Annotated in this window: 53 protein-coding genes and 2 tRNA genes (1 of these 55 cut by a window edge); 40 read left to right on the top strand and 15 right to left on the bottom strand. The window is 52.2% G+C overall.

The window, feature by feature from the left end; all coding sequences use genetic code 11:
- The 4 genes from K5L82_RS01370 to K5L82_RS01355 form a co-directional block, all read right to left on the bottom strand.
- Positions 1-1,406 carry the 5' portion of an adenosylcobalamin-dependent ribonucleoside-diphosphate reductase gene (locus tag K5L82_RS01370; RefSeq protein ID WP_223132897.1) on the bottom strand. The gene continues 733 nt to the left of window position 1, outside the view, so 1,406 of the gene's 2,139 nt are visible here — the first part of the coding sequence; it begins with the start codon at positions 1,404-1,406; its stop codon lies beyond the left edge, outside the window.
- Between the two features lie 358 nt (positions 1,407-1,764).
- Entirely contained in the window at positions 1,765-2,559 is a 795-nt protein-coding gene (locus K5L82_RS01365) for an ABC transporter ATP-binding protein (RefSeq protein ID WP_133005290.1), read from the bottom strand.
- Positions 2,560-2,568: 9 nt separating this feature from the next.
- Complete coding sequence (locus K5L82_RS01360) at positions 2,569-3,474, bottom strand: ABC transporter permease (protein WP_223132896.1); 906 nt, start codon at positions 3,472-3,474, stop codon at positions 2,569-2,571.
- A 66-nt stretch (positions 3,475-3,540) separates the two neighbouring features.
- Positions 3,541-4,515, bottom strand: a complete 975-nt coding sequence (locus tag K5L82_RS01355; protein ID WP_223132895.1) for an ABC transporter substrate-binding protein — start codon at positions 4,513-4,515, stop codon at positions 3,541-3,543.
- 257 nt (positions 4,516-4,772) lie between these two features.
- On the opposite strand from K5L82_RS01355, the gene K5L82_RS01350 reads away from it, so the two are divergent.
- Positions 4,773-6,440 carry an AMP-binding protein gene (locus K5L82_RS01350; RefSeq protein WP_133005293.1) on the top strand — a complete coding sequence of 556 codons (1,668 nt, stop codon included), beginning with the start codon at positions 4,773-4,775 and terminating at the stop codon, positions 6,438-6,440.
- A gap of 71 nt (positions 6,441-6,511) precedes the next feature.
- Here the strand turns inward: K5L82_RS01350 and K5L82_RS01345 are convergent, their stop codons facing one another.
- Together K5L82_RS01345 and K5L82_RS01340 are read right to left on the bottom strand one after the other, a co-directional pair.
- Complete coding sequence (locus K5L82_RS01345) at positions 6,512-8,200, bottom strand: ABC transporter permease (protein ID WP_223132894.1); 1,689 nt, start codon at positions 8,198-8,200, stop codon at positions 6,512-6,514.
- A gap of 161 nt (positions 8,201-8,361) precedes the next feature.
- Positions 8,362-9,375, bottom strand: coding sequence for a Fe(3+) ABC transporter substrate-binding protein (locus K5L82_RS01340; protein WP_133005295.1), 1,014 nt, complete (start codon positions 9,373-9,375; stop codon positions 8,362-8,364).
- A 187-nt stretch (positions 9,376-9,562) separates the two neighbouring features.
- Between K5L82_RS01340 and K5L82_RS01335 the strand changes: the two genes are divergently transcribed.
- The 3 genes from K5L82_RS01335 (at position 9,563) to K5L82_RS01325 (ending at position 11,974) form a co-directional block, all read left to right on the top strand.
- Complete coding sequence (locus K5L82_RS01335; protein ID WP_133005296.1) at positions 9,563-9,841, top strand: PilZ domain-containing protein; 279 nt, start codon at positions 9,563-9,565, stop codon at positions 9,839-9,841.
- Between the two features lie 259 nt (positions 9,842-10,100).
- On the top strand, positions 10,101-10,493 hold the full coding sequence (locus tag K5L82_RS01330) for a hypothetical protein (protein WP_262492457.1): 393 nt from the start codon (positions 10,101-10,103) through the stop codon (positions 10,491-10,493).
- A gap of 176 nt (positions 10,494-10,669) precedes the next feature.
- On the top strand, positions 10,670-11,974 hold the full coding sequence (locus tag K5L82_RS01325) for an HD-GYP domain-containing protein (protein WP_223132892.1): 1,305 nt from the start codon (positions 10,670-10,672) through the stop codon (positions 11,972-11,974).
- Here K5L82_RS01325 and K5L82_RS01320 read toward each other — a convergent pair.
- The gene (locus K5L82_RS01320; RefSeq protein WP_262492456.1) at positions 11,964-12,875 is read right to left on the bottom strand and encodes an organic solvent ABC transporter permease; all 912 of its coding nucleotides are present in this window, start codon (positions 12,873-12,875) and stop codon (positions 11,964-11,966) included. The two genes, K5L82_RS01325 and K5L82_RS01320, sit on opposite strands and share 11 nt — an antisense overlap.
- Before the next feature lie 460 nt (positions 12,876-13,335).
- On the opposite strand from K5L82_RS01320, the gene K5L82_RS01315 reads away from it, so the two are divergent.
- From K5L82_RS01315 to queF, 3 genes are read left to right on the top strand one after another with little or no spacing between them, the layout of a single operon-like run.
- The gene (locus K5L82_RS01315; RefSeq protein ID WP_223132890.1) at positions 13,336-14,286 is read left to right on the top strand and encodes an ATP-binding cassette domain-containing protein; all 951 of its coding nucleotides are present in this window, start codon (positions 13,336-13,338) and stop codon (positions 14,284-14,286) included.
- A complete protein-coding gene (locus K5L82_RS01310) occupies positions 14,283-15,056 on the top strand; it encodes an ABC transporter permease (protein WP_133005301.1) in 774 nt (257 codons plus the stop codon). Before K5L82_RS01315 ends, K5L82_RS01310 begins: the two co-directional genes overlap by 4 nt.
- A 19-nt stretch (positions 15,057-15,075) precedes the next feature.
- Positions 15,076-15,894, top strand: coding sequence for an NADPH-dependent 7-cyano-7-deazaguanine reductase QueF (gene queF, locus K5L82_RS01305; RefSeq protein ID WP_223132889.1), 819 nt, complete (start codon positions 15,076-15,078; stop codon positions 15,892-15,894).
- A gap of 9 nt (positions 15,895-15,903) precedes the next feature.
- Here queF and K5L82_RS01300 read toward each other — a convergent pair whose 3' ends face one another.
- The gene (locus K5L82_RS01300; protein WP_133005303.1) at positions 15,904-17,343 is read right to left on the bottom strand and encodes an adenylate/guanylate cyclase domain-containing protein; all 1,440 of its coding nucleotides are present in this window, start codon (positions 17,341-17,343) and stop codon (positions 15,904-15,906) included.
- Positions 17,344-17,555: 212 nt separating this feature from the next.
- Between K5L82_RS01300 and K5L82_RS01295 the strand changes: the two genes are divergently transcribed.
- From K5L82_RS01295 to secF, 18 genes are all read left to right on the top strand, one after another.
- Positions 17,556-18,137, top strand: coding sequence for a nitroreductase (locus K5L82_RS01295; RefSeq protein ID WP_223132888.1), 582 nt, complete (start codon positions 17,556-17,558; stop codon positions 18,135-18,137).
- A gap of 219 nt (positions 18,138-18,356) precedes the next feature.
- Positions 18,357-18,758, top strand: a complete 402-nt coding sequence (gene flgB, locus K5L82_RS01290; protein ID WP_133005305.1) for a flagellar basal body rod protein FlgB — start codon at positions 18,357-18,359, stop codon at positions 18,756-18,758.
- Between the two features lie 32 nt (positions 18,759-18,790).
- A complete protein-coding gene (gene flgC, locus K5L82_RS01285) occupies positions 18,791-19,240 on the top strand; it encodes a flagellar basal body rod protein FlgC (protein ID WP_133005306.1) in 450 nt (149 codons plus the stop codon).
- 18 nt (positions 19,241-19,258) lie between these two features.
- A complete protein-coding gene (locus tag K5L82_RS01280) occupies positions 19,259-19,936 on the top strand; it encodes a flagellar hook assembly protein FlgD (protein ID WP_133005307.1) in 678 nt (225 codons plus the stop codon).
- A 28-nt stretch (positions 19,937-19,964) separates the two neighbouring features.
- Complete coding sequence (locus tag K5L82_RS01275; protein WP_223132887.1) at positions 19,965-21,878, top strand: flagellar hook protein FlgE; 1,914 nt, start codon at positions 19,965-19,967, stop codon at positions 21,876-21,878.
- 73 nt (positions 21,879-21,951) lie between these two features.
- The gene (locus K5L82_RS01270) at positions 21,952-22,704 is read left to right on the top strand and encodes a flagellar basal body rod protein FlgF (protein ID WP_223132886.1); all 753 of its coding nucleotides are present in this window, start codon (positions 21,952-21,954) and stop codon (positions 22,702-22,704) included.
- An 83-nt stretch (positions 22,705-22,787) separates the two neighbouring features.
- Complete coding sequence (flgG, locus tag K5L82_RS01265) at positions 22,788-23,576, top strand: flagellar basal-body rod protein FlgG (RefSeq protein WP_223132885.1); 789 nt, start codon at positions 22,788-22,790, stop codon at positions 23,574-23,576.
- A gap of 3 nt (positions 23,577-23,579) precedes the next feature.
- Positions 23,580-24,281, top strand: coding sequence for a flagellar basal body L-ring protein FlgH (flgH, locus tag K5L82_RS01260; protein ID WP_133005311.1), 702 nt, complete (start codon positions 23,580-23,582; stop codon positions 24,279-24,281).
- Positions 24,278-25,372 carry a flagellar basal body P-ring protein FlgI gene (locus K5L82_RS01255; RefSeq protein WP_133005312.1) on the top strand — a complete coding sequence of 365 codons (1,095 nt, stop codon included), beginning with the start codon at positions 24,278-24,280 and terminating at the stop codon, positions 25,370-25,372. Before flgH ends, K5L82_RS01255 begins: the two co-directional genes overlap by 4 nt.
- A gap of 8 nt (positions 25,373-25,380) precedes the next feature.
- Positions 25,381-26,373, top strand: a complete 993-nt coding sequence (gene flgJ / locus K5L82_RS01250) for a flagellar assembly peptidoglycan hydrolase FlgJ (protein ID WP_223132884.1) — start codon at positions 25,381-25,383, stop codon at positions 26,371-26,373.
- Positions 26,374-26,379: 6 nt separating this feature from the next.
- The gene (gene flgK / locus K5L82_RS01245; RefSeq protein ID WP_223132883.1) at positions 26,380-28,413 is read left to right on the top strand and encodes a flagellar hook-associated protein FlgK; all 2,034 of its coding nucleotides are present in this window, start codon (positions 26,380-26,382) and stop codon (positions 28,411-28,413) included.
- A 16-nt stretch (positions 28,414-28,429) separates the two neighbouring features.
- Positions 28,430-29,656, top strand: a complete 1,227-nt coding sequence (gene flgL, locus K5L82_RS01240; protein ID WP_223132882.1) for a flagellar hook-associated protein FlgL — start codon at positions 28,430-28,432, stop codon at positions 29,654-29,656.
- Between the two features lie 82 nt (positions 29,657-29,738).
- Positions 29,739-29,825 (top strand) — tRNA-Leu (locus tag K5L82_RS01235).
- A 40-nt stretch (positions 29,826-29,865) separates the two neighbouring features.
- Positions 29,866-30,966, top strand: coding sequence for a tRNA preQ1(34) S-adenosylmethionine ribosyltransferase-isomerase QueA (gene queA / locus K5L82_RS01230; protein ID WP_223132881.1), 1,101 nt, complete (start codon positions 29,866-29,868; stop codon positions 30,964-30,966).
- A gap of 14 nt (positions 30,967-30,980) precedes the next feature.
- Entirely contained in the window at positions 30,981-32,102 is a 1,122-nt protein-coding gene (gene tgt / locus K5L82_RS01225) for a tRNA guanosine(34) transglycosylase Tgt (protein ID WP_133007536.1), read from the top strand.
- 42 nt (positions 32,103-32,144) lie between these two features.
- On the top strand, positions 32,145-32,507 hold the full coding sequence (gene yajC, locus K5L82_RS01220; protein WP_133005317.1) for a preprotein translocase subunit YajC: 363 nt from the start codon (positions 32,145-32,147) through the stop codon (positions 32,505-32,507).
- 87 nt (positions 32,508-32,594) lie between these two features.
- Positions 32,595-34,469: a protein translocase subunit SecD gene (secD, locus tag K5L82_RS01215; protein ID WP_223132880.1), complete on the top strand. Its 1,875-nt coding sequence runs from the start codon at positions 32,595-32,597 to the stop codon at positions 34,467-34,469.
- Complete coding sequence (gene secF / locus K5L82_RS01210) at positions 34,462-35,415, top strand: protein translocase subunit SecF (protein WP_223132879.1); 954 nt, start codon at positions 34,462-34,464, stop codon at positions 35,413-35,415. Before secD ends, secF begins: the two co-directional genes overlap by 8 nt.
- Positions 35,416-35,501: 86 nt before the next feature.
- On the opposite strand, the gene K5L82_RS01205 is transcribed toward secF, so the two are convergent.
- Positions 35,502-36,302 carry an inositol monophosphatase family protein gene (locus K5L82_RS01205; protein ID WP_223132878.1) on the bottom strand — a complete coding sequence of 267 codons (801 nt, stop codon included), beginning with the start codon at positions 36,300-36,302 and terminating at the stop codon, positions 35,502-35,504.
- 192 nt (positions 36,303-36,494) lie between these two features.
- On the opposite strand from K5L82_RS01205, the gene trmJ reads away from it, so the two are divergent.
- The 13 genes from trmJ to der all read left to right on the top strand — a co-directional run bounded on the left by trmJ (position 36,495) and on the right by der (position 49,192).
- The gene (trmJ, locus tag K5L82_RS01200; RefSeq protein WP_223132877.1) at positions 36,495-37,355 is read left to right on the top strand and encodes a tRNA (cytosine(32)/uridine(32)-2'-O)-methyltransferase TrmJ; all 861 of its coding nucleotides are present in this window, start codon (positions 36,495-36,497) and stop codon (positions 37,353-37,355) included.
- 4 nt (positions 37,356-37,359) lie between these two features.
- Complete coding sequence (gene cysE, locus K5L82_RS01195; protein ID WP_133005322.1) at positions 37,360-38,145, top strand: serine O-acetyltransferase; 786 nt, start codon at positions 37,360-37,362, stop codon at positions 38,143-38,145.
- 78 nt (positions 38,146-38,223) lie between these two features.
- Complete coding sequence (iscR, locus tag K5L82_RS01190) at positions 38,224-38,721, top strand: Fe-S cluster assembly transcriptional regulator IscR (RefSeq protein WP_133005323.1); 498 nt, start codon at positions 38,224-38,226, stop codon at positions 38,719-38,721.
- Between the two features lie 23 nt (positions 38,722-38,744).
- Positions 38,745-39,893 carry an IscS subfamily cysteine desulfurase gene (locus tag K5L82_RS01185; protein WP_223132876.1) on the top strand — a complete coding sequence of 383 codons (1,149 nt, stop codon included), beginning with the start codon at positions 38,745-38,747 and terminating at the stop codon, positions 39,891-39,893.
- A gap of 68 nt (positions 39,894-39,961) precedes the next feature.
- Entirely contained in the window at positions 39,962-40,390 is a 429-nt protein-coding gene (gene ndk, locus K5L82_RS01180) for a nucleoside-diphosphate kinase (protein WP_133005325.1), read from the top strand.
- 62 nt (positions 40,391-40,452) lie between these two features.
- Positions 40,453-41,562: a 23S rRNA (adenine(2503)-C(2))-methyltransferase RlmN gene (gene rlmN, locus K5L82_RS01175; protein ID WP_133005326.1), complete on the top strand. Its 1,110-nt coding sequence runs from the start codon at positions 40,453-40,455 to the stop codon at positions 41,560-41,562.
- Between the two features lie 38 nt (positions 41,563-41,600).
- Positions 41,601-42,404 (top strand): type IV pilus biogenesis/stability protein PilW, encoded by an 804-nt coding sequence (gene pilW, locus K5L82_RS01170; RefSeq protein ID WP_223132875.1) that lies wholly within the window; start codon positions 41,601-41,603, stop codon positions 42,402-42,404.
- Entirely contained in the window at positions 42,394-43,371 is a 978-nt protein-coding gene (locus K5L82_RS01165; RefSeq protein WP_223132874.1) for a RodZ domain-containing protein, read from the top strand. Before pilW ends, K5L82_RS01165 begins: the two co-directional genes overlap by 11 nt.
- A gap of 34 nt (positions 43,372-43,405) precedes the next feature.
- Positions 43,406-44,524 (top strand): flavodoxin-dependent (E)-4-hydroxy-3-methylbut-2-enyl-diphosphate synthase, encoded by a 1,119-nt coding sequence (ispG, locus tag K5L82_RS01160; protein ID WP_133005329.1) that lies wholly within the window; start codon positions 43,406-43,408, stop codon positions 44,522-44,524.
- Between the two features lie 39 nt (positions 44,525-44,563).
- Entirely contained in the window at positions 44,564-45,838 is a 1,275-nt protein-coding gene (gene hisS, locus K5L82_RS01155) for a histidine--tRNA ligase (RefSeq protein WP_133005330.1), read from the top strand.
- A 49-nt stretch (positions 45,839-45,887) separates the two neighbouring features.
- Positions 45,888-46,541 (top strand): YfgM family protein, encoded by a 654-nt coding sequence (locus tag K5L82_RS01150; protein ID WP_133005331.1) that lies wholly within the window; start codon positions 45,888-45,890, stop codon positions 46,539-46,541.
- Entirely contained in the window at positions 46,541-47,710 is a 1,170-nt protein-coding gene (gene bamB, locus K5L82_RS01145; RefSeq protein ID WP_223132873.1) for an outer membrane protein assembly factor BamB, read from the top strand. The genes K5L82_RS01150 and bamB overlap by 1 nt, the downstream gene beginning before the upstream one ends.
- 60 nt (positions 47,711-47,770) lie before the next feature.
- Complete coding sequence (gene der, locus K5L82_RS01140) at positions 47,771-49,192, top strand: ribosome biogenesis GTPase Der (protein WP_223132872.1); 1,422 nt, start codon at positions 47,771-47,773, stop codon at positions 49,190-49,192.
- A gap of 21 nt (positions 49,193-49,213) precedes the next feature.
- Here der and pta read toward each other — a convergent pair whose 3' ends face one another.
- Genes pta through K5L82_RS01125 form a run of 3 tightly spaced genes read right to left on the bottom strand, consistent with a single transcriptional unit; the run spans position 49,214 to position 55,029 of the window.
- Positions 49,214-51,379 carry a phosphate acetyltransferase gene (pta, locus tag K5L82_RS01135; RefSeq protein WP_133005334.1) on the bottom strand — a complete coding sequence of 722 codons (2,166 nt, stop codon included), beginning with the start codon at positions 51,377-51,379 and terminating at the stop codon, positions 49,214-49,216.
- A 28-nt stretch (positions 51,380-51,407) separates the two neighbouring features.
- Positions 51,408-52,592 (bottom strand): acetate/propionate family kinase, encoded by a 1,185-nt coding sequence (locus tag K5L82_RS01130; RefSeq protein ID WP_223132871.1) that lies wholly within the window; start codon positions 52,590-52,592, stop codon positions 51,408-51,410.
- A gap of 13 nt (positions 52,593-52,605) precedes the next feature.
- Positions 52,606-55,029, bottom strand: a complete 2,424-nt coding sequence (locus K5L82_RS01125) for an EAL domain-containing protein (RefSeq protein ID WP_223132985.1) — start codon at positions 55,027-55,029, stop codon at positions 52,606-52,608.
- Positions 55,030-55,317: 288 nt separating this feature from the next.
- Here K5L82_RS01125 and ccoM point away from each other — a divergent pair, with 288 nt between their 5' ends.
- On the top strand, positions 55,318-55,473 hold the full coding sequence (gene ccoM, locus K5L82_RS16690; RefSeq protein WP_316933348.1) for a cytochrome c oxidase subunit CcoM: 156 nt from the start codon (positions 55,318-55,320) through the stop codon (positions 55,471-55,473).
- An 8-nt stretch (positions 55,474-55,481) separates the two neighbouring features.
- Here the strand turns inward: ccoM and K5L82_RS01120 are convergent.
- The 3 genes from K5L82_RS01120 to K5L82_RS01110 form a co-directional block, all read right to left on the bottom strand.
- Positions 55,482-55,557, bottom strand: a tRNA-Glu gene (locus K5L82_RS01120).
- A gap of 85 nt (positions 55,558-55,642) precedes the next feature.
- The gene (locus K5L82_RS01115) at positions 55,643-56,548 is read right to left on the bottom strand and encodes a TIGR01777 family oxidoreductase (protein WP_223132870.1); all 906 of its coding nucleotides are present in this window, start codon (positions 56,546-56,548) and stop codon (positions 55,643-55,645) included.
- Positions 56,549-56,585: 37 nt separating this feature from the next.
- Positions 56,586-56,963, bottom strand: coding sequence for a sirohydrochlorin chelatase (locus tag K5L82_RS01110; protein WP_133005337.1), 378 nt, complete (start codon positions 56,961-56,963; stop codon positions 56,586-56,588).
- A 54-nt stretch (positions 56,964-57,017) separates the two neighbouring features.
- Between K5L82_RS01110 and K5L82_RS01105 the strand changes: the two genes are divergently transcribed.
- Positions 57,018-57,620 carry a DUF924 family protein gene (locus K5L82_RS01105; RefSeq protein ID WP_133005338.1) on the top strand — a complete coding sequence of 201 codons (603 nt, stop codon included), beginning with the start codon at positions 57,018-57,020 and terminating at the stop codon, positions 57,618-57,620.
- Positions 57,621-57,671: the final 51 nt, after the last annotated feature.

The following is a 57,671-nucleotide window of genomic DNA, read 5'->3' as shown; positions in this document are numbered from 1 at the left end:
TGGCCATCTTTGGCCAGTTCCGGGCATTTGGCCAGCATCTTAGGGGTGACTTCAAATTCGTCGCCCATGATGGGAGCCGCGCCTTTTTCCTCGGCCAGAGCCAAGGACTGGCGCCAACCTTCAACGGCCATCTCGCGAACAACTTCTTCGGTAAAGGCTACAGATTCATCGGAGCCGTAGGGCATGCGAAGCATCGCCAGGGTGGAGCCCAGTCCCAGAATACCCATGCCGTGACGGCGCTTGTAGGTGATTTCGTGGCGCTGTTCTGCCAACGGCAGGCCGTTGATCTCAACAACATTGTCCAGCATGCGGGTGAAAGTGCCCACAACCTTGCGGTATTTTTCGTAGTTGAAGCTGGCCTTCTCGGTGAACGGGTAGTCCACAAACTTGGTTAGATTCACAGAGCCCAGCAGGCAGCTACCGTATGGGGGCAGAGGCTGCTCTCCACAAGGATTAGTTGCACGGATGTCTTCACAGAACCAGTTGTTATTCATCTGGTTGACCTTGTCAATCAGGATGAAACCTGGCTCAGCATAGTCGTAAGTGCTGGTCATGATGGTGTCCCAGATGAACTGGGCTTTCACCGTTTTATAGATACGGCAGGCGACTTTGCCTTCATCGTTAACTACGTAGCTTTCCTGAACCGGAAAATCGCGGTAGAGGAATTTGCTGGTGTCGTTCAAGTCGAGTTCTTCTTGCTCTGCCTCTTTGCGGCTGACCGGGAAAGACAGGTGCCAATCGTCGCCATTACGTACGGCTTCGATGAAATCTTCGGTGATTAACAAAGACAAGTTGAACTGACGCAGGCGACCGTCTTCGCGCTTGGCTTGAATGAACTCGATGACATCAGGGTGATGAACGTCAAACGTTGCCATTTGAGCGCCGCGACGGCCGCCAGCAGAAGAGACGGTAAAGCACATGCGGTCAAAGATATCCATGAACGACAGTGGGCCAGAAGTCGTTGCTCCAGCGCCAGCCACGTAGGCACCACGGGGACGCAGGGTGGAAAACTCGTAACCAATACCACAGCCAGCCTTGAGGGTTAGGCCTGCTTCGTGGTTTTTCTCCAGAATGTCATTCATGGAGTCCTGGATGTTTCCGGAGACGGTGCAGTTAATGGTGGAGGTTGCCGGCTTGTGTGCTTCTGCCCCTGCATTCGACGTGATCCGGCCAGCGGGGATTGCCCCATTCTTCAGGGCCCACAGAAACTCTTTCATGTACTTATCGCGTACATTCTTCTTTTCGACTTCGGCTAAGGCTTTGGCGACCCGTTCGTAGGTTGCTTCAATGTCTTTGTCTACAGGCTCGCCGGTTTTGGTTTTCAGCTGATATTTGCTGGCCCAAATGTCGAGCGAAGCTTCCTGCATGGGAATCGTTGTGATCACTGCCTGTGCCTTAGCGTTCATTGCCACCCTCTGCTTTTTTGAAAACTGTTTTCTCGTCTATAACCCTATATATGGGTTAATTTTCGATGAGTATAACAGGATATAGTGTTTTGTGAATAAGGGATAATCTATGAATCGGGAGGCGCGAACAAAGAAATTCAATGAAAAAAGACTTGAAAGTTCGCAACCCCATGCGGGGCTTGAGCTTGTGGCCGGCTCAAGAAAAACAGTCTGAAAGTTAAGGTTTCAGTACTGATTTATAAGTGAGCAACCTGGGGGATTTGTGAGCATTGCACGTCTTGTTTTGTGGCGGATCTACGGGCATTGAGCTTTAAGTATTCGTAGAAGAAAAAAGGGAGCCAATTTGGCTCCCTTTTCATTAGCCTAGTAACAGGCTGTCGTCATCCACGGTGATTCCCCGCTGTTTTTCGAACAGTTCAAGGAGATCTTTCACTTCTAGGCCTTCACGTTCCTCGCCGCCAATATCAAACACTACCTGTCCCTGGTGCAGCATCACGGTGCGGGTACCGACTTCCAGTGCTTGCTTCATGCTGTGAGTAACCATCAGTGCCGTCAGCTTCTGCTCTTCGATGATCTTGGTGGTTAGCTCAAGTACGAAGGCTGCCGTTTTTGGGTCTAGCGCCGCGGTGTGCTCGTCCAGCAGAAGAATAGAAGAAGGGGTTAGGCTTGCCATCAGCAAACTGACCGCCTGCCGTTGACCGCCGGATAGTAGTCCCATTTTGTCGCCAAGACGATTTTCCAAGCCCAGTTTCAGTGTCGACAGGCTTTCCCTGAATTGTTCCAGGTACTGCCGTTTAACAGCGCTGGTCAGCCCCCGGCGTTGGCCGCGTTTGATGGCCAGAGCTAGATTTTCCTCAATGCTCAAACCTTCGCAGGTGCCAGCTAGCGGATCCTGAAAGACGCGAGCCACTCGTCCCGCCCGCTTGTGGGTAGGTAGCTTGGTAACGTCCAGATTATCGACAACGATTTTACCGCTATCGACCATGACCTCGCCGGACAGGGCGTTCAGGAATGTCGATTTTCCGGCTCCATTACTGCCGATCACGGTTACAAATTCACCCTGATTAACGGTCAGGCTCATGCCACGCAAGGCGGGGTTTTCCAGAGGCGTTCCCTTGCCAAAGGTGAGCTTAAGATCGGTTGCGCTGATCATAGGGCCTCCTCAGGCTTTCTTGCGGCTAAAGCGGTTACTAAGGTTGGTGCGTACGCCCGGCAATACAATCGCCAGCGTTACCAGAACCGCGGTAATCAGGTTGAGATCTTGCGCTTGAAGCCCGAGAACATCAGCGTTCAGCGCGAAGGCAATTGCCAAGCGGTAAATGATGGCACCAATAACGCAGGCAATCAGCGCGCGCATCACTGTCGAAGGCGTGATGACTGCTTCACCCCCAATAAGGGATGCCAAGCCTATAACGATAACTCCTACACCCATGGTGACATCCGCGGCACCTTGGCTTTGCGCAAAGAGCGCGCCGGCAAGGCCGACTAGCCCGTTTGAAAGCGCAACACCAAAAATGATCATTCCGCCGGTGGCGATACCTTGAGCGCGGGCCATTCGCGCATTAGCACCGGTTGCGCGCATCGCGAGGCCGGTTTCTGACTTCATGAATCGCCACAGGAGTATCAAGGAAATGATGGCGACAATGGCGAAAAGTACGACCGACACCTGATGGTATTCGAGAAATTCGATGTTATACCATGGAGTTAACACAGTTTCTTCGGTCAACAATGCCAGGTTTGGTCTACCCATGATGCGCAGGTTCACAGAGTAGAGTGCGATCATGGTGAGAATGGATGCCAGCAGATTAAGAATGTTGAGTTTTACATTCAAAATCGCTGTGACAGCACCGGCCGCCATGCCGGCGAGCACAGCCATGCCAGTGGCAAGCCATGGGTTCCAACCTGCAATTATAAGAACGGCGGCTACCGCAGCACCTAAAGGAAAGCTGCCGTCGACTGTTAGGTCTGGGAAGTCCAGAACTCGGAAAGAAATATAGATGCCAAAAGCAACCAAGCCATAAATGAGGCCGGTTTCAAGAGCACCGTAGAATGCGATTTCGCTTAGCATGGGTAATAGGTCACCGTGAAAGGAAACGGGCGGGCCCTTGTGAGGCTCGCCCGTGTTGGTCAGGCATTATTTGTCGCTGTTGACGACTTCTTTGGCGTCCTTGATAAGGTCTTCAGACAAGGTGAGACCCATGCGCTCTCCTGCAGCTGGGTTCACAAACAGGTCCAGTTCTTCCATGGTTTCTACCGGCATAGTGGCCGTTTCGGCACCTTCAAGAATGCGAACGACCATCGCGCCTGTTTGACGGCCATGTTTGTAGTAATCAAAGCCTAATGCGGCAACGGCGCCCCGAGATACGGTGGCGGTATCGGCTGCAAATACCGGGATGTTAGAGCGCTCACCCACGGAAACCACCGCTTCTGCGGCACTGATCACTGTGTTGTCTGTGGTCAGGTAGATCGCATCGGCTTTGCCGACTAGAGAACGAGCAGCACCGAGCACCTCGGATGTTTTAGTTGCAGCGCCTTTGATCAGTTCCAGGCCGCGGGCATTGAGGCGTTCTTCAAGCAGCTCAATCAGAGCGACTGCGTTGGCTTCCCCCGGGTTGTAAACGGTCCCGATTTTCTTGGCATCGGGCATAACGCGCTGAAGCAAATCGATGTGCTTCTCAATCGGAAGCATGTCGCTGACGCCGGTGATGTTGGCGCCCGGCGCTTCCCAGCTTTTCACCAGCTTGGCCGCGACGGGGTCTGTAACTGCGGAGAAAACCACAGGGATCTTACGCGCAGCAGCAGCGACGGTTTGCGCGGACGGGGTTGCAATGGCAACGATCACGTCCGGGCTCTCGCCCACAAACTTACGGGCGATCTGCGATGCAATGGCAGAATTGCCCTGAGCGCTTTCATGCATGAGGCGCAAGTTTTCGCCATCAATGTATCCGTGCTCTGCCAATTCGTCTTTTACGCCTTGGTGAGCCGAGTCTAGAGCAGGGTGTTCAACGATCTGCGTGATGGCTACAACACGGGTGTCTTCAGCCTGTACCAGGCTCGCAGCCGCCAGCAATGATGCGCCCAGCAAGGTGCGCAGTGTCTTTCTGGCCATATGCCCATCTCCGGTTTTTTTGGGGTTGTTTTCCCTATTTTTCAGGGAGGAAAATTCAAAGTTGGCCAGTTTAACACAGGCTTAAGGCATTGAGGGTAGTGACGATCGACAGTTTTCAGGTTTAAAGTGGCGAAGCGCTGATGAATCGAAAAGTTTCGTTTTGACAACATTTGGATATACACTCACGTGTTGCATTGCGCGACTAAAGTCTAATAATAAGCAAGTCATCCAACTATAAAGAAAAGACAGGAAGATCCATGGACTCCACTCAAAAACTCCCACTCGATATGGTCTACCACTGGGAGGCCACGAACGCCGACTCACTTTACATGACCCAGCCTATTGGCAATGGGCAGGTTGTTGAATATACGTGGGGGCGTGCAATCGATGAAGCTCGCCGGATGGCGACTTACCTGAAATCTCTGAACTTGCCAGAGAAAAGCCGCATCGGTCTTATTTCTAAAAACTGCGCCCAATGGATAATGACGGATTGGGCTATCTGGTTGGCCGGGCACATTTCTGTACCTTTGTATCCAACGCTGAACGCAGACACTGTCAATTATATTCTTGGGCACGCAGAGTGTGATGTTCTGTTTGTGGGCAAGCTGGACGATTGGGAATTAATGAAGCCTGGCGTGCCAGATTCTGTTCGTTGCATTTCGTTCCCTTTGAGCCCGCCCAACGATTTCGAAACCTGGGACGATATTGTCGCTAAATACCCGCCGCTTGAAGGTAAGCCCCAGCGTGATGCCAATGAATTAGCGACCATCGTATACACCTCTGGCAGTACCGGTCGCCCGAAGGGTGTCATGCTTAGTTTCGGTAATATGGCGTTTTCTGCAGTCGGTGGCACCAAGACACTGGGGGTGGGGCAAAATGAGCGAATGTTGTCCTATTTGCCTCTTGCGCACGTTTTCGAGCGAACCTTTGTTGAGCTGGGTTCTTTGTATGCTGGCTTCGAGCTTTATTTTGCAGAATCTCTCGACACCTTTGTTGTGGATCTTCAACGCGCAGAACCGACGCTTTTCTTGTCTGTACCGCGCCTGTGGGTGAAATTCCAGCATGGTGTACTTCAGAAGCTGCCGAAGAAGAAGCTTGAACGTCTGCTCAAGGTGCCTCTGTTGAACAAAGTGATTAAAAAGAAGGTACTAAAAGGGCTTGGTTTGAGTAAGGTCAAGCTGGCGGGTTCCGGCTCTGCACCATTGTCTCACGATGTTCTGGATTGGTATCGTAACCTTGGCCTAGAGCTTCTTGAAGGTTACGGCATGTCTGAAAACTTTGCCTATTCCCACATGAATAAGCCGGGTCGTTCCCGCACGGGTTATGTAGGTGAAGCGCTGCCGAATGTTGAAACCAGAATCAGCGAAATTGGTGAAGTTTTGGTGAAAAGCCCCGCGACGATGATGGGCTACTACAAAGACGAAGAGAAGACGGCCGAAGCGTTTACTGAAGACGGTTTCCTTAGGACTGGCGATAAGGGTGAAATTGATGAAATGGGTCGTCTGAAGCTGACCGGTCGAATCAAGGAAATCTTTAAAACCAGCAAAGGCAAGTACATCGCTCCGGCTCCGATCGAAAACAGCCTAATGTCGCACGATGCGATTGAGATGGTCTGCGTATCAGGTGCAAATCAGACCCAGCCTCACGCGTTGGTGGTGCTGTCTGAAGAAATCCGACCGAAGTCAGCTGATGCAGGTTTCCGTGCAGAGATTGAAAAGAGCTTCAAGCAGTTGATTGAAGATGTTAACAAGACGGTTGATCCGCATGAGCAGTTGGCGTTTATTACTATCGTCAGCGATGAGTGGTCTATCGAAAACAGCTTCCTGACCCCAACGCTCAAGCTTAAGCGTAATGTGGTTGAAGATGCATACGAGGCCAAGGTTGATGCTTGGTATGCGCAGAAGCAGAAGGTGATTTGGCAATAAGTTTTAAGTTCCTCACCTAAACAACAAAGGCCCGGCAATGCCGGGCCTTTGTTGTTTAGGTGAGTCAAAAATCAGCTCATGGTGCGGGAGTTTGATATAGAGCGGCTCATTAGGATGATGGGAATGATGCCGGCTAGCACAATAATCAAAGCGGGCAGGGCGCTGTGGTATAGCTGCTCATCAGAGGCAAACTGGTACACATAGGTCGCCAGCGTTTCGTAGTTGAAGGGCCTTAGTATCAGCGTTGCAGGGAGCTCCTTCATGCAATCTACAAAAACGACCAAAGCTGCGGTTAAAAGCGTTCCACGGAGCATCGGTAGATGAACGTTGAGCAGTGTTTTGCCCGGACTGTGGCCAAGCGAGCGGGACGCCATGTCCATGCTGGGGGTTATCTTTTGCAGCGCGCTCTCTACACTGCCGGCTGAAACGGCAAGGAAGCGAACGGTATACGCAAACACCAAGGCAAAGGCCGATCCGCTTAACAGCAGGCCGGTACTAATGCCAACGTAATCCCGCATGAGTGAATCAAACCAGTTGTCGAAACCGGCAAGCGGAACGATCACGCCGACGGCAAGCACAGCTCCGGGCATGGCGTATCCAAGGCTAGACAGGCGCATAAGGACTTTCATGCCCTTGGTGTTATGCAAGCGGCGGCTATACGCGAGAGTGACACCGATGATCAGCGTGGTTAGTGCAGCGGTGCCTGAAAGAAACAGGCTGTTCATGGTGTTGCGCACGAAATCAGGGTTCCAGCTGACATCAAAGTATTCCCAGGCGTAATAACCAAGGGTTGTGCCGGGAATCAAAAAGCCAAAGATTAACGGGATGGCACAGACCACCACACAGATCATCTGTCGAGGAAACGACATGCTGAAGCGGCGGATCGGGTCGCGGTTATCCCGTGCAGCGAACTGCTCCTGCCGGCGACGCGAGTAGCGTTCCAGTGTCACAAGAATCACCACGAAAATGAGCATAGTAGTGGCAATTTGCGCTGCTCCGCCAAGGTTGCCCAGGTTCATCCAGGTATCAAACAGGCCGCGGGTGAGGGTTTGTACTGCAAAGAAATCGACAGTGCCAAAATCGTTCAACGTTTCCATCAGCACCAGCGACAGGCCAACAGCGATAGCCGGTCGCGCAATGGGTAATACTACTTTAAAGAAAGTGCTTAAGGCCGAGTGGCCAAGGCTTCTACTGACCGCAAAAAGGGATGGCGACTGTTCAAGGAATGCGGCGCGGCCCAATAGATACACGTATGGGTAAAGAACCAGGCCAATCATCAATGTGGCGCCTTCCAGGCTGCGGATCTCGGGGAACCAATACTCACTGGCATTTTGCCAGCCAAACCATTCACGTAGGGTTTTTTGCACCGGACCTGCATAATCCAACAGGCTGGTGTAGACGTAGGCGATGACATAGGCAGGTACAGCGAAGGGGAGCAGTAACGCCCATTCAAAAAATTTCCTGCCGGGAAAATCGCACATGGTAACGGCCCATGCCGTCGATAGACCGATAATCAATGTCAGGGCACCAACGCCAACCATAAGTTGAATCGTTGTTATGAGATAGCGTGGCAAAGTGGTGCTGATTAAGTGCGGCCAGATATTCTCTTCAGGAAACAAAGCGAGAAAAATGACAGCAAGAACAGGTAGCGCAACAATCGCGGTGGTGATGATGGCGCTTATCAGCCATCGTTTCGAGGTACGTTTTGCCAGTAAGGGTTGTGAAAACCCAGGGTCGGCACTGCTAACAACCTCGGTCATGGCATTCCTGTTTATGAAAGTGGTGATGAGAAGTGTTGCGATTTTAGTTACTGAGCGGGCTCCCTGCAATGACACGAGTCATCTTGTTGTTGGTCAATAATGCAAAAAAAAGGATGCACTCATGGTGCATCCTTTTACATCCTGTGAATGGACGACAATATTTAGCTGTCGTAATCCACTCGATCAACCAGTTTTACCGCGGCGTTGCGGTTTTCTGCAATATCCTGCAGTGAAAGGTCGTCAGGATTGATGTCACCCCATTCTGCGACTACACCGGTTGGCTTAACTTCCGGGTTGGCCGGGTATTCAGTGTTGGCTTCCGCGTAAATGCGCTGGGCTTCCGGTGAAGACAAGAATTCCATCAGTTGAATGGCGTTGTCTTTGTTCGGCGCGCTCTTGGTCAGTGAAATGCCACTGATGTTGACGTGGGTGCCGCGGCCTTCAGCGTTCGGGAAAATCAGGTTAACTTGTTCAGCGATTGGGCGCTGGTTTTCGTCTTTCAACATGTTGCCGTAGTAGTAGCTGTTGCCGATGGAGATATCGCATTCGCCTTCGGCAATGGCTTTAATCTGGTCTCGATCGCCACCTTGCGGTTTGCGGGCCAAATTGTTCTTCACGCCTTTCAGCCATTTCTCGGTTTCAGCTTCGCCGTGATGGGCGATCATCGAGGAAATTAAGGCGATGTTGTACGGGTGCTTGCCGCTGCGGGTGCAGATGCGGTCTTCCCACTTATCGTCGGCGAGTTCTTCGTAGGTGGTGATTTCGCCTTCTTTCACACGGTCTTTTGAGGCAAAGATCAACCGACCGCGAGTTGTAAGGGCGTACCATTTGCCTTCTGGGTGGCGCAGGTTTTCTGGAATGTTGTGAGAAAGGGTGTCTGATTCAACGCCCGCTACCAGATCTCGTTCAACCAGTTCGTTGATGCGTGAGATATCCACGGTCATGACCACGTCGGCCGGGCTATTTCGACCTTCGCGCTCAAGGCGCTCTGCCAAGCCTTGTTTGGCGAATACAACATTGGTTTCAATGCCTGTTTCTTCCGTGAACGCGTTCAGAAGAGGTTCGAGCAGGTATGCTTGGCGATAAGAGTAGATGTTAACTTCGCCATCGGCTGAGGCGCTGAGCGGCATGGCTGCCAGTGCTATGGCGGCGGTTGCGGCTAGTTTCATACGCATAGGTGCTTTCCTTTGGTTTCGATGCTAGTGAATGCGTTCCGTAATTGGGTATCAACGGCATTTCAAAACGACAACCATTCTCATTCATGGTGGGGTTTGAGTCAATAACTCTCTTGGCATATTTATACAAAAATGATGGTATGCTTCTTAACATTATAAAAAGACGTAACTTCTTAGGAATCCTCGAATGACCACAAGTGATCGCAGGGAACATCTCCGCACGGCCATGAGTGCAAGAGTCAAGGTTATCCATGAAGAGCTGGGAGAGCATATCTTTCCAACGCGCGACATTTCCGATGGCGGAATTTTCATTGCGCTGGAAGGCGTCTCATTTGCCCCTAACCTGGGAGACCGGGTCGTCGTGCAAGTCCAGGGATTGCCGGTACCCGCGCCGACACTGAATATGGTTGTTGTACGCAAAACCGAAGAAGGATACGGGTTGCAGTTTGCGTTGGATTGCGAATAGTCGCCGGTCTTTTGGAAAAGTTGGTGATGGATTCATGTGCTTGGGAAGGCCCGCTTTCATAATGTTGATTAACACCTGTCGTACAAAACTATTCGGTCTTATGCTCCTGTTTCTCGCACTACCCGGGTGCGCCAGCTATTACACACACTACGCGATGTTTCCTGGTGAGAATTCATCGGGCGATCCCCGCCAGATACGCGTCTCGTGGCAATCGGCAGACTACCCGGACTGGTCTTTTATTCGCGATAAGGCAACAACAATGAAAGTCGAAGCCCAATGCAGTGATCGGGTTTGGCTACTTTCGGACGATAGCCAAGAACGCGCGGGTGATTGTGCGGTAGGTGTAAGGGCCTGTGGCCAGCAAAACCTTGACGAGAGTGTGTTTAAAAGTGGCCCGGTCAATGAGGTTGCCTGCTTGCAAGTGATTGGGCCAGAAACTGTGGAGCGCATTGCTGATATCGGTGCCAAATTTCAGCTGTCGGTCGCTTGCCGGCCCTTGGTTTCAGAGGTTTTAAAAGGCGATAAGATAGTCAATATGGATTATCTTCGAGCGTCAACGGTTGCGTATACGGTATATGCCCGCAAAGTGCCAAGAGGTTCGCTTAGTGCCCGGTTGCCTGAGTTTGATGAATCCGTATGTAAGGATGATTGATTAAAGAGGGTTCCTCTACTAAAACGAGTTCTCGCCCGTACGTTTGGTTTCGAATCGATAATCTAAGTTACGTTTTCGACTATTTTAGTGACGCTTCTCTACAAAACGGTAATGGCAGCTAGGCACTGGCGTGTCAAACTGAGTACCCTGAGCTATTTATACCTGAGGGGAATGCGGTGGGGGTTCAACAACAAAAGCTAGCGGTACATGATCTGGAGGTCGGCATGTTTGTGTCTGATCTGGATCGGCCGTGGCACCAGACCCCGTTTCCGATACAAGGCTTTTATATCCGCTCGCAAAATGACGTGCGAGCGCTAGCATCCCACTGTAAATGGGTCATGGTTGATGAGCCTGAAAATCGTGATTCCGTCAGCGTTGATGGCAAAAGTGTTTTAGGATTTCGGGCGCGTTCAAAGCAAAGAGCGAACGAGCGACAAGAAATTGAGCTTCCGCCACTGAGTATTCGTCAGCCGGTTCGCCACAAAGTCACCGCGACCCTGAAGAAAGAGGTCAAAACCTCAAAGAAATTGTTGCGTGATGCCGAGCTCGCGCTTGAGCGAATGTTCGATTCAGTGCACACGGAGGCTGGCTTGGATGGCCGTCTGGTCGCTGATGTCACTAAAAAGATGGTGAGAAGTGTCTGCCGGCAACCCAATGCACTTTTGTGGTTGAGCAGAACCCGCCAATACGATGATTTCGTGTATCGCCATGCGTTAAACACGTCTGTGTGGGCTCTGGTGGTTGGTCGCCAACTTGGCTTGAATGAAGGGCTTTTGAATCACCTTGGGGCGGGTTGCTTGTTGACTCAAGTCGGGAAAACCGCTTTGCCAGCGGACATCGTTCAGCAAGAACAGCAGCTCTCTGTCGAAGAGTTCGAGATTTTCAGAACTTACGTTCAGCGTGGTGTTGAAATTCTTCAGCCGTCTGGTATTTCCAAGGCAGTCTTGAGTGTTGTTCAAGGACATAGAGAGCGTCACAACGGCTCCGGCTTTCCGTCTGGTGTCGGTGGTGAGAGGATTCCCTTGTTGGCGAAAGTGGCCGGTATCGCGGAGTTTTTTGAAACTTTGATAGCACCGCGAGAGGGGCTCGAGCCGATGACGCCGGCCAAAGCGGTAGGCTGGCTCTATGAAATGAGAAATATCGAGTTTCAAAAGGATCTGGTAGAAGCCTTCATTCAGGCGGTCGGTGTGTACCCTGCCGGAACCTTGGTTGAATTGTCTGATGGTTGTCGTGGGGTGGTTGTTTCGCACCATCCGGAGCGTCGGTTATTTCCAAGCGTTATGATCATGCAAGCGAGCGAGCAAAGTTTGCTAAAAAGCGGGAAGGTGGTTGATTTGGCTCGCTATAATGAGTCCAGAGTGCCAGGTACTGTTCTTGCCGTTCGAGAGTGCTTGCCTCACGGTACCGACGGCCTGGATCTGAAGGCTCTGGATGCGACCAACGAGCCACGCTGGTCGCTCCGTAAACATTTTACTCGGTAATAAGGACCCGAAGTGATTTTCGAATCCAACGGTAGTCGTTCTCGGGTTTGAAATTGATTAAAACTTCAGACTCTCCGCCGGGTTCCCCGTCCACGAAATACTCAACATAAGCTTCTTGCCAGCTCCATGTATGAACGGCGACGTCTTGGGGCCGGGTGCTGATTGCTTCGACACCGTTCTTGTTGATGGCCATATCCCCGCCCACTTTTCTGATCGCGATGGTTTTTAAAGCGGTGTCGCTGGCCGAATGTGATGCGATGTGATCAGAAAGATAATATTTCCTGCCGATTGCGTTGGTGATGCCGGCAAGTTCCTTTATCAGGTACTCCTTGGCGCCTTGGGCATCTATATCTTCAATTGTCCGAACGGCTTGCAGAATGCGTTCTCTTAACGATTTAAGGTCTTGCTTGTAGGTTTCGTCCGGGTCGATATCGTCATCGTTTTCGGGGCGCTCCGGTGCATTCTCAATTTCTGCTTCTGTTGGAGGCTTGCCGCACAGTTGGTCACCTTTTTTGTGGAAACAAATGCTGGCCAGCAATTGATTTGCGGCCGAGTCTTCGGCTTCGAATTCGGCGGAGGGTATCGAAAAATCAATGGTAGACGGAAGCTCAGGATCGTCCAGCGCGGCATTGAGCTGGGCAATCACTCGGGGCCGAATATCAATACCTTCATCGTCCTGAATGACTTCGGTCCAGTTCAATGCCATGAGAAAGCGAGTGCGATTGAGCAGTTCCTGGTTGTTCAGTAACGTGGATTCTGTCAATGCGTGGTCTTTGAGATTCTGGCTATCAACCTTCGAGGTTTCTAAAGCTTCACGAAGTTCCGGTTGGAAATCGAGAATGCTGACAAATTCTTTCGCCGGGACCGTGTCGGCAACTGGCAGGGCGCCGACTTTCAACATTAACGTTTCGCCGGGGTAGTATCTGAATTTCCCTTGTGCGTCCGTCGTGCTCTCGCGGGAATTAGTCGTGTAGGTTAGCCCGCTTACGCCGTGGCTCTGAATTTGACCCGCGAGAGTATCGTCTGAGCCTGACCCTCCGCCGTCAGAACATGCGGACAACACAAGGGTGGTAAAAAGAGGAAGCAATAAACGGCGCAGATGAACGAGTTCCATGGTGTGTCGTACAATCCCTTCGCGATCACCTGATTTGCCAACGGCAATTGCAGGCTTTGTAAGTTGTTGTAACGGCATTATAGGGAGGGCGGTTTGCCTATATCGGGAAACCTGTCGCAGTTTGGGGGTTTCGTGTGTAGCGGATGAATATCTTGCACTGCCTTGAATTTTGACGAATTGCCTCAATCACATAGCGCACTACATATTTGCCGTGAGTGCGGTGTAATCAATAACAGCGGTTCTACTTATGACCTATGCATTGGAAATTGAAGAACTAGAGAAGCGCTATGGAGATGGTTTCTACGCTCTGAAAGGGATTGATCTTCAGGTCGTCGAGGGTGATTTTTTCGCCTTGCTGGGCCCCAACGGTGCCGGTAAATCGACCACCCTGGGAATTGTGTCTTCGCTGGTGAATAAGTCGGGCGGCACGGTTCGTGTTTTCGGCAAAGACATTGATAACGAACTTTCGGATGCAAAACTGAATCTTGGTGTGGTGCCTCAAGAGTTCAATTTCAATCAGTTTGAAAAAGTACTGGATATCGTTACCACCCAAGCGGGGTTCTACGGCATCCCTTTAAAGAAGGCTCGTCTATCCGCTGAAAAATATTTGAAAAAACTGGGGTTGTGGGATAAGCGCAACACCCCGGCGCGAATGCTGTCCGGGGGCATGAAACGGCGTCTTATGATTGCACGGGCATTGGTGCATGAGCCCCGGTTACTGATACTGGATGAGCCGACTGCCGGTGTGGATATCGAATTGCGTCGCTCGATGTGGCAATTCCTGGAAGAGATTAACCGTCAGGGCACCACCATTATTCTGACGACTCATTATCTGGAAGAAGCGGAAGCCCTGTGCCGGAATATCGCCATCATTGATCATGGCGAGATCATCCGTCACACCAGTAAGAGGGAATTGCTCCAGCAATTAAGTGTTGAGGCTTTTATTCTTGATACCGAACAACCGCTGGATGCAGCACCCGAGCTGGAAGGCTTCAAGTGCGTGATTAACGGTGATGGTGCTTTGGAAGTTGAGGTGGCGAAAGGGCAAGGGTTGAACGCGCTGTTCAGAGAACTGGAAAAGCAAAACATCAAGGTAACCAGCATGCGAACGAAGGCGAACCGCCTCGAAGAGTTGTTTGTGCGGATGGTTGAAGAGAATGCCGCTGAAGCCGAAAGCACGAAGGAGGGATCGGCATGACACCTCTGGCACTTTGGACTGCGTTTCAAACCATTGTTTTGCGTGAAATTCGTCGGTTTACCCGGATTTGGCCGCAGACTTTGTTGCCACCTGCGGTCACCATGACACTCTACTTCATCATCTTCGGTAATCTGATCGGCTCCCGCATCGGCGATATGGGCGGTTTTGACTACATGCAGTTCATTGTTCCGGGACTGATCATGATGTCGGTCATCACGAGTTCCTATGCGAACGTGGTGTCGTCGTTCTTTTCGATGAAGTTCCAGCGCAGCATTGAAGAGCTGTTGGTCTCACCGGTACCGAACTGGACGATTCTCGCCGGCTACGTGGTGGGTGGTATGTCCCGAGGCTTGATTATCGGGTTGATCGTCACCTTGTTATCGCTGGCCTTCACGCAACTGGCCATCCATAACTTGCCGATGGTGGTCATTACTGTGTTCCTGACCTCCGCGTTATTTTCCTTAGGTGGCTTTATCAACGCCATGCTGGCGACCAAGTTTGATGATATTTCCATCGTGCCGACGTTTGTGCTCACTCCGTTGACCTATTTGGGTGGCGTGTTCTACAGCATCGATTTGTTGCCGGCGCTCTGGCAGAACGTGTCGTTGGCTAATCCCATTTTGTATATGGTGAATGGATTTCGCTACGGCATACTGGGTGTTTCGGATGTTAATCCGTTCGTGTCACTTGGTATGATTCTGGTCTTTATTGTTTTGCTATCAGCCGTTGCCCTGCGCATGTTGGCGCGAGGTAAGGGCATTCGACACTAATTGGGGTCCGGTAACTTATATGGCACTTGATAACGCTCCGCTGGGCAAGTCCAGCGATTATCCGGATCAGTACGATCCTTCGCTGTTGTTCCCGGTGGCCAGGGAAGACAACCGACGGCGTATTGGCCTTGAAGATGGGCGCTGGCCTTGGTTTGGTGAAGATATGTGGCAGGCATGGGAGCTATCCTGGTTGCGCCCTGGCGGCGTACCAGTGGTGGCGTGGGCGGAGATTCGCTTTCCCGCTGCATCGCCTTCTATTGTTGAAAGTAAATCCTTAAAGTTATATCTCAACTCTCTGAATCAGAATGTTTTCTCTTCTGAATCGCAAGTCACAGAAACGATCATTCGAGACTTGTCCAGGGTCTGTGGCGGTGCGGTTCACGTGCAGATGCGCAGTGTTGATGAAACCGCCGCCGCAGTGGGGCGGCCAGATGATTGCGAGCTGATCGATAACGAAGCGGTGGAAGATGTTGTGTACGACTACGCGCCGGATTCTCTGTTGGCGAATGGTCCCGAGGTGACGGAGGGGCTGTGCTCCCATTTGTTGAAAAGTAATTGCCCGGTAACGGGGCAGCCGGATTGGGCAACAATCTTTATACGCTACACTGGCGCGGCAATTGATCGTGCTGGGTTGCTGCGCTACATCATCAGTTTTCGGCAGAAACAAGACTTCCATGAGCACTGTGTGGAAACCGTGTTCACGGATTTGATGCAGCGTTGTAAACCCTCAGAGTTGATGGTGTGCGCGCGTTACACTCGCCGGGGCGGGTTGGATATCAATCCGTGGCGAAGCACCAGTCCACAAGATGGATTAGGGCCTAGGTTGGTGCGGCAGTAAAGCGAATGGTTACTCTGTTTCGTCTTCCTGGCGAAGGCGATCAGCTGCATCTTCGAGCGCCGTGAGGATAACGGTGCGCTCACGTTCGGTGATTTTGTCTGAATCAAGATACATCGCAAAGCCGCTGTGTTCGTGTTCCAGGAAGCTGCGGTTTGGCCCCATGTCACGGCGGAAGTCGACTACTTCGTAAATAGGCACCGGTTTGCCGAAGCCTTTCACCGTGATTTCGCCTTTGTCCCGGCACATGATGCGGTCTTTAATCAGCGAGAATGTTTCATAAGAAATCAGAATCTCGCCAGCTTCGGCTAAGGACTCCAGCCGGCTGGCCAGGTTCACTTCCTTGCCGATAATGGTGTAATCCATACGATTTTCGGCGCCGAAGTTGCCGACCGTGGTGTAACCAGTGCTGATACCCATGCGGATTTCGAGTGGGGTTTTAATGCCTTGGCTACGCCATTTCTGGCGCATGATCTTCATGTGTTTGCGCATGTCGATGGCCATAGACACACACGCAAATGCGTCTTCGCGTTGGCCCCGGCTGGTTGGATCACCAAAAAACACCATAATGGAATCGCCAACGAACTTGTCGATGGTGCCACCGTACCGCAGTGCCACTTGAGACATCTCGTTAAAGTAGTGGTTCAGAAGTTCGGTAAGCGCTTCGGGTTCCATTTCTTCAGACAATTCCGTGAAGCCTTTAATGTCGGAAAAAAATACCGCTAGCTTCTTGCGCTGGGTTTCAAGCCGAACATCGCGTTCGCCGGTAAAAATGGATTGCCACACCTGCGGAGAAAGGTACTTAGACAATTTGTGGGAGAGCGCAATGGATTGTTCTCGCTGGTTCTGAATCTGGGTTTTGGCGTACAACAGGGCTCTTGCCTGCACGTGTGAGTAATAGGCCGTCACGCAGATGTATGCGCCAGTTGCCAGCACTGCGATGACGCTGGTCAAAAGGGGGGCTTGCAGGTTGTCCGCGCTGCCAAGAACGGCAACGGTGGCGGCCAAAGAAGAGCCCGTTAGCGCAGTACCAAACATCCAGAGCCGCACGCCGCCGACAATCAGACAACTGAACATCAGCATGAGGATGATCGCGGTGGTGGGAATGGCGATCAGGCCAATTGCCCCAATTAGCGAGCCGGCGAAAGCGCAGTCGAGCAGTAACATCTTCTGGCGAATTCGCGGTGAGGTTTTTAAGAATGTACGGCGAGTAATGACATGCGCAAGATGGGGCCAAACCATTCCCATGGCCACGAGCCATAGAAGCCAGTGCGCAAAAATGTCCTGAAATACGCCGGTGACGACAACAAGTGATGTGAATGTGTAAGCCAGAATGCGTCCACTGTAGTCTGGCATGGGGGGGATTACGACCGTGTTATCATAGGGGTCGTTTAATGAAACTTTTCCCGAATTGACGGAAACGTTGCGAAGTTCTGCCGGAGCACTCATCATCTTAATGGCGCACCCATACCGCCACGCTTAACGTAGAGACGTTTTGCTTGTCAGCGCTGTAATTTAGTCGAGTGTGGCTCATGGTGGGTGCCGAAAGTTTTTTATTGGTAGTACCTGCGACTAAAGGTTAACAGCATTAAGTATTAGTCACAATTAACCCAAGTCAACAGACACAACGATTTTGTACACACTTGTATAAATAGCGAGAGTATATGAGTTCTATTGCCCAGTTTCTTATGGAGCGTTCGTCAGAACCGCGGTTAGAGGCACCGGCTCCGCCCCGAGATGTGGTTGATCTTGCACTCCAATGCGCGGCTCGTGCGCCTGATCATGCACTGCTGCGTCCATGGCGATATCTCGTTATAGAAGGTGAAGCATTGGCTGCGCTTGGGGATCTGTTTGCGCAATCTTGCGGGGTAGATGCCAGCGAGAAGGCCCGGGATAATGCCAGCAAGGCACCACTCCGTGCGCCAATGGTCATCGTAGGTATCGCTTCGCCCAAACCCCATAAAAAAGTTCCGGATGTCGAGCAGGTAATGTCTGCGGCTTCGGGGATGTCCTTTCTGTTGCTGGCATTGTCAGATGCAGGATATGGCGTCATGTGGCGTTCGGGTGCATTCGCCTACGATCCCGTCGTGCGTGAGGGGCTTGGCCTGTCAAAGGATGAGATTATTACCGGCTTCCTTTACACCGGAACGGTTTCATCTCATAAGCCGCCTGTTCCACGGCCATCGAGTGGTGATTTTATTGAGGAGTGGTTAGGGCCTGATCAATCGCGCGCCTGGAGTGTGTGATCGTGGGGCGGCAGGGTGAGGAAACAGCTTGCCGCCTTTGTGTAACCTGAAGCTGTGTTGCCGGTTCAAACAATATTAAGATTACACCCCATACCCCACGAAGCCTGCATTTCCGCAGGCTTTTTTGTTTTTGGCATCCCGCTTGCTTTACCTCTATCAGAACGCAAAACCGGCAATCACTGAGTGATCAAAAGCCGGAGCAGATTTCTGGAGGTAGTGATGGCAATTTCATTCGATAGCGCATTGGGTATTCACGAACAGGCCCTACAAGGTCGTGTTAAGCGGGCAGAAGTGCTGGCCAACAACATGGCGAACGCAGATACCCCTGGCTACAAAGCGCGGGACATCGACTTCCGCGCCATGATGCAGAAAGCGCAGAATGAAATGAGCGGTGTTCAGATGGCCACCACCCACAGTTCGCACATGGACACGTCCGGAGCGGGCGGGGCCGACGGTGAATTGCTGTACCGCACACCTCACCAGCCTTCGGTTGACGGGAACACTGTGGACGCGCAGCAGGAGCAAACCCGTTTCATGCGTAACGCCATGGACTACCAAGCCAGCTTCCAGTTTCTCAGCAGCAAGTTTTCAGGTCTGACCAAAGCCCTGAAAGGCGAGTAAGCCGCAGCCATTTTTGATTGAAGGAGACAGTCATGTCACTGGGTAACATTTTCGACATTGCGGGTTCAGGCATGACCGCACAGTCCCTGCGGCTGAACACTACCGCCTCGAACATCGCCAATGCCGAAACCGCCAGTTCCAGCACGGAAGGCACTTATCGTGCACGCAAGCCGGTATTCGCGGCGATTCAACAATCTATGTTGAACCCGGACCAACAGACTTTTGGTGTTCATTCGCAAGACGGTGCAGGTGCCGGCGTACGGGTTGAGGGGGTTGTTGAAAGTGATGCTGAGCTACAAATGCGCTACGAGCCGAACCACCCGGCAGCGAATGAAGACGGTTACGTGTTCTATCCAAACGTAAACGTGGTTGAAGAAATGGCGGACATGATGTCGTCATCGCGCAGCTTTCAGATGAACGTAGACGTGATGAACACCGCTAAATCCATGATGCAGCGTATCTTGACGCTGGGTCAGCAGTAATAGGGCGAGGAGAGAGTGATGAGTGCAGTAAATTCAGCGTCTGCCGCCGATGTGCTGGGCCAGTATCGAGTTCAGCAAGACAGCAAGGCTCAGGGTGGTAGCGAGCTCGGTAAAGATGCCTTCATGGAATTAATGCTGGCACAGATGAAAAACCAGAACCCGCTGGAGCCGCAAGACAACGGCGACTTTATCTCCCAGTTGGCGCAGTTCAGCTCCTTGGAAGAAATGCAGAACCTCACCGGTACGGTGGACGAAGTGGCTGGGCAGTTCCGCTCAAGTCAGGCGCTGCAGGCGTCGGCCATGGTGGGTAAAACCGTTCTGGCTCCCTCCAGTGTAGGCATTCTTGGCGCAGAGGGTGAAGTGACCGGCACCATCGACGTTCCAGCGTCTACCGGCGGCTTGCGATTGTCTGTGATGAATCAGTCGGGCGAGCTTGTACGGCAGATCGATATGGGCAGCAGTGAAGCTGGTGTTGTGTCTTTCCGTTGGGACGGTCAAGACGGCAACGGCAATGCTTTGCCGCAAGGCCCTTACCAAATTGTTGCGCAGGGTAGTTACCCATCCGGGCCGGAGCAGTTGGGCACCATGGTCAGTGCAAACGTAGACAGTGTGTCTCTGAACAATGGTGGCTCCATTACATTGAATCTGGCAGGCATGGGTTCCATTGCTCTGTCTGATGTAAAACAAATTAACTGAACCGGTGTCGGACCAGGAGGTATAAGTCATGGCATTTAATACTGGATTGAGTGGTCTGCGGGCCGCATCGGTGGATCTGGACGTAACCGGCAACAACATTGCCAACGCCAGTACAGTCGGTTTTAAAGGCAGTAAAGTGCAATTCGGCGATTTGTACGCCAACGGCTTTCTGAGCGGCGGAACAAATCCGATTGGCGACGGTGTGCGGGTGCAGGATGTTAAGCAGTCGTTTGGCCAAGGCAATATCAGCTTCACCGATAGCGGGCTGGATATGGCCATCAGCGGCGATGGCTTTTTTATTCTGAGCAATAACGGTGAAACCCGTTACTCGCGGGCAGGACAGTTCGGGATCGATAAAGACGGGTTCGTGGTGAATAACCAGAACATGAAGGTTCAAGGTTATACAGCTGATGATGACGGGAATCTATCTGGTGTGCGTGGGGATCTGGCGATTGAGACTGGAAACCTTGCACCGCGTAGAACTACGAATCTGGTTACGGATTTGAATTTGGATTCTCGGCAGTCGGTGTTGGAGCAGCGCGTGCGCAATTTTGCTCCGGTTGACGTTGCTTCGCTAAGAGGTTCGGCGTTTACATTTGGCTATAACGACGGAACTGGCAATTACTCTGTTCCCCAAATAGGTGCAGGTGCGTCCGCTGCGGAGGCGGCCAGTGCAATTAATGACGCCCCAGGCGTTACGGCGACTGCGAGTACGTCTGCGACGCTGACAGGGTTGAGTGATTCCGATGTGAGCAGTGCTTCGAATTTCCGAATGGAAATTAAAATTGGCGGATCCGGGCCGATTGCTCTGGACCTGCAAAACGTAGCTACCTTGGAGGATGTGGCTGCGGCTATTAATAATAGCAGTCAGAGCTCGATTTCGGCGTCGGTCATTGATCATGATGATGATCCTAATACCAGTTCAGTCTTGAGGGTAGTTCAAGATAGCGGCGAGATTCTGGAGGTGGCTTACGGTGACGCTCCAAATGGAACTCCATTGGCGAACAGTCAAACCTATGACGGAGAATTGATCGTAACCACTAACCGTAGTGTGGATGGGGTTACAACCGATTCCGGCAGTAGTTCGTTCGAGGCCGCTTTTAACGCAACCGGCTTTACCGAAATAAATGCCTTTAACCCCATAGACCAACGTACCTACAATCACGCCACCTCCACAAAAATTTACGACAGTCTGGGCAACACCCACGAAATGACCCAGTTCTTCGTAAAAGAGCCATCGCCGGGCAACGGTGTAGGCCAAAGCCAGTGGTCGATCTATGTTGAAATCGATGGTGAAATGGTGGCCGGAACCGACCAGCAGCCATACACGGCTATCTTCAATCAGGACGGTCAGCTGGAGTCCATTAACGGCGATGTGAATGGAGAAATCATTATCGCTGACTGGGTCCCGAAAGATCCTAACGGTGCCCCGAACGGTGCTGATGGCCCTCCAGCAGATCCTTCGAGTGTGGTTAGCCCGATCCCGTTGCCGGCGAACAGTTCCGCCTTCGTTCTGGATCTCGGACAAGCTACGCAGTATGGCGCCACGTTTGGTGTGAATAATCAGCAGCAAAACGGTTATACAACCGGGCGGCTTTCGGGGCTTGACGTGTCGGGGGAGGGAGTGATTTTTGCCCGATATACCAATGGCCAATCCAAAGCCTTGGGGCAGGTGGCGTTGGCATCGTTTAACAACACCAATGGCTTGTCTCCGGTAGGCGATACCACCTGGGTTGAATCCTTCGAATCTGGTCAGCCTGTCATCGGCGCTCCGGACACCGGAACTTTGGGTTCAATCAAGGCAAGCTCGGTTGAAGAATCCAACGTTGACCTTTCAGCTGAGCTCGTCAACCTGATCATTGCCCAGCGCAACTATCAGGCGAATGCTAAAACCATTGAGACCTCAGATGCGGTCACCCAGACCATCATCAACCTCCGCTAATCCTTTCAAGTAAACATGGCATGACTCCTGCAGGAATACTGGAAACAGTCAAAATTCCGGCAGGAGTTTGCCCATGGACAAAGCCCTCTATATTGGAATGTCTGGCGCCAAGCAGAACATGCTAGCCCAGCGTGCCCACGCTAATAACCTCGCCAACGTGAACACCACGGGGTTCAAGAAGGATTTTGCTCAGGCCCGCAGCATGCCGGTTTTTGGAGAGCATCATCCCACCCGCGCCTATGCCATGACGGAACGCCCGGGTACCGATCTTTCCGCTGGCGCTTTAATGGATACTGGCCGAAAACTCGATGTCGCGGTTGAAGGCGACGGTTGGCTGGCGGTTCAGAACAATCAAGGCGAAGAAGTGTTCACCCGCAGTGGCAGCTTGCAAGTCGATGTAAACGGTTTGGTTCGCATGCCCAGCGGGGAATTGGTGCTGGGTAACGGAGGCCCGGTCGCGTTGCCGCCCTTTGATGATTTGTTGATCGGGGCTGACGGCACCGTATCTGTTGTGCCCGTGGGTGGCCCGCCGGATCAGCTGGTGGAAGTTGATCGTCTTAAATTGGTGAACCCACCCGCCGATGCTTTGGAAAAGGGTTTGGACGGATTTATCCGTCGAAAGCCTGATCAGGCCATTGGCGGGGTTGAGCCTGCCGACGCAAACATGCGCGTGGCCACTGGATTTTTGGAGAGCTCCAACGTCAATGCCGTGGAAGAGATGATTTCCAACCTGCAGTTGTCTCGCCAATACGAGATGCAAGTGAAGGTTATGTCCACTGCGAACGAGAATTCCGAGGCAACGGCACGGCTGTTGCAGAACCTCTGATAACGCTGAATTAAGCATCACCGGCCGGCATTAAGCGGCAAACAATGGCCGCCTCGGCAGCCGGCAAGGTAAGGAGTAGCAACATGCATCCAGCACTATGGGTCAGTAAAACCGGGTTAAGCGCACAGGACACCAACCTGTCGACCATTTCCAACAACCTGGCGAACGTGAACACCACCGGTTTCAAACGAGATCGTGCGGTGTTTCAGGATCTGTTGTATCAGATTAATCGCCAGCCCGGCGGTATGAGTACCGAGAACACCGAGCTTCCTTCCGGCCTGCAACTGGGTACCGGTGTGCGGGTGGTCGGTACGGCAAAACAGTTCAGTCAAGGTAATTTACAGATTACTGAACAGCCGCTGGATATGGCGGTTAACGGTCGCGGATTCTTTCAGATAGCTATGCCCGATGGGCAGGTAGCTTATACCCGAGATGGCCAGTTCCAATTGAATTCCGATGGCGATGTGGTGACCCCAGACGGTTACCCGCTGGAGCCAAACATCAACATACCGGAAGACACCACCAATGTGACCATCGGTCGCGATGGCACAGTTACTGCGGTTACGGACGATCAAGCGGCACCAGTCAACCTCGGCCAGATTACGTTGGTGAACTTTATAAACCCGCAGGGTTTACAGGCGATTGGCAACAACTTGTTCAAGGAAACTAATGCCAGTGGCGATCCTCAGGAAGGGGAGCCGGGGCTGGCGGGAATTGGCACCATTGAGCAGGGCACCGTTGAGTCTTCGAACGTGGAAGTGGTGGAAGAGTTAGTCAACATGATCACCACTCAGCGGGCTTACGAGATGAATTCCAAGGTGGTTTCCACCACAGACCAGATGCTTCAGTTCATTACCAACAATATCGGGTAAGTCATGAAACGCATACATCGAACCTGGACAGCCAAGCGCGCGGCCACACTGGCATTGGTGGGAGGCCTGATCATTCTGCAAGGCTGCACGGCCATGACCCGGCCCCGTGCAATGCCAGACGATCCGGCCTATGCGCCGGTGCGAGCCCAGGCGATGATGCAGCGTGATCCGGATTCCGGTTCTATCTATCAGGTTTCCCGAAACTACAATATTTATGGTGATACGAAAGCATTGAACGTTGGAGATGTGTTGACGGTCTTGTTGGAAGAGTCCACTCGCGCCAGCAAAAATGCCGAAACCACGATCACCAAAGATCAGGAGCTGGGCCTGCCGGAGCCAAATCTCTTCGGTAAGAACAACATTGGCCTGAATGCTTCAGCCAATCTTGAGCGGGATTTTCAAGGCGCCGCCGAGGCAGACCAAAGCAATAGCTTGGCCGGAAGCATCACCGTGACGGTAACGGAAGTGTTGCCGAACGGCGTGTTGCGCATTCGCGGTGAGAAGTGGCTCTCCCTGACTAATGGCGATGAGTATATCCGCCTGACCGGTATGGTGCGCCCGCAGGACATTGCACCGGACAACACGGTGGCATCCAATCGAATCGCCGATGCCCGGTTTGCGTATGGTGGCACCGGCGACTTTGACCAAGCTAATCAAATGGGCTGGCTGGCCCGCTTCTTTAACAGTGAGTGGTGGCCGCTATGATCCGCAAATTTTGTGTGCTCTTTACGATGCTGGCGGTGATGGCCTCGCCGGTTGCAGCGGATCGTCTGAAGGACCTAGCGAAAGTTAAAGGGGTTCGAAATAACCAACTGATTGGCTATGGCTTGGTGGTAGGGCTCAGCGGCACCGGCGATAAAGCGCCGTTTACCAATCAGACTTTCCGGAACATGATGAACCAGTTCGGCATCACGCTTCCTGATGGCGTTAATCCCAAGCTTGCAAACGTTGCGGCAGTCACGGTGAGCGCCACACTGCCGGCCTTCGCGAAACCCGGACAGGAGTTGGACATCACCGTGTCCTCAATCGGTAACGCGGATAGCTTACGTGGTGGCACCTTGTTGATGGCCCCGTTGAAAGGCGCTGATGGCCAGGTATATGCCATGGCTCAAGGCAGCTTGGTGGTGGGCGGCTTTGGCGCTCAGGGGCAAGATGGTTCGCGAATTACCGTGAACGTGCCGAGCGTGGGCCGCATTCCTAACGGTGCAACCATTGAGCGGGAAGTGACTTCGCCGTTCAATCGCGGCGATACCATTACCTTTAACCTGTTGCGCGCGGATTTCACCACGGCTCGTCGGGTGGTTGAAGCTATCAACAGCCGCTTAGGTCCGGACATGGCTTATGCCCACGATCCGACATCGATATCAGTTAGAGCACCTAGGGATCCGTCCCAGCGAGTGAGCTTTTTGTCGATTATCGAAAACATAGAAGTCGACCCAGCGGAAGAGTCTGCCAAAGTCGTGATTAACAGTCGTACCGGCACCATTGTGGTAGGTCAGAACGTGAAAGTGAGTCCGGCGGCTATCACCCACGGCAACTTGACGGTCACTATTCAGGAAAATCCTGAAGTGGTTCAGCCTAACCCGTTTGCGGGTGGCGACACTGAAGTGCAGGCCAACACTCAAATTGCGATCACCGAAGACCCCGCACGAATGTTCCAGTTTGGCCCGGCAACCACGCTGAATGAGATCGTTCAGGCGGTCAATCAGGTGGGGGCAGCACCCGGTGACGTGATGGCTGTACTGGAAGCTCTCAAACAGGCTGGCGCGTTGCGAGCCGAGCTGATTGTGATCTAGGGGTCGTCATGCAGGATCATCGCGTTCAACAAGCTCAGGTATACACGGACTTCAGTGGCCTTAATGCACTGAAAACCCAGGCCCGTAGTGATAAGAAAGCAGCGCTTGAAGAGGTGGCTAAGCAGTTTGAAAGCCTGTTCCTGTCGGAAATGCTGAAGTCCATGCGTAAAGCCGGTGAGGTGTTCGCCGAAGGCAATTACCTGAACAGTAATGAAAGCGAATTCTATCGGGATATGTTTGATAGCCAGATCAGTTTGAGCATGGCCAGCGGTTCCGGAACCGGTTTGGCGGAGGCGCTGGTTCGGCAGTTGGGGGAGAGCATTCCTGGCGTTGCATCGACCGGAGAAAAACTGGCGGGTCACAAGGCCGCCCTGGCGGATTATGACCGTACTTTGCCAGCTATTTCTCCTGCCTTGCCGGAACGCATGAAAGCGGTTGAAGAAGTGACGCAGGCTTTGCCCAGTGATGTTTTCGAATTGAGCCCTAATACTAACTTGCCTGCCACCTTTGAAAGCCCTGAACATTTTGTCAGCGAATTGATGCCCTTTGCGCAACGAATTGGCCGAGAGAGTGGCATTGATCCGCGTTTGATGGTGGCCCAAGCCGCACTGGAAACGGGCTGGGGCAAGCACATGATTGAAGGTGATGGTGACGAGCCGAGCTTCAACCTTTTTGGCATTAAGGCTGACAGCCGTTGGAATGGCGATGCCGTCACGATTACAACCACCGAGTTTCGTGACGGTGTTGCGATGAAGGAGCGTGCAGACTTTCGGGCTTATCCGGATTACGAGGGTAGCTTCCGTGACTATGTGGAGTTCCTTCAAAGCAATCCGCGTTACAAAGAAGTGCTTTCTTCAGCAGGCGAGCCTGAAGTTTTTGCAGAAAAACTGCAGCAAGCAGGGTACGCCACCGACCCGGAATACGGTTCCAAGATTCGCCGGATTATGAATCGTGATTCCCTGATGACGTTGTCCATGGGCAACGGCGGGACAAAGGAGTAACAGGTCATGGCAGGATTAATCGGGATAGGTTTGTCGGGTGTGCTCAGTCACCAGAGTGCCCTTAATACCACAGCCAATAACATCACCAACGCCAATACTCCGGGCTACAGTCGCCAAGAAGTCCAGTTTGCGACTCAAGAGGGCAATCGCACGGGGGCTGGCACCGTTGGCACTGGCGTGTCGATCGAGAACATTCGCCGTTTGGCAAACGAATACCTCACGCAGCAGTTGCGAGAAGACAGCACGTTGTTTGGGGAGCAAAACGCCCTTAATGCCGAGCTTACCCAGCTGGACAACCTGCTTGGCGGTGAAAGCACCGGTCTCAGCAATGCGCTGAACAACTTCTTTGCCTCCCTGCAAAATGCCGCGGAAGACCCAACGTCTTTGCCGCAGCGCCAGCTGGTGCTAAGCGAAGCCCAGCAAGTGGTGAACCGATTCCAGGCGCTGAACGAACAGTTCATCCAGCAGCGGGAGTCCGTGAAGACGCAAATGCAGCAGGGCGTAAAAGATGCCAACACGCTGATTAAAAATATTGCCGAACTGAACCTGGCGATTTCCGAATCACCAGGTATTGCTCAGGGCAAAATGCCGCTTGAGTTAATGGATAAACGAGACGAAAACCTTCGGGAGCTGTCGGCTCTGGTCGGTATCCGAGTAACCCATGCGGATGGCAGCCAGGTAAACGTGTCGCTGGCTAACGGGCAATCGCTGGTTACCGGGTCCGATGCAGCCCAATTGGGGACGAGAACCAGTGCGCAGGACCCAACTCAGCTGGAATTCACGCTTACCAGCGGTGGGCGACTGTTGCAGGTTGATGACCAGATTCAGGGTGGGACGTTAGGCGGCTTGCGCGGCTTCGAGCGAGAAGCTTTGCGCCCGGCGTTTGATGAGCTTGGGCGGTTGGCGATTGGGATTTCTTCCGCTATTAACCACCAGCATGAAATTGGTATGGATCTGGAAGGTGATTTGGGCGGCAACTTCTTCAGCGATATAAACAGCGTTGAGTTTCAGCGCAGCCGAGTGATTGCGAACGGCAACAACGCCGAGCCTCAAAACGCTCAGCTGGCCGTCGAGATAACTGACAGCAGTTTGTTGGCGGCGGGTACTTGGTCATTGAAGTTTAGTGGTGACGGTAAAAGCTATCAGTTGGTCGATGCCTCGACAGGCGAGGTGGCGCGCCAAGGGCGCTTGCCAGACCCGGTTCAGTCGGAAATCAGCATGCCGGGCTTCAACGTTCGAATTGAAGGCGGTGATTTCAATCCGGGAGATGAGTATCTGATTCAGCCCAGCCGAAACGCGGCAGCGAATATTGCTTTGAACGTTCGTCGCGAAGAGGATCTTGCGTTTGCTAGTCCGATTCGGGCGAGTGCGGCGGAGGAAAATCTCGGAACAGCAAGTATTTCTCAAGGTAAAATGCTTGATGTCCGCAACCCGAACACCAATGCGTTGTTGCCTGGATTTCAGACTCGCGGCGAGTTGGCTAACGGCCCGATAAACATTGAATTCGGAGCATACGATTCAACCAACGAAACGTATAGCTACACCATCACGGATCGCACCAACAACGTGCTGGAAACGGGAAGCTACGATCCGAAAAAGGTAAACACATTCTTCAGTGATAACCCTTCAGACGGCGCCCTCTACCAAGGCTATCAATTTGAAATGACTGGCGAGCCTGCAGAGGGCGATGAGTTTGTCATCGACTTCAATAAAAACGGCGTTTCCGATAATCGAAACGCCGAATTGCTGGCGGCTTTAGGCACAGCCAACACCTTGAACGGCGGTAGCCAGAACTTTGCCGAAGGTTACGCGGGGTTGGTGGAAGACGTGGGCGTCAAAACCCGCCAGAGCCAGCTTGACAAGGCCGCAGGGCAAACCCTGTTGGAGCAATCCAATAATCAACGGGAATCTGTTTCCGGAGTAAATCTGGATGAAGAGGCAGGTAAGCTGATTCAGTATCAGGCAGCTTACAACGCGTCGGCGCAAGTTATGTCGGTGGCGCAGGAGTTGTTTAACACGTTGCTGCAAAGCTTCCGGTAAGGTGGGGTAAGGTAAAATGGTGCGTATTTCATCACAGCAAATCTTCTCCGGTGGTATCAACCGGATGCAAGATATTAATAGCGATCTGGTTAAAACGCAGCAGCAGATCTCCACGGGTAAGAAGGTCAACCAGCCCTCAGACGACCCGGTAGCGGCCGCGCGTATTCTTAAACTCGATCAGAACCTGAGTCGCGTTGAAACCTATCAGCGTAACGCCGATTTGGCGGATAACCGGCTGAAACAGGAAGACAGTGCGCTGAGCAGTGCCATCGACATCATTCAGCGAGTAAGGGAGTTGACGGTACAAGCCGGTAATGGGTCACTGTCTGCTAATGATCGCAAGTCGATTTCGTCTGAACTCAAAGAGCGGCTTGGGCAATTGGCTGATGTGGCTAATACTCGAGACGCCTCGGGTGAGTATATCTTCAGCGGCTTTCAGGGGAGCGCGCCGGCTTTCGTTAAAGAAGATGGCGCCTGGACCTACAACGGGGATGAAGGGCAGCGTGTTCTGGAAATAGATGATGGTGTGACTGTACCGATCAGCGATCACGGAAAGGGGATTTTTGGCAATGTTCCCGCTGCAGTCTCGATGAAGGAGGCGACATCGGCCAACGGATTCGTTTCGGGTTTGTCGCTTACCAATGAAAGTGCACTTAAAGCTGCGTTTCAACCTTCGTTGCCGGATGACCTGACGGTAAGGGTAGGCGCTTCGGATGCTGTGTCAGTGGAGGATAAAGATGGCAACCCGATGGCAACTACACCTCCGAACCCTGTGGTTGGTGATCCATTTGAGGTGGCCGGAATACAGATGACGGTCAATGATGCTGCGTATGATCCAGTTGCAGGGACAGGCGATTCGTTCACAATCGGCATCAACGACAAACAGTCCATCTTCGGCACCATCGAAAATCTCATAACCGGTCTGGATAGCATCTCGAAGGATTCGCCAAAGGGCAACGCGGAATACGATGCCCTGATATCAGAATCCTTAGCCAATCTGGACAACGGCCAGGAATCCATACTTCAGAAACAAACTGAACTGGGGGGGCGCATGAATGCAGTGGAATCAACCAGTGCGTTTTTGGAAGATTCCGCCCTCTACACCAAAGAGATTCGGTCGCAGCTGCAAGATGTTGATTATGCCGAAGCAATCAGTAATCTGAGCTTCCAAAGCTTTGTGTTGCAGGCCGCTCAGCAATCGTTTGCACAGATCTCGCAGCTGTCATTATTTGATCGATTGTAATTGTTTGAGGCAGTGGGAAATTTTTTTACTTTGCGTGTTGCTTTCAGACTCAGTCTCAGTATAATTCCCACCACTTCTTGATGGCGGCGTGGTGAAATTGGTAGACACGACGGATTCAAAATCCGTTTCCTTAACGGGAGTGGCGGTTCGAGTCCGCCCGCCGCTACCACTTATTGGCCGTATCCTACGGCATCTCAAATAGCCGGCCCATGAACGTCTCCGATTTTCATTTTGACTTGCCGGACGAGTTGATCGCTCGTTATCCGCTCAAACAACGCAGTGCCTCTCGTTTGCTGACCCTTGATGGGGTTTCCGGTCACACGCAGCATCTCCAGTTTACGAATCTTCCGGAATTACTCGAGCCCGGTGACCTTCTCGTTTTTAACAACACCCGTGTTATTCCAGCGCGCCTGTTCGGTCAAAAAGAAACCGGCGGCCGTGTTGAAGTTCTTGTTGAAAGGCTGGTGGGTGAGCGGGAGATTCTTGCCCATGCACGAGCCTCCAAGGCTCTGAAAGAAGGGCAAAAGGTTATCCTTGAAGACGGCTCCTCGTTGACCATGATTGGTCGTGAAGACGCCTTGTTCCGGTTTGTGAATGAGGGTGATGAGCCGATTCTCGATTTGTTGGAGCGTATCGGCCACATGCCGCTTCCTCCTTATATGGAACGTGAAGACAACCTGTCTGATCGCGAGCGTTATCAGACCGTTTACGCCCAAGAAGCTGGAGCGGTAGCAGCCCCTACGGCCGGATTGCACTTTGATGACGCGCTGCTCGAAACGCTGAAGGCCAAAGGCGTCGAATTCGCCTATGTAACCTTGCACGTTGGTGCGGGCACTTTCCAGCCGGTACGTGTCGACAAGATCGAAGAGCACGTGATGCACAGTGAAGTCGCGCATGTGCCGGAAGAAACAGTTGAGGCGGTTCGCCAAACGCGGGCAAGGGGTGGGCGAGTCGTGGCAGTAGGCACCACATCCGTGCGTTCGCTGGAATCTGCCAGCCAGTCCGGGCAACTGAGTACTTTCCGGGGAGAGACGGATATATTCATTTTCCCGGGTTATCGGTTTAATACCATCGATGCCATGGTGACTAACTTTCACCTGCCGGAATCGACCTTGATCATGTTGGTCAGTGCGTTTGCCGGGTACGACAATATTATGAATGCCTATCGTGAAGCGGTAGATCAGGCGTATCGATTTTTCAGCTACGGAGATGCCATGTTCCTGACAGCCAGGGAACCAAGCCGTGGTAGGCTGGCGAGCTCGAGTCAAACCGATTCCGCCAGCTCTGATTTCAGTGGAGAAAATTTGTGAGTGAATCCTGTTTTATGTCTTTCGAGAAGTTGGGTGAAGACGGTAAAGCCCGTCGTGGACGCCTGACTTTCCCTCGCGGCACCGTAGAAACCCCGGCATTCATGCCAGTGGGTACATACGGCACTGTTAAAGGTATGTTGCCTCGTGACATCGAAGAGATTGGCGCAGAGATCATTCTTGGGAACACGTTCCACTTGATGCTGCGTCCCGGTACCGAAGTGGTAAAGGCGCATGGCGACCTGCATGATTTCACCCAGTGGCACGGCCCGATTCTCACGGATTCCGGTGGATTTCAGGTTTTTAGTCTGGGTGAAATGCGCAAGATCACTGAGCATGGTGTGACCTTCCGCTCGCCAGTCGATGGTGCCAAGGTCGAGCTCAATCCGGAAATTGCAATGCAGGTGCAGCGCGATTTGGGTTCAGACATCGTGATGATTTTCGATGAGTGTACCCCGTACCCGGCGACTGAAAAGCAGGCGAAGGACTCTATGGAGCTTTCGTTGCGCTGGGCAGCTCGTAGCAAGAAAGCCCATGAAGGCAATCCATCCGCATTGTTTGGTATTGTTCAGGGTGGTATGTACGAATCCCTGCGCGACCAGTCTCTCGAAGGTTTGGCGAACATTGGTTTCGATGGCTACGCCATTGGCGGCCTGTCTGTGGGTGAGCCAAAAGAGGATATGATACGGATTCTGGATCATCTGCCGCCAAAGATGCCGGAAGACAAGCCCCGGTATCTTATGGGGGTGGGGCGCCCGGAAGATATCGTGGAAGCGGTACGTCGTGGCGTTGATATGTTCGACTGCGTGATGCCAACTCGTAATGCTCGCAATGGGTATTTGTTTACGTCAGTCGGCATCGTAAAAATTCGAAACGCAAAGAACCGTCATGATGCTGGACCGTTGGATGAGCGCTGCGATTGTTATACCTGCAAAAACTTTTCGAAAAGCTATCTGCATCATTTGGATAAATGTGGGGAAATGCTTGGTTCCCAGTTAAACACCATCCACAATCTGCGTTTTTACCAGAACCTGATGAGCGGATTGCGTGGTGCCATTGAAGCAGGTACATTGTCCGACTTTGTAAGCGAATTCTACGCCTTACGCGGTGAAACTGTGCCGTCGTTGGGTGATGAGTGATCAACTTTGACTAAAAGAACAGTCTTTAAACGGAGAAACTGAATGAAATCAATCAAACTGCTAATCGCTGGCCTGCTGTCTCTTCTGCCGACCCTGGCCATGGCTCAAGGCGCTGAAGGTCAGTCCATGGGTGTTATGGGCCAGGTTATCTTTTTCGCAGGCTTCATTCTGATTTTCTACTTCTTGATCTGGCGTCCGCAGTCCAAGCGCGCGAAAGAGCACAAGAACCTGATGTCCAGCCTGAACAAGGGCGACGAAGTGGTAACGTCTGGTGGCATGGTTGGCCGTATCACCAAGGTTTTCGACGATTTCATCGTTCTGGAAGTTGCTGAAAACATCGAGATCAAGATTCAGAAAGTTGCTGTTGCCGGTGCTCTGCCGAAGGGCACGCTCAAGGATATCTGAGCCGATTTCAGGCCGGTGCAAAGCGCCGGCCGAATCATTTTGGCTGAAACACCAAGGCTGGCAGCTTAGCCGGCCCAAAGGGATCCCATGCTAAATAAGTATCCTCTCTGGAAAAATCTGGTGATCGTGTTTGCTCTGGTCGTTGGATTCATATACGCCTTACCGAACTTCTTCCCCGACGATTACGCCGTCCAGATCACTGGCTCACGAGGTAGCACTGAGGTCGATCAGCGCATCCTTGACCGTGCTTTAAGCGCACTCGAAAGTCAGGGTATCGAAGTGAAATCCAGTACTGTTGAAGAGCGCGATGCTCTGATACGCCTGAACAGTTCTGATGCTCAGTTGCGTGCGCGCCCAGCGGTGCAAGCAGCACTGGGAAATGATTACCTGGTCGCGCTGAACATGGCACCATCAACACCGGGTTGGTTGCGTAGTTTGGGGGCTGGTCCCATGAAGTTGGGTCTTGATCTTCGGGGCGGTGTTCACTTCCTGTTGGAAGTCGATATGGACACTGCAGTGACCCAGCGACTGGAAGCGCTGTCAGGGCAGATCAAACAGGATATGCGTGAGGAGAGGATTCGCTACCGTGGTGGTGATATTCGAAACAGTCGTGACATTGTTCTGAGCTTCCGGGATTCGGACACGCGCGCAGAAGCCTTTTCGCTGGTTCGTGATCAGTACAATGAGTTTTTGTTAGACGAAAGCTCCGAAGGCGGGGAGTTTCTTCTGACGTTGACTTTGTCGGATGCGGAAATACAGGGCATTAAAGAGTACGCTCTGGAGCAGAACCTTACCACCATCCGGAACCGGGTGAACGAACTAGGTGTGGCTGAGCCTTTGGTGCAGCGCCAAGGTTCGGATCGCATTATTGTTGAATTGCCCGGCGTTCAGGATACTGCACAAGCTAAGCGGGTTCTGGGCGCTACGGCAAACCTTGAATTCCGTATGGAGGCTCGCCAAGACGCGTCGTCATCGGAAACCGAACAGTTCAGCTTCCGTGATACTCCTCAGCGCACCGCGCGGTTGCAGCGTGATGTGATTGCCACGGGTAATAATGTGGCAAACGCACAGCAGGCGTTTGACGAAAATGGTCAACCTCAGGTCAATATCACCATGGACTCCGTGGGTGGTGATTTGATGAATCGGGCGACTCGCAACAATATCGGTCGTCGTATGGCTGTTTTGTTTATTGAGTTCCGTACTGAAACCGAAAGCCGAGAAGTTGACGGAGAGCTGAAGCAGGTTGAAAAGCGCGTCGTCGAAAAAGGTCTGATCAGTCTCGCAACGGTGCAGTCAGCGCTTGGTAGCAGTTTCCGCATTACCGGTTTGGATTCGATTCCCGAAGCGGCTGAGTTATCGTTGCTGTTGCGAGCAGGTGCGTTAGCTGCGCCGATGTACTTTGTGCAAGAGCGCACTATCGGGCCAAGCCTCGGACAGAAGAACATCGATGCCGGTGTAATGTCTGTTGTGCTGGGTTTTGGCTTGGTGCTTCTTTATATGCTGGTGTACTACCGTGGCTTTGGCGTAATCGCCAATATTTCTTTGACCTTAAACTTGATGTTGCTTGTGGCGTGCATGTCGATACTGTCCGCTACCCTAACCTTGCCGGGTATCGCCGGTATTGTTCTGACGGTGGGTATGGCCGTTGATGCCAACGTGCTTATCTTTGAGCGGATCAAAGAGGAGTTGAGGGCGGGGGTGCCGCCTCAATTGGCTATTAACGCGGGTTACGGGCGTGCCTTTGTATCGATTTTTGATGCCAACATCACGACTCTGCTGGTTGCAGTGATCCTCTTTGCGATGGGTTCCGGTCCGGTGAAGGGGTTTGCGGTCACTCTGTGTATCGGCATACTTACCTCTATGTTCAGTGGTTTGATGGTAAGCCGAGGTATCGTCAATCTGGTATACGGCGGCCGAAGGGTCGAGAAGCTATCGATCGGGGGTAAGCTCGCCAATGTCTGATATGAAGAAACAACCGTTTGATTTTATGGGGCTTCGAAAGGCCGCTTCAGTGTTTTCGCTGGTGTTGGTTATCGGTTCCATCGTGTTGCTTGGGGTTCGCGGCCTGAATTGGGGTATGGACTTTACGGGCGGAACCTCTGTTGAGTATGAATATGCTGAGGCGCCAAGCTTGGACACTATTCGGAATCAGCTTGCTGAAGCCGGATATGAGCAGTTCTCGGTTCAGAACTTTGGTGCAGATACCACCGTTTTGATCCGGATGGCGGAAGCCGGCAATGATGAGTTGGCTGCTGAAGTCACGACTGCGCTTTCGGCCTCTGGCGATAATCTTGAACTGATCAGTTCTGAGTTCGTCGGCTCCCAGGTTGGGGAAGAGCTGAAAGAAGATAGTGGTCTTGGGCTTCTGATCGCCCTGGCGGTTGTGCTGATCTATGTTGGCATGCGCTTTCAGTTTAAGTTCGGTATCGCATCGGTTATTCCATTGGCGCACGATGTGCTGATCGTTCTGGGTATGTTCGCCCTGTTCCAGTGGACCTTCGACCTTACCGTTCTCGCGGCTATTTTGGCGGTTATCGGTTACTCGCTAAACGACACGATTGTTGTTGCGGACCGTATTCGTGAGAACTTCCGCAAGTTGCGAGTGGGGGAGTCTTGGGATGTGATCAACCAGTCTATCCATGAGACGATCTCCCGTACGATCAATACATCTGGCACAACGTTGGTTGTTCTCATCGCGCTGTATTTCTTGGGCGGTGAAGCGATTAACAACTTTGCGCTGGCATTGATCATTGGTGTAGTTGTCGGTACCTACTCATCCATCTACGTGTCTGCAAACATGTTGATGGTGATGGGTGTAAGCCGTGAAGATCTCGTTGTGCCTGCGAAAGAGGGTGGCGGAGATGAAGCGGAAGAAGAGCAGCCGCCTGAGTGGTTGAACCGCATGTGATGTGGCCTGCGCCGACGTCTGACGTCGGAACATAAAAAAACCGCCAATCAGAAATGATGGCGGTTTTTTTATGTTCGGGAGAAAAATTAGCGAGGTAGTCGTCCGCGGAACGGGTTCAACACTTTGAGAATTTCCCGGAACAGTTTTGGGTTGGCTACAATCAGCTGACGCGCTGAGCCGGCCGAAGGATTGCCGGAGAAATCGCCGGTCAAAGCGCCGGATTCCATGGCCAAGGTTACGCCCAAGTCGAGGTCGGCAGCGGATGGCCGGAAAATAATCGCGGCATCCAGTAGGCCAGCTGAGACGCGGGCGATATCGAGCACGACACAGCCTGAAGTGCGGAATATCGCTGTATCGCGAGCCAGGGTTGCGGCCATTTCACCCCAGATCATTGGGTCATCGCCTTGCCGGCTTTGATCCAGAAGATTGGTGGCCAGCGCAGACTTGGCAGGCATCTTGATGTCTGAAGCGCGAACCCGACGGCTATTCAGTGCTGCGCCGTGACCACGGCTTGCTGAATATTCTTCGCCGGTAACCGGGTTAACAACCAGAAGATTTTCGGTGCGGTTATTCTTCTTCTGCGACAGGGCTAGAGCGAACTCGGGTATGCCGCGAACAAAGTTATCCCGGCCGAGAATTGGAAATATGTGCCAGCTTCTTTCGCTGCCGTTGGCATCAGCTTCACCCATTGGTGCAATGGTGTGATCTTTATACGCTTTCGCCAACTGTTCGGTGAAGTTGTCGTAGATAGATTGCTCTACCCGTTCCAGCTGCAGGTAACGGTCGGCTTCGTCTTTGCCGTTGGGTTCCTGACGCTCGAAATGGGCCTTGAGATAGTCAGACCCCTGGCGGGCAACGCGCAGGGCCATTTTAATTGCTGGTTGCATCTGAGAGTTCATTATCCGAATGTGTGAAGGGTCGCCATCATAGCAAAAACTCAAGGTGCTTGTATGCTTTTTGCCTCAGCAAATGCACGCATGCCCTAGGGTTTCGGGATATTCTGAGAACCGTTCTTTTCGGGTTTCTGGTATGATTCGCCTCTTTTTTAAAAATATTGATGAGTAACAGGCCCAGATACCATGCATGAACCCGCGCTGTCGCCGGAAAGTAATGATTCTTTCAATGACCAAATCCGCATTGTCCTGGTAGAAACCTCCCACTCCGGAAACATCGGGGCCGTAGCGCGAGCTATGAAAAATATGGGGCTTGGTAACCTGTGGCTGGTGAGCCCGGCATCGTTTCCGGACGAAACTTCCTATGCTCGATCAGCGGGTGCAAGCGATGTGCTTGATCGAGCGCAAGTGGTTTCGTCGCTGGATGAAGCGGTTGCAGATTGCGTGATGGTGATGGGAACAAGTGCGCGAGGTCGCAAGGTGCCTTGGCCGGTGATTCCGCCGCCTGATGCAGCCGCAACTGCGGTTCAGCAGTCGGAAAGTGGCAAAGTAGCTCTGGTTTTTGGACGCGAAAATCATGGCTTGTCTAACGAAGAGCTGCAGCGTTGCCATTACCACATACATATTCCTTCCAACCCTGACTACAGCTCTTTGAATCTGGCGATGGCAGTTCAGGTTATTAGCTATGAGCTGAGAATGTTTTACCTGAAAAGCCTTGAAGAGGGTGAGTCTCGCCCTTACCTTCAGCCCATGGTTGCTCCAGGCGATGAAGGTTGGGATTCGCCCCCCGCGACGGCCGGGGAAGTAGAAGGCTTTTTCGGGCATTTCGAGCAAACGCTCGTGGACGTAAATTTCCATCGCCGTGATAATCCGCGCCATCTGATTGCGCGCATGCGTCGGCTTTTCCAGCGAGCTCGCATGGATCAAATGGAAGTGAATATTCTTCGTGGTGTTCTTTCCTCGATACAGAAAGCGGCAGGCATCCATGGCAGCAAAGGGCAGAGCGCGGGTAATGTCGAAGACTCCCAAAACAAAGGCCAGGAGTAGAGTTATGCTTGAACGTTTGAGGGAAGATGTAAATAGTGTTTTTCATCGCGACCCTGCGGCACGCAATACGTTTGAAGTGCTAACCAACTATCCGGGGCTGCACGCGCTGTTGTTGCATCGCTTGGCACATTGGATCTGGGGTTTGGGGCTGAAGTGGTTGGCGCGCACGATTTCGACTCTGGCCCGTTGGTTTACGGGCATTGAAATTCACCCGGGAGCAACCATCGGTCGTCGCTTCTTTATCGACCACGGTATGGGGGTTGTGATCGGTGAGACTACGATTATTGGTGATGATGTCACGCTTTATCAAGGCGTTACGCTCGGTGGCACCAGCTGGAATAAGGGCAAGCGGCATCCTACCATCGGTGATGGGGTAGTGGTTGGCGCGGGTGCGAAGATTCTTGGGCCGTTCGAGGTGGGTGCTGGCGCTAAGGTCGGCTCTAATTCGGTAGTAACCAAGGCGGTTCCTGCTGGTGCAACGGTTGTGGGTATTCCCGGGCGGGTTATTGTTAAGCGTAAGGCGGAGGACGATGAGAATCCTCGTCGTAAAGTGATGGAAGAACGCATGGGCTTTGACGCTTACGGTGTGACCGAAGAAATGCCAGATCCAGTTGCCCGTTCCGTTCGGGCTTTGCTTGACCATATGCACGCCGTAGATGAGCGGTTAGAGGTTATGTGCAAGGCGCTTCGCAAAGTAAACAGTGATTACCAGAACGGGGATTTGCCGCAATTGGATGAAGAGGATTTTGATTGTGTGCGCGATGAGCCGGAGAGTGACAGTAAAGCCTGAATACTTGACTGTTTTAGTAGGTCAATTCATACTCGGCGATGGAATCCAATATTCAAACCCATCGTCGGGGCTGAGAATATGAAGCTCACCACTAAAGGCCGCTATGCCGTAACAGCAATGCTGGATCTGGCACTGCATAGCAGTGAAAGGCCGGTGAGTCTGGCTGATATCTCATCGCGCCAGGAAATTTCCTTATCCTACCTGGAACAGCTTTTTTCCCGCTTGCGTCGGCACCATCTCGTAGTAAGCATCCGCGGGCCCGGTGGAGGGTATCGGTTGAGCCGGCACGCGGATGAGGTGTTTATTGCCGAAGTGGTGGATGCGGTTAGCGAATCGCTGGATACCACACGATGTGGCAATAAAGGTGACTGTCAAAACGGTGAAAAATGCCTGACACACCATCTATGGTCCGATTTGAGTGATCAGATTCACCAATTTCTGAGTGATATCAGTCTTGGTGACTTGATGCGCAAGCGTGAAATTCAATTGGTTGCTGACCGGCAAAACCGTAAACAGTCAGAAGCCGATGCGGATACGATCAACACCCGCCAACTGACAGACCAGGCTTCGGCCTGACAACAGCGTACTCCCGTTAAATTATGAAAAAGCCTGTATATCTCGACTATGCGGCGACGACGCCGGTTGACCCCGTTGTTGCTGAGTTAATGGCGAAGCATCTCACGCTTGATGGTGTTTTTGGAAACCCTGCCAGTCGAACCCATGGTTTCGGGTGGCAGGCCGAGGCGGCTGTCGAAAATGCTCGCCGTCAAGTGGCGGGCCTGATTCACGCCGACCCCAGAGAAATCGTCTGGACGTCAGGCGCGACTGAGTCCGACAACCTGGCGATCAAAGGGTCGGTGGAGATTCGTGATAATCCGCATGTTGTGACCTCGATCATCGAACACAAAGCAGTGGTTGATACCTGCAAGTGGTTGGAGCAACAGGGTGTTGAAGTTACCTGGCTGACACCTCAGGCTGACGGCCGCATTGCCCCCGAAATGGTTGAACAAGCGTTAAAAGAGAACACTGTTCTCGTAAGTCTGATGCTGGTGAATAACGAACTGGGCTGCATCACTGACATTGCCGCTATCGGCAGTCTGTTGAGGGCGCGGGGAATCCGTTTTCATGTCGATGCCGCTCAGGCAGCTGGAAAGATGCTTGTTGATGTGAGCCAATTAAATGTCGATTTGCTGTCGCTTTCAGCTCATAAGGTCTACGGGCCGAAAGGCGTAGGCGCTTTGTATGTTCGCCGTTCCCCGGACGTTCGTGTCGAGGCGCAGATGCATGGCGGCGGCCACGAGCGGAATATGCGCTCAGGCACCCTTGCGACCCATCAAATCGTGGGCATGGGCAAGGCATTTGAGATGGCAGGGCAGAGGCTTGAAGAAGAAATGGCGGATCTGGAAAGCCTCCGCCAGAGCTTCTTGTCAGGTCTTGAGTCTTTGCAAGGCGTACACTTTAACGGAAGTTCAGAGCACCGGGTGCCGGGTATTGTGAATCTGTCGTTCGAGGGTGTTGAGGCGGAATCGCTCATGCTTGGATTGCGGAATATGGCGGTGTCTTCCGGTTCCGCGTGCGCATCAGCCTCAGTTGATCCGTCTTTTGTTTTGCGCGGTGTTGGTCTGAGTGACGAACTTGCGCATCGGGCATTGAGATTTTCGTTGGGTCGTTACACAACGAGCGATGAAATCAAATGCGCGAGCAAACAAATTGTTGATGTGGTTACCCGACTTCGCACGGTGCGGTAGGCAGTGGCCCATTGACTGCGTATAATCTACGCCCTGATTTTTACCCCTAACCAGACTGGAGAAATAACATGGCAAACGAGCGCACGCTCTCTATCATCAAGCCCGACGCGGTAGCCAAGAATGTAATTGGCGAAATCTACAGCCGTTTCGAGAAAGCGGGTCTTAACATCGTTGCAGCTAAAATGATGCACCTGACTCAGGAGCAAGCTGAAGGTTTCTACGCTGAGCACAAAGAGCGTCCTTTCTTCAACGATCTGGTTGCATTCATGACTTCTGGCCCTGTTGTTGTTCAGGCTCTGGAAGGCGAAGGCGCTATCTTGAAGAACCGCGAACTGATGGGTGCTACCAACCCGAAAGAAGCTGAAGCCGGCACTATCCGTGCAGACTTTGCTTCTTCTATCGATGCCAACGCCGTTCACGGTTCCGACTCAGCAGCTTCTGCTGAGCGCGAAGTGGCATATTTTTTCAACGACAACGAAATTTGCCCGCGCGGCTAAAGTTGTCTGTTCAGGGGTGACAAATTTCGCCCCTGAATTGATTATTTGATCGAGGTTATGCCATGACTGCCCCTGCTGAAAAAACCAATCTTCTCGGACTGCCAAAAGCGAAGCTGGAGGCCTTTTTCGAGACGCTGGGCGAAAAGAAGTTTCGTGCGCAGCAGATCTTGCAGTGGATTCATCAACGTGGCGTTGATGACTTCGATCAAATGACCAATATGAGCGTAGCGCTTCGTGAGAAGCTCAAGGAAATCGCTGAAATACGCGGACCGGAGGTGGTTTACGATGAAACCTCGAAAGACGGTACGCGTAAGTGGGTCATGCGGATGGACAACGGTAACAACGTTGAGACCGTGTTGATTCCAGATGGAGAGCGAGGCACCTTGTGCGTGTCGTCTCAGATTGGCTGTAGCCTTGATTGTACTTTCTGTTCAACGGGTAAGCGGGGTTTTAACCGTAACCTTACTGCCGCAGAAATCATTGGCCAGGTGTGGGTGGCCCGAAAGGCATTCATGCCGTATGAGCCCAGTAGTCGGCCGATTACCAACGTTGTCATGATGGGGATGGGCGAGCCTTTGCTCAATTTCGACAACGTTGTCGATGCCATGAACTTGATGATGGAAGATCTCGCTTACGGGATTTCCAAGCGTCGTGTCACCTTGAGTACGTCCGGTGTGGTCCCGGCATTGGATCGCTTGGGTGAGGTTACCGATGTTTCACTGGCCATCTCGCTTCACGCGCCCAATGATGAGTTGCGTAACCAATTGGTGCCGCTCAATAAAAAGTATCCTATTTCGGAATTGTTGGCCGCTACACGCCGTTACCTCGCAAGATTGCCGGACAAGCGTAAGGCGACCATCGAGTATACGGTGATTCAAGGCGTTAACGATAAGCTCGAACATGCCAAAGAGCTAGCAGTGGTGTTGAAAGGGTTGCCATGCAAAATCAACCTGATACCGTTTAATCCGTTCCCGGAAAGTGATTTTGAGCGCCCAAGCATGAATGCAACGCGGCGTTTCCAGAATGCGCTGACCGAAGCCGGTTACGTGACGACGGTTCGTACGCCGCGTGGGGACGATATCGATGCAGCGTGCGGCCAGTTAGTTGGTCGGGTTGAAGATCGGACGAAACGTAGTCAGCGCTATATTGCCGTGCAACAAGTGAACCCCTGATCTGGAGGGTGTTCACTTACAACAAAAGGTGTTTGTAGATGGTTAAGAACACAGCCGTAAAACTGGCCACTCTCTCCTTATTGGTTTTTGGCTTGCTGGTTTCAGGTTGTGTAACCACTACAGATAGCCGGTTTAATCGTGAAGCGGACCGCGAAAAAGCGCTCGAGAACTACGTAAAACTGGCGTCGAGATACATTGCTCAAGGTAATCTAGGGCGCGCTCGCCACCATCTTGATCGCGCACTGGAAATTGAAGACGATTATGCACCCGCATTAGCGGCTATGGGCTTGGTCTATAACGCTGAAGGCGATGAGAGACTCTCCGAACAGAGCTTCAAAAAGGCTGTTTCTGCAGACAGTGATTATACTCGCGGCAGAGTGTACTACGGCGCCTTCCTCTACAGTCAGGACGATTACGCCAAAGCCTTGGCGCAGTTTGCAAAAGCATCTGAAGATACCGCCTACAAAGACCGTAGCGGGGTTTTTTATAATTTAGGTCTAACCCATGAAAAACTGGGTAATTTAGAAAAGGCTGAGCAAGCCTACCGTAGGGCGGTTGAGTTGAGCCGCGGCGAAGCACGTACCTTGTTGTCGCTGGCTCGGGTGTTGGTTGAACAGGGCGATTATTCGGCCGCTTCTCGTTATTACTCTCGTCTTCAGGTCATGATTCAGAAGACTTCCAGATTGGTGCATTCTGCCGAAAGTTTGTATACAGGTATTCGTATTGCGCGACATTTTCAGGATCGTGATCAAGAGGCCAGTTTGGCGCTTTTGCTGAAAAATGAGTTCGCCGAGTCTGAGGAATACCAACAATATAAGGTGCTGGTTTCGAATGGTCAGTGAAAAACCGGAAAATTACACCCCTGCTGAGCCTGTTGGCCAACAGTTAAAGCGTGCACGGGAAGCGAAAAGCTTGTCCGTTTCAGCGGTTGCCGAGCAACAACACTTGCGTCCTTCGGTTGTTCAGGCCATCGAAGCCGGCGATTACGAAAAAATTGATACCGAACTGTTCCTGAAAGGTTATGTCAGAGCCTACGCCCGGCAGGTTGGTTTGAATGCTGACTCGGTGATCCGCGACCTTGATGTGGAGTTGGCTCCGGCTCGTAAAAGGCGCGAAGAGGCCTTGCAAGCCAACCCCTTGGTTGACATTGAACGCCGTAAAAAACGGAAACAGCGAATCGCCAAAACCATTCTGTGGCTTTTGTTGATTGGTGTGGTTGCGTCTATCGCCTTATATTTCGTAGCGCAAAAACAAACAGCTAATGATGATAGAAACGCGCCGGTTCCGGAAACCGTGACAGAAAGCCGGGGTGATGTAGCCGAAGAGTTGCCAGATCCGGGCATTGATTCACCGTCCAGTGCTCCTTTAGTGGAGCCTGCTGTCACTGATACTTCTGAAGGTGAAGAGCCGCTGAGAGAAGCCGATGCTCCACTCGCCATGCCACAAAGTAATTTAGATGAATCGGAAGTTCCGGCAGTTGCCACAGAATCCATTGATAGACCGGTAGCTTCGGATGCGCCACTTCAGACACCCGACGCGAATGAGTCGAGTGCGGAGTCGGCTATTGGTCGTTTGGAAATGACATTTAGTGGCGACTGCTGGTTAAAAGTTACCGATGCCACCGGCCAACGCCTGGCTAGTGGTTTACGCCGACAGGGTGATAAATTAGATGTACGTGGCACGCCACCGTTGAGTGTGGTTGTTGGCGCGATGAGTGCAGTGGAAGTTATCCGGTTTCAAGATGAAACGGTCGATATGGGTGACTTTCGCGTCGTGAACAATCGCTCAGAGTTCACACTCGAACCCTGAATTAAACGTCCGGATATAGTGCTGGTTCCTGTCAATGAAACAAGATTCCCCAATCAAAAGACGTAAATCTCGGCAGATCATGGTTGGTGATGTGCCCGTCGGTGGTGACGCACCCATCGCGGTTCAGAGCATGACCAACACGAATACCTGTGATGTGGCTGCCACGGTAGGTCAAATTAACGCCATTCAGGAAGCCGGGGCGGATATTGTGCGAGTTTCTGTGCCGTCGATGGAGGCTGCAGAAGCATTCGGTCAGATCCGTAAGCAGGTATCGGTGCCGTTGGTTGCCGATATCCATTTTGATCATAAAATTGCGCTTCGGGTTGCAGAGCTTGGCGTTGACTGTCTGCGGATCAACCCGGGCAATATTGGTCGAGACGATCGCGTGAGTGCCGTGATTAATGCGGCTAAAGATCGAAATATCCCCATTCGTATTGGCGTCAATGCCGGTTCTCTTGAAAAGGCATTGCAGCGCAAATACGGTGAACCAACGCCTGAGGCGTTGGTTGAATCGGCTATGCGCCACATCGATATTCTGGACCGGCATGACTTTCAAAACTTCAAGGTCAGCTTGAAGGCTTCTGAAGTTTTCATGACCGTCGCTGCGTACCGCTTGATCGCTCAACAAATTGAACAGCCTTTGCACCTAGGCATCACTGAAGCCGGCGGGTTCCGCTCGGGTACCGTGAAGTCTTCTATCGGGCTCGGTATGTTGTTGATGGACGGCATTGGCGACACCATCCGCGTATCGCTGGCTGCTGATCCGGTTCAAGAGATTAAGGTCGGCTTCGATATACTGAAAAGTCTTCGTTTGCGTAGCCGCGGTATTAACTTTATTGCCTGCCCAAGCTGCTCAAGACAGAACTTCGATGTGATTCAGACCATGAATGATTTGGAAGCGCGGCTGGAAGACGTAAACCGTTCCTTGGACGTTGCGATCATTGGCTGCATTGTTAATGGTCCGGGTGAGGCTCGCGAGGCGGATATTGGTCTGACCGGCGGTTCGCCTAAGAATCTATTTTATCTTCACGGAAAGCCAAACCAGAAGTTGGTCAATGAAACGCTGACGGATGACTTGGAGCGGTTGATTCGAGAAGAGGTTGCTCGTCGCGAAGAGCAGGATTCGCTGTTAATTGCGAAGTCTGAAGACTGATCTCCAAACACTTATTTAAGAAGCAATCAGGGTTTTACTTTGGCTAAAATTCAGGCAATCCGGGGGATGAATGACATTCTTCCGGACCAGACACCTGTCTGGCAGTATGTTGAATCAACGGTTCGCAAAGTGCTTTCACAATACGGCTATCAGGAAATTCGTATGCCGATTGTGGAGCAAACCGATCTTTTTAAACGTTCCATCGGCGAAGTCACCGACATTGTCGAAAAAGAAATGTACACCTTCGAAGATCGCAACGGTGACAGTCTGACATTGCGCCCTGAAGGTACAGCAGGTTGTGTGCGCGCAGCTGAAGAGCATGGTTTGCTGTTCAATCAGACCCGTCGCTTGTGGTACACCGGCCCCATGTTTCGTCATGAGCGACCCCAGAAAGGGCGTTACCGGCAGTTTCATCAGATCGGTGTAGAGTGCTTCGGCATGGCAGGCCCGGATATCGACGCTGAACTTCTGATGCTGACCGCTCGCCTGTGGGATGCGTTTGGGTTGTCGGCCCACGCTCAGTTGGAAATTAACTCCATTGGTACCAGCGAAGCCCGGAAAGTCTACCGGGAGGCCCTGGTCAGTTATCTTGAGCAGTATCGTGATCAACTGGATGAAGACAGCAAGCGCCGTCTAACCACCAATCCGCTTCGGATTTTGGATAGCAAAGATCCAAACACGCGCAAACTGCTTGAGAATGCCCCAAGTCTGAGCGACTACCTTGACGAAGAGTCCGTGGCGCACTTTGATCAGCTTAAATCTTTGCTGGATGCGGCAGGTATCGCCTACACCGTCAATCCGGCACTGGTTCGTGGTCTCGATTACTACGGCAAGACAGTCTTTGAGTGGGTTACCGAAAGCCTGGGCGCGCAAGGAACGATCTGTGCCGGCGGCCGTTACGATGGGCTGGTTCAACAGCTCGGCGGCAAACCAACCGTGGCCGTTGGTTTTGCGATGGGTTTGGAGCGTCTGATTTTGCTTTTGGAAACTCTGAATCTGGTTCCGGACGAGGTCAATAATCAAGCCGATGTTTATGTAACGGCCATGGGGGAGCAAAGTATTGCTTGTGCCATGGCCATTGCAAATACGCTGAGAAATGAGTTGCCCGGTAAAGTGGTGATTTCTCATTGCGGCGGCGGCAGTTTCAAAAGTCAGATGAAGAAAGCTGATCGTAGCGGCGCCCGCTATGCAGTTATTCTTGGCGAAAACGAAGTAACTAATGGCACCGCGGGCTTAAAGCCCCTGAGGGATGACGAGCCTCAGCAGGAAGTCTCGCAGTCAGAATTGGCGAATATTCTGGCGCCTTTGGTATAAAAGAAACGACCGATTAACGGGCAACAACTAATAATCAACAGGAGTTTTCATGGCTGAGTTACGCACCGAGGAAGAACAGGTCCAGGCAATGAAGGACTGGTGGAAAAAGAACGGTAGCTCATTGCTCATCGGTATCGGCGCAGCCTTAGCAATCGTGTTCGGGTGGCAGGCTTGGCAAAATCATCAGGCCCAAGAACGTGCAGAAGCCGCAAATCAGTTTACAACGCTACTGACAGCCTTCTCCACGGGTGACGAAGATAGCAAGAATACCGTTGAATTTGTGGCTGATTCTTTGCGTGAAGAGCACGGGAGTAGTGCGTACGCTATCTATGGAAACCTAGTATTAGCTCGTCAGCAAATGATGGTAGAGAACGACCCTGAAGCCGCTGTTGCATCGCTGGAGTGGGCCTTGGAAAAGGCTGGAGATTATAAAGCGTTGTCGCTGGTTATTCGTAACCGCTTAGCTCAGGCCCAGTTCGCCGCCGGTGAGCATGACGCAGCATTAGCGACACTGAACGGTGCAAGCGATTCTGAAACTTTTGCTGCAGTTTTCTCCGAATTGAGGGGCGATATCTTGCTTGCGAAAGGCGACACTAAAGCTGCCCGCGAAGCGTATCTGGCGGCCCGTGAGCAAGGCCAGGCACGTGGTGGGGACCTGTTGGAGCTAAAATTGTCTGACCTTGGTGTCGGGGAGGGCGCTTGATGCCTTTTGGGCGTAACAAACCGTTCGCGTTGATTGCCGTAAGCGCGGCTCTGGCTGTCTTGCTGGCTGGGTGTAGCACAACGGATACGTTTGAACAGCCCGCTCCAGTGCCAGAGATTGAAACCTCTGTCGAGTTTGAGCGTGTTTGGAGTATGTCTGTCGGTGACGGGCATGATGGAGAGTTTCTGCAGTTGGCCCCGCTATACGCCGGCGACGTTATTTATGCAGCCTCTGCCGATGGCGAAGTGGTTAGCGTAGCCGCGGAAGACGGAAAAGTGGTCTGGGAAAAAGAGCTCGACGAACGCATTTTCGCAGGCCCTGGTGCCGACGGTCGTCAGCTCTATCTGGTAACGCGCGACGCTGAGTTGGTGGCCCTGTCCAGTGAAGATGGCAGTGAAAACTGGCGAGTCGATTTGCCGACGGAGGTGCTGGCATCACCGCAATCGAACGGATCTCTCGTGGTGGTGCAAACCACGGATGGTCGAGTCATCAGCTTCGATACCGACAAAGGGGAACAGATCTGGCAGTACGAAGCACAAGTGCCTGTGCTCACCATGCGCACAGCTGCGGCACCACTGGTTGGTGCAGACATTGTAATCGCTTCTTTCGCCAATGGCCGGGTGATTGCTCTCACGGCTGAGAATGGTCAACCCGTGTGGCAATACCAAGTGGGCCAGGCTCAAGGGCGCACGGAGCTCGAGCGACTGGTAGATATTGGCGGTCAGCCCCTGGTCTTGGATTCCGCAATTATGGTGGTGGGTTATCAGGGCAAACTTGCTTTGATAGAGATTCGCTCAGGGCAGGAGATCTGGAGCCGTTCTGCGTCCAGTTACTACTCGCCAGCCATCGGCAACGGCAATATTTTCCTCGCAGCGGCCAACGGCAACGTTGTTGCGTTACGGGGCAACGACCGTCGTGAGTTGTGGGTCCAAAGTGATTTGGCCTGGCGCCAAGTGACGCGTCCAGCGGTAACCGGCGAGTACATGGTGGTTGGAGACTATGAAGGCTATCTGCATATTTTGGAGATGAGCGATGGTCGCTTGGTCGGCCAAACGGAATATGACAGTGACGGTATCCGCGTACCTGTCGAGGTTCTGAGTAATGGTAACCTGTTGGTTTATGGTAACGGTGGAAAAATGTCGGTTCTCAAGCTTGAGCAGGACGACTGAAACCCCGCTGAAATTACCCGGCTCAGGCCGGGTTTTTGTTTCTTTGTATAGCAGATAATTATGACCCCAGTAATTGCCCTTGTAGGACGCCCGAACGTTGGCAAGTCCACGTTGTTTAACCAAATGACCCGTTCACGAGACGCGTTGGTCGCGGATTTTCCAGGATTAACCCGCGATCGCAAGTACGGCGAAGGTTTCTACGAGGATCGAAAGTTTATTGTTATCGATACGGGTGGGCTGACAGGCCAAGAGGCCGGTTTGGACTCTGAGATGGCTCAGCAGTCGTTACAGGCCGTAGATGAAGCAGACATCGTACTGTTTCTCGTCGATGGTCGTGCGGGTTTGACCGCCGGCGACGAAGTCATTGCCGACCACCTCCGCCGATCGGACAAGCAAGCCCATCTGGTTGTGAATAAAACCGATGGTCAGGACCCCGACGTGGCAGCGGCTGACTTTTATAAGTTGGGTTTTCAATCGGTGTTCATGATTGCAGCCGCTCACAACAGAGGCGTCCGGTCATTACTTGAACACCTGCTTCCGGAACCTGAAGAGTCTGCGGAGCAAGACCGAGCAGATCGATACCCCGGCATTCGTATTGGTGTGGTGGGGCGTCCAAACGTGGGTAAATCCACGTTGGTTAACCGCATGCTCGGCGAAGAGCGAGTGGTGGTTTATGACATGCCTGGAACAACACGAGACAGTATATACATCCCTTACGAACGGCACGGTCACGAATACACCCTGATTGATACCGCGGGTGTACGCCGCCGTAAGAATGTAAAGGAAGTGGTCGAGAAATTTTCTATCATCAAAACCTTGCAGGCGATCGATGATGCCCACGTTGTGATTCTGGTCATCGATGCGCGGGAAGGGCTGGTTGATCAGGATTTGCATCTGATCGGTTTTGTGCTCGATGCAGGTCGTTCGTTGGTTATAGCGATCAACAAGTGGGATGGCATGAATTCGGAAGATCGCGCCAAGGTCAAAGAGCAGGTCGCACGCCGATTGGATTTCCTCGACTATGCTGACAAGTACTATATTTCAGCGTTGCACGGTACTGGCGTCGGCACCATGTATGAGTCGGTTCAAGCCAGCTATGAATCATCGATGGCAAAGTGGCCAACGAATCGACTGACCGCCATACTCGAAGACGCGATCGCTCAGCACCAGCCTCCTATGGTGCATGGCCGTCGAATTAAGCTTCGATATGCGCACCAGGGCGGTTCTAATCCCCCGATTATCGTGGTGCATGGTAATCAGGTTGGATCTTTGCCTGGTGCTTACAAACGCTATCTTGAAAATACCTTCCGTAAGGTTCTTAAAGTGGTTGGTTCGCCAATTCGTTTCGAGTTCCGTGGCGGCGAAAACCCCTTTGCCAATAAGGTGGACCGCCTCACTCCTAGGCAGAAGGTCAAGAAAGATAACGATATTAAGAAAGGACGTGTGGTGAAGAGAGTCCGGCAGAAAAGCACAAAACGCTGATCTGCCGGGTTGCCTGCCTAATCAGAGAGCGGCGTTGGCCGCTCCTGCATCTTCTACCTGTTTAGCTTGGACACTCGTCAGGGCGATGGTGAAAACAATATCTTCTACCAGTGCGCCTCGTGACAAGTCGTTGACTGGCTTCCGTAGGCCCTGCAGCATTGGGCCAACACTGACCACATTGGCGCTGCGCTGCACTGCTTTATAGGTTGTGTTGCCAGTGTTGAGGTCAGGGAATACGAAGACCGTTGCCTTGCCCGCCACCTTGCTGTCAGGGGCCTTCGATTTGCCCACGCTCTCGATAACCGCCGCGTCGTACTGCAACGGCCCGTCGATCAGCAGGTCTGGCCGGCGTTCACGGGCTATTCGCGTTGCCTCTCGCACTTTTTCTACATCTTGTCCGGTTCCGGATTCTCCAGTGCTGTAGCTGATCATGGCGACGACTGGCTCAATACCGAAAGCTTCTGCAGATTCGGCACTTTGTATCGCGATGTCTGCCAGTTCCTCAGCGTTTGGATCGGGGTTAATTGCGCAGTCACCGTATACCAGTACTTGTTGCGGCAGCAACATGAAAAAGACAGATGAAACCACTTTGGCGTTGTCGTGGGTCTTGATCAATTGCAGGGCAGGGCGGACGGTGTTCGCAGTGGTGTGAATTGCACCGGAAACAAGGCCATCCGCTTCGTCCATGGCAACCATCATAGTTCCCAGCACAACGTTGTCTTCCAACAGTGCTTCCGCTTGGTCAGCCGTGAGTCCTTTGTGTTTGCGCAGTTCAACCATTGGCGCGATATAGTGCTCACGAACGGACTGTGGATCGATGATCTCCATGTCGCCCGGAATTTGAATGCCGAGTGAATCGGCAACGGACTGAACTTCCTGAGGCTCGGCGATTAATGCGCAACGGGCAAGTCGGCGCTCGTGACAGATAATGGCCGCCTGGACAGTTCTTGGCTCGCTGCCTTCGGGAAGAACAATCCGTTTGTCGGCTGCGCGGGAGCGTTCAGACAATTGGTAGCGAAAGGCCGGCGGCGAGAGGCGACGTTGCCTTGTTACTTTCAGGTGCTCCTCAAGCCAGGCGGTGTCGATACTTTTAGCGACCGCCTCCATTGTTTGCTCAACACGCTCGGTATCATCAATTGGAACTGACGGAGAAAGGCTTGCGAGTCTGTTGGCTGAGTCGTAGGTGTTGTTCTTCGAGCCCAGAATAGGGAGTCCGGTGTCAAGTGCGCGCCGGCAAAGCTCGATGATGTTTTCATCAGGCATCAAGCCACCGGTCAGAACCAAACCCGCAAGAGGCACGCCGTTCAGGGCTGCAACGGCGGTAGTCACAATTATGTCATCGCGGTCGCCGGGCGTGACCAAAAGGGTGCCGGGTTTCAGGATGTCTGTCATGTTACGGATAGTGCGAGCGCAAACGGACACCTTTTGAACCCGGCGCTGGTGCATTTGGCCTTCGTACAGCACCTTTATGCCCAACTCTCGCGCTACGTCTGAAACGCGCGGCGCAAGGAGCTGTGGATCCCAGGGGATCTGCCCCAGTAAATGGAAACGCCCGGTTGAGAACACCTTGCAGGAGTCTTGGAAATTGATCTGGGGTGTTTGGTCTTTTGATTGTAGCGATAGATCCGGGCGGGATTGCCGTGGCTCACCCACTTTATTGAGTATAACTGCAATCACTTCCGGGTCAGATGGGGCAGCGAACAGCCGTGCCGAGAAATCAAGTTCCTCATCCAGCTCTTTCGCTGAGCAGTCTTTGGGGGCACTGACCAAAATAACTTCGGAACCCAGATTTCGCGCCACTTCAACATTCAACCGCGCGATGTAGGTTTCGCCACTGTCCGGCACTAGGCCTTCGATGATAACCACATCGACCTCGTTGGCGACTTTCTGGTATTCGCCAACGACGTTCTCGAGCAGTAGGTCAGCTTTCCCACGATTAATTAGCTGTTGCGCTTCTTTGAGTGGAATCGGGTCTGGTACTTGCTGATCTCCGTGCGCACGTACAAACGCGACAGAGGAGTCCTTGCCACCATTATGTATAGCCTCTCCCTCGTGAACAGACTGAGTGAAGGGTTTGTAGAAACCAACGCTGACGCCTTCTTGTTCTAATGCTCTCAGCAGCCCAAGGCATACCGAGGTTAAACCTGAATTCATCGAGGTTGGCGCTATAAAAAGACTTTTTGCCATAACGTATCCAAATTAAAGTCGTGAGTTGTCAAAGACTGGCCAGTCGGCTCGCTTCCTGGGCGATCACCAATTCCTCATTGGTAGGAATTGTGAGAATCGGGAAGCGGGAATCGGCATGGCTCACGCGGTTTCCGCTTTGCTTTCCGTGCTGTTGGTTAAGTTCGGGATCAATCGTCAAACCAAGCAAGCTCAGATGTTTAATCGTTTCGCGCCTTACCTCGGCACTGTTCTCGCCGATCCCACCCGTAAAGACCACGGCATCCAAATGCGTAAGTGAGGCGGTCATGGCACCGATATAGCGCGCTAATCTGAAGCAGAATACATCGATCGCTAAACGCGAGGGTTTATCGCCTTGTTCGGCAAGCTCACACAAGGTGCGCATGTCGTTAGTGTGGCCGGACAGTCCCAATAGCCCGCTTTCATTGTTAAGCATCGCGTGGACGTCGCTGGCACATACACCTTGGCCAGACAGATAGTCGAATAATCCGGGGTCAACGTCGCCACTGCGAGTGCCCATTACAAGCCCTTCTAGCGGAGTAAGCCCCATGCTGGTGTCTACACTTTTGCCGTCTTGTATGGCTGTGATGCTGCAACCATTACCCAGGTGGGCTGAAATAATGGATGTTTTCTCTACGGCTTTGCCAAACAGCCGGGCTGCTTCTTGGACCATAAAGTAGTGGCTGGTACCGTGGAATCCATAGCGCCTTACGCCCCAATTTTCGTAGCAGCGTTTGGGTAAGGCGTATCGGTATGCCTTTTCAGGCAATGTTTGGTGAAACGCAGTGTCAAATACGGCTACCTGCGGCACCGACGGGAACAGAGCCTGCATGGCGGCAATGCCAACAAGATTCACCGGGTTGTGGAGAGGGGCAAGGTCCGAAACCTTTTCGATGGCTGCGATGGTATCCGTGTCAATCAGCGCTGCTTCGCGAAAGGTTTCACCTCCATGAACCACTCGATGGCCGATAGCAAGCGGCGGGCCTTGGAGGCGCTTTTGTTGGGTAAAGGTTTCAATGAGAACCTGCAGTGCCTGTTGGTGATTGGCACCCTCGGGAAGCTCTATCGGCTCAGAGTTGCCATCTATGTGGGCAATGGCATCTTTTCTGTTTAGTTTTTCGGCCAGCGCCGATGCTTTCTTTCGATGATGTTTGTCGAAAAGTGCCAGCTTTACAGAGGAGCTGCCGCTGTTTACAACCAGTATGGTTTCTTCCATGGGTAATGCCGTTTTAGTACTTGGGTATGGCTCGGTGATTGCTGTCGAGCCAATGGATAAATTCCTGCTCTGGCAGGGGGCGGCTATAAAAGTAGCCTTGGGAATAATCACAGTGCTCCGACTTCAGGAAAAGCGTTTGCGATTCCTCTTCGACGCCTTCAGCGATGACGGTTAAGCCTAAGCTGTGAGCCATGTTAATGATGGCCCGGACCAGTGCTGAGTCATCCGTATCCGTAAGAACGTCTTGAATAAAAGATTTGTCAATTTTAAGCGTATCAAAGGGATACGACTTGAGATAGCTCAAGGCCGAGTAACCCGTACCGAAATCGTCAACTGAAAGACGAATGCCGGCCGTATCCAATTGCCTGAGAATGTCGGCGGTTTCGATGGTGTTGTCCAAAATCAGTCGTTCGGTAATTTCCAGTTCGAGTAACTTTGGTTTGAGGCCGCTGTCAGCCAGTGCCTGAAGCACAACGTCGGTGAATCCCGGGTCTCTGAACTGCCTTGGTGAAACGTTAACAGCAATCCCTAAATCGTAACCGGTTAGGGCGTGCCAGCACTGGGCAACTTTACAGGCCTCTCGGATGACCCATTCACCGATAGGGATGATTAGGCCAGTCTCTTCGGCGAGGGGAATAAAGCGGTCTGGCATGACGGTGCCAAGCGAAGGATTGTTCCATCGCAGCAGCGCTTCGGCAGCCACTAACTTGCCAGACGAGGTTTCAACGATTGGTTGAAACACCAGTTGGAACTCATTGAGTTCCAGGGCCTTTCGCATGTGAGACTCCATGTGAAGGCGTTCGTGGGAAACCTCGGTCATTTCAGGCGTAAACAGAGCATAGGAGCTTTTGCCCTGATGTTTGGCTTCATACATGGCGGCATCGGCGTGTTGGAGCAGCGACCCGCTGGTGTCGGCGTCGTTCGGGAAAACCGCTATACCAATACTGGTTGTCACAAAGACTTCCTGTCCATGTAGAAGGAAGGGGGATGAAAATGTGAGCAAAATACGCTGAGCAACCTGGCAAGCATCATTCACATCCGTCAGGCCCGGAAGAATGACCAGAAACTCATCGCCCCCAAGCCTTGCCACCGTGCTCGTGCCGCGAAGGCAACTGGAAACCCTGCGGGCAGCTTCCACCAGCAAAGTATCACCCGCGTCATGGCCGAGTGTGTCATTGATGTGTTTGAAGTTGTCGAGGTCAAGAAACATAACGCCGACTTGTGTCGTGTCCCTGCGAGCTTGCGCTATGGCGAGTTTCAAGCGGTCGAGTGCGAGCATTCTGTTCGGCAGGCCGGTGAGGATGTCGTAGTTGGCTTGCCTGAGCAGTTGTTGCTCATAGCGTTTTCGAATACTGATGTCTTCCCCGAGTATCAGGTAGCCGGTGGTTGCGTCATTCGCGCCTTTGATCGGTGTGATCACCAGTTGTTCCCAGTAGCGTTCGCCGTTCGATCGTGAACTATTTACCTCCCCTTGCCACACGCCAACACGCTGAACCTGAAGGCGCACTGATTGCCAAAGCTGCTCGGCTTCACGCTCTCCCATGCTGTGGCTGATCAGGCTGGAGGGGTGTTGGTTTTTGATCTGCTCGGGTCGGTGCCCGGTAAGTTGAAGGAACTTCTTGTTGGCGTACTCAATGTGCCACTGCTTATCGCAAATCAAAACAGACGAAGGGCTTTGGTCGATGGCTTCGGAGAATTTGAGAATCTCGGCTGCGTCGTGTTCGCGACGTGCTATATCTTCATTAAGCCGTTCGCGCATCTGATTGATCGCATCCGTTACCATGCCAAGCTCATCCTTGAAATGATTTTTGGGCTCAGGGCGTTCCAGTCGCAAGGGGCGGCTGAGGTCGTCGAGTGACAGATCCCGGGTGTACTCGGCCATGGCCGTCAAATGCCGGGTAACCAAATGTCGGAAGATTGAAAGAATCACGATAGAAACCACAAAGATGGTCAGGAACTGGGTAATCAGGGTAACGCCAATCTTTGTCCTAAGATCTGTATACACACGGTCAAGACTCGCTGTGACGGTCAGATTCCCGAGCTTGATCAGCTCTCCTTCTTGGTGGTTGAGGGCGAAACTATGGTTAAGGGTATTGGGGCCGTTAGGAAGTGTGCCCATAACCAATTCTGAATCGGGTTCGATGCGAAGACGCAGGTGAGAGATATCAGGTAGGCTTAAAATGCCTTCCATCTGTGTTTGCAACAGCTTTTGATCCAGCGCCCACAAGCTTCGCGTGAGGCTTGATGCATAACTAGATTCAATGACTTCCATTCTGTCTTCGATATTCGCCAGATCGTTCCGGTAGTCCGAATATATCTGAATGCCTGACGCCAGAAGTGTTAAAGCCGAGCTAAAGATGAGTATCCAGCTTAGAAGCCGGAATGAAAGGGGAGAAGTGCGTCGGAATCGTCTTAAACGACTGGAGATGTCGGGCATGTTGTTAGTTTGGTCACCGCATGAGGTTCCGAGCTGAGTCGCCATATCCTTGGCAATTCCTAAATTGAATGTGTAAACGAATCGTTAAAAACTGACTATAGCAGCAGTTTTTTTCAAATGCTTAGGATTTGCGTTTGGGCAACAGCAAAAAGGAGGCGTGCTTCTCAGCTTTGGTTGGTGCGTCTGACAACGATGTGTACTTGATGCAGGTCAATACTAAAATTTCGGGACCGCGTAACCTGAGCTTAGTCAATTTATAGAAGCTAGATAAGTAGAGCTGGGGTGTTTATGTTTATGGACGTGGTGGTGTTCGCGGGAATTGCAACTGTGCTTTTGATGATCAGTTTTTTCGTTGGTATCGGGATCTTTGTGAAAAAAGATCAAGAACGACATGAAAAGAAAGTGAAAGGAAAGAGTGGCCGAAGCCAAGTAGGCGTATCGTAGAGAAAAATTGGCGTCCCCTAGGGGGTTCGAACCCCTGTTGCCGCCGTGAAAGGGCGGAGTCCTAGGCCACTAGACGAAGGGGACGCAACGCTTCTTGACTTGCCTCGTCGAGATGGCGCGTATATTAAGTATCGACCGATGAGCTGTCAACGATTATTTCTAAAAAAATTCAGTTTTTTATGCTGTCGTTCAATGCCTCCTCTAAAACGGGATAGTTGAACGTGAATCCTTCCGATTGTAATCGAGCTGGTATCGCGTTCTGACCTGTTAGCAACAGCCCTGACATTTCGCCCAACATTAGTCTGAGTATAGGTGCGGGTGCAGGGAATAGAGCAGGACGCTTCAAAACTTTTGCCAGTGTGCGTGTAAACTCGGCGTTCGTAACGGGGTTCGGGCTCACCATATTATAAGGGCCTTGGGCGAATTGGTTCTCCAGCATCCAGATTAGACCCGCAACCACATCGTTTCGGTGCACCCACGGCATGTATTGCCCACCGCTACCTAGTTTACCGCCGAGCCCTAGCTTGAACGGAAGTGTCATTCGGTCAAGAAATCCGCCGCCTCTGCCCACAACGAGCCCGGTGCGTGATAGGCAAATCCTAACGGCATCCGCTTGCAGAGCCTGTGCCGCGCTTTCCCACTCCGAGCAGAGCTGGTGGGTAAACTCGGGGTTCGGCTTAGAGTCTTCGGTAACAAGGTGAGCGCCTTGGTCACCATAGAAACCAACTGCCGAACCTGAAATCAATACCTGCGGTAGTTTGTCCCAAGACCTGATCACATCAACCAGGTTAAGCGTGAGCAAGATTCGACTGTCTAATAGTGCGGCTTTTCGTTCAGCGGACCAGCGTTTGTCTGCGATGCCTTCCCCTGCAAGATTGAAAACAGCATCGAACCCAGGATGAGACCGCAAACGGTTGAGATCAGATACCGGTTCAACCCTGCCGCAGATGGCTTTAACTGTTGCGGGTTTTTGTCGGCTCAAAACGGTGAGGGTGTGGCCGGCATTTAATAGTTGTTTACACAGTTCCCGGCCGATGAAGCCAGTACCTCCGGTGATAAGGATTTTCTTGGCCATGCCGATCTCCCGATTTCATTGTTAATGATCATGGTGGTTAATGGATCGGTTTCGCTAGCTCTTCCTGCACAACATCTCTTATGGCCAAGCCAAGTTGGGGGTTGTAGCCGATTGGGTCCGCTAGGCGCATGGATACGTTGTGCTCCTTCTCGATCTCAGCGATCATCGCCGGTACGTCTTTGCGCAAATGGCGGCCGGCAGCAAGAAATAGAGGAACTACAGTGAATTGATGGGCTCCTTGCGTTTTCGCTTGGGCAACAATTGTTTCCATAGACGGCTCAGCAAGCTCCATATAGCCAATAGTGGCGTTCTCGATGGAGTTAAGTGTCGGTTCTGCAAGCTTCTCGAAGGTTTCGCACCAGCGTTTGTCGCTGCTGCCGTGGGCAAGCAAAATGATACGGTGCGTATTGGTCATGATATCTCCGATTTGATCTGCGGGTATTCGTTTAATGTATCAGGGAGTTGGGTAATGTTCGATTGGAAAGAACTTTTGGATTTCTGGTTTGGTGAATTAGATGACCAAGGGCTTCCGGATAAATTTCATCGAAATCGCTGGTTTCGGTCTGATCGTCCGTTTGATCGGGAAATAAGGCGGCGTTTTATGTCGCTGGTTGTCTTTGCGTCAGAGCAGGGGTTGGAAAACTGGCGTACTGAAGCTGGCGGCGCTTTGGCTGAGATTCTTTTGTTAGATCAGTTTACCCGAAACATCTACCGGGGCACATCGCTAGCCTTCGAGCATGATCGGCTCGCGCGTGAACGGTGTAGGTCAGCCATGAACAAGGGGTTTGATGTGGCTTTACCTTCGGTCATGCGCGCGTTTGTGTATATGCCTCTGCAGCACTCGGAGCTGCGAGATGACCAGGAATTGTCGGTGCAGTGCTATCGTCAACTCGCTGCGACGGAGCGTGGTTTGCTGGGAGATTTCCTGGAGAATTTCGTGCAGTCTGCGGAAGATCACCGGGAGGTCGTCGAGAAGTTTGGGCGGTTTCCGCATCGCAATAAGGTGCTAGGGCGGGTATCTACCGAAGAAGAGGGAATATACTTAAAAAGTGGTTCTCGTTATGGCCAGTAGGCTGTTATATGCATAATCTGATGAAATTGAAAAAAAGTTATAAAAAACGGT

It is taken from the genome of Marinobacter sp. AL4B (assembly GCF_019916045.1).
Taxonomy (GTDB): domain Bacteria; phylum Pseudomonadota; class Gammaproteobacteria; order Pseudomonadales; family Oleiphilaceae; genus Marinobacter.
This window is presented reverse-complemented; position numbering and strand designations above follow the sequence as displayed.

Coding starts and splice junctions, on each gene's coding strand:
- secF (WP_223132879.1), top strand. CDS start 34,462: ATGTCTGATATGAAGAAACAACCGTTTGATTTTATGGGGCTTCGAAAG.
- K5L82_RS01335 (WP_133005296.1), top strand. CDS start 9,563: ATGACCACAAGTGATCGCAGGGAACATCTCCGCACGGCCATGAGTGCA.
- rlmN (WP_133005326.1), top strand. CDS start 40,453: ATGACTGCCCCTGCTGAAAAAACCAATCTTCTCGGACTGCCAAAAGCG.
- K5L82_RS01300 (WP_133005303.1), bottom strand. CDS start 17,343: ATGATGAGTGCTCCGGCAGAACTTCGCAACGTTTCCGTCAATTCGGGA.
- K5L82_RS01340 (WP_133005295.1), bottom strand. CDS start 9,375: ATGCGTATGAAACTAGCCGCAACCGCCGCCATAGCACTGGCAGCCATG.
- bamB (WP_223132873.1), top strand. CDS start 46,541: ATGCCTTTTGGGCGTAACAAACCGTTCGCGTTGATTGCCGTAAGCGCG.
- flgC (WP_133005306.1), top strand. CDS start 18,791: ATGTCACTGGGTAACATTTTCGACATTGCGGGTTCAGGCATGACCGCA.
- iscR (WP_133005323.1), top strand. CDS start 38,224: ATGAAGCTCACCACTAAAGGCCGCTATGCCGTAACAGCAATGCTGGAT.
- flgB (WP_133005305.1), top strand. CDS start 18,357: ATGGCAATTTCATTCGATAGCGCATTGGGTATTCACGAACAGGCCCTA.
- K5L82_RS01275 (WP_223132887.1), top strand. CDS start 19,965: ATGGCATTTAATACTGGATTGAGTGGTCTGCGGGCCGCATCGGTGGAT.
- K5L82_RS01320 (WP_262492456.1), bottom strand. CDS start 12,875: ATGTTGAAAGTCGGCGCCCTGCCAGTTGCCGACACGGTCCCGGCGAAA.
- ccoM (WP_316933348.1), top strand. CDS start 55,318: ATGTTTATGGACGTGGTGGTGTTCGCGGGAATTGCAACTGTGCTTTTG.
- flgG (WP_223132885.1), top strand. CDS start 22,788: ATGCATCCAGCACTATGGGTCAGTAAAACCGGGTTAAGCGCACAGGAC.
- ndk (WP_133005325.1), top strand. CDS start 39,962: ATGGCAAACGAGCGCACGCTCTCTATCATCAAGCCCGACGCGGTAGCC.
- K5L82_RS01185 (WP_223132876.1), top strand. CDS start 38,745: ATGAAAAAGCCTGTATATCTCGACTATGCGGCGACGACGCCGGTTGAC.
- flgL (WP_223132882.1), top strand. CDS start 28,430: ATGGTGCGTATTTCATCACAGCAAATCTTCTCCGGTGGTATCAACCGG.
- cysE (WP_133005322.1), top strand. CDS start 37,360: ATGCTTGAACGTTTGAGGGAAGATGTAAATAGTGTTTTTCATCGCGAC.
- K5L82_RS01110 (WP_133005337.1), bottom strand. CDS start 56,963: ATGACCAATACGCACCGTATCATTTTGCTTGCCCACGGCAGCAGCGAC.
- flgH (WP_133005311.1), top strand. CDS start 23,580: ATGAAACGCATACATCGAACCTGGACAGCCAAGCGCGCGGCCACACTG.
- K5L82_RS01255 (WP_133005312.1), top strand. CDS start 24,278: ATGATCCGCAAATTTTGTGTGCTCTTTACGATGCTGGCGGTGATGGCC.
- tgt (WP_133007536.1), top strand. CDS start 30,981: ATGTCTTTCGAGAAGTTGGGTGAAGACGGTAAAGCCCGTCGTGGACGC.
- ispG (WP_133005329.1), top strand. CDS start 43,406: ATGAAACAAGATTCCCCAATCAAAAGACGTAAATCTCGGCAGATCATG.
- K5L82_RS01365 (WP_133005290.1), bottom strand. CDS start 2,559: ATGATCAGCGCAACCGATCTTAAGCTCACCTTTGGCAAGGGAACGCCT.
- secD (WP_223132880.1), top strand. CDS start 32,595: ATGCTAAATAAGTATCCTCTCTGGAAAAATCTGGTGATCGTGTTTGCT.
- trmJ (WP_223132877.1), top strand. CDS start 36,495: ATGCATGAACCCGCGCTGTCGCCGGAAAGTAATGATTCTTTCAATGAC.
- K5L82_RS01310 (WP_133005301.1), top strand. CDS start 14,283: ATGACACCTCTGGCACTTTGGACTGCGTTTCAAACCATTGTTTTGCGT.
- K5L82_RS01350 (WP_133005293.1), top strand. CDS start 4,773: ATGGACTCCACTCAAAAACTCCCACTCGATATGGTCTACCACTGGGAG.
- K5L82_RS01360 (WP_223132896.1), bottom strand. CDS start 3,474: ATGCTAAGCGAAATCGCATTCTACGGTGCTCTTGAAACCGGCCTCATT.
- queF (WP_223132889.1), top strand. CDS start 15,076: ATGGCACTTGATAACGCTCCGCTGGGCAAGTCCAGCGATTATCCGGAT.
- pta (WP_133005334.1), bottom strand. CDS start 51,379: ATGGCAAAAAGTCTTTTTATAGCGCCAACCTCGATGAATTCAGGTTTA.
- K5L82_RS01330 (WP_262492457.1), top strand. CDS start 10,101: ATGAAAGTCGAAGCCCAATGCAGTGATCGGGTTTGGCTACTTTCGGAC.
- K5L82_RS01315 (WP_223132890.1), top strand. CDS start 13,336: ATGACCTATGCATTGGAAATTGAAGAACTAGAGAAGCGCTATGGAGAT.
- K5L82_RS01280 (WP_133005307.1), top strand. CDS start 19,259: ATGAGTGCAGTAAATTCAGCGTCTGCCGCCGATGTGCTGGGCCAGTAT.
- K5L82_RS01130 (WP_223132871.1), bottom strand. CDS start 52,592: ATGGAAGAAACCATACTGGTTGTAAACAGCGGCAGCTCCTCTGTAAAG.
- K5L82_RS01115 (WP_223132870.1), bottom strand. CDS start 56,548: ATGGCCAAGAAAATCCTTATCACCGGAGGTACTGGCTTCATCGGCCGG.
- K5L82_RS01355 (WP_223132895.1), bottom strand. CDS start 4,515: ATGGCCAGAAAGACACTGCGCACCTTGCTGGGCGCATCATTGCTGGCG.
- flgJ (WP_223132884.1), top strand. CDS start 25,381: ATGCAGGATCATCGCGTTCAACAAGCTCAGGTATACACGGACTTCAGT.
- K5L82_RS01125 (WP_223132985.1), bottom strand. CDS start 55,029: ATGCCCGACATCTCCAGTCGTTTAAGACGATTCCGACGCACTTCTCCC.
- der (WP_223132872.1), top strand. CDS start 47,771: ATGACCCCAGTAATTGCCCTTGTAGGACGCCCGAACGTTGGCAAGTCC.
- K5L82_RS01150 (WP_133005331.1), top strand. CDS start 45,888: ATGGCTGAGTTACGCACCGAGGAAGAACAGGTCCAGGCAATGAAGGAC.
- K5L82_RS01165 (WP_223132874.1), top strand. CDS start 42,394: ATGGTCAGTGAAAAACCGGAAAATTACACCCCTGCTGAGCCTGTTGGC.
- K5L82_RS01205 (WP_223132878.1), bottom strand. CDS start 36,302: ATGCAACCAGCAATTAAAATGGCCCTGCGCGTTGCCCGCCAGGGGTCT.
- flgK (WP_223132883.1), top strand. CDS start 26,380: ATGGCAGGATTAATCGGGATAGGTTTGTCGGGTGTGCTCAGTCACCAG.
- queA (WP_223132881.1), top strand. CDS start 29,866: ATGAACGTCTCCGATTTTCATTTTGACTTGCCGGACGAGTTGATCGCT.
- yajC (WP_133005317.1), top strand. CDS start 32,145: ATGAAATCAATCAAACTGCTAATCGCTGGCCTGCTGTCTCTTCTGCCG.
- K5L82_RS01295 (WP_223132888.1), top strand. CDS start 17,556: ATGAGTTCTATTGCCCAGTTTCTTATGGAGCGTTCGTCAGAACCGCGG.
- K5L82_RS01105 (WP_133005338.1), top strand. CDS start 57,018: ATGTTCGATTGGAAAGAACTTTTGGATTTCTGGTTTGGTGAATTAGAT.
- K5L82_RS01345 (WP_223132894.1), bottom strand. CDS start 8,200: ATGACCGAGGTTGTTAGCAGTGCCGACCCTGGGTTTTCACAACCCTTA.
- K5L82_RS01270 (WP_223132886.1), top strand. CDS start 21,952: ATGGACAAAGCCCTCTATATTGGAATGTCTGGCGCCAAGCAGAACATG.
- pilW (WP_223132875.1), top strand. CDS start 41,601: ATGGTTAAGAACACAGCCGTAAAACTGGCCACTCTCTCCTTATTGGTT.